The sequence below is a fragment of the Streptomyces sp. WMMC1477 genome (assembly GCF_027460245.1).
GTDB lineage: Bacteria > Actinomycetota > Actinomycetes > Streptomycetales > Streptomycetaceae > Streptomyces.
In genome coordinates, this window is sequence record NZ_JAPZBD010000003.1 from 1,559,350 (window position 1) to 1,617,020 (window position 57,671).

Annotated in this window: 44 protein-coding genes, 1 other RNA gene and 1 pseudogene (1 of these 46 running past the window's edge); 16 read left to right on the forward strand and 30 right to left on the reverse strand. The window is 73.5% G+C overall.

The features are described from left to right. Together O7609_RS07160 and hppD are read right to left on the reverse strand one after the other, a co-directional pair. Window positions 1–1,069: the 5' portion of an FAD-binding oxidoreductase gene (locus tag O7609_RS07160; RefSeq protein WP_269743263.1), read on the reverse strand. Its footprint begins 332 nt before the window's first position; 1,069 of the gene's 1,401 nt are visible here — the first part of the coding sequence; it begins with the start codon at window positions 1,067–1,069; its stop codon lies off the left edge, out of view. A gap of 101 nt (window positions 1,070–1,170) precedes the next feature. After that, on the reverse strand, window positions 1,171–2,313 hold the full coding sequence (gene hppD / locus O7609_RS07165) for a 4-hydroxyphenylpyruvate dioxygenase (RefSeq protein WP_269743264.1): 1,143 nt from the start codon (window positions 2,311–2,313) through the stop codon (window positions 1,171–1,173). Between the two features lie 121 nt (window positions 2,314–2,434). Between hppD and O7609_RS07170 the strand changes: the two genes are divergently transcribed. Next, the gene (locus O7609_RS07170; RefSeq protein ID WP_269734094.1) at window positions 2,435–2,911 is read left to right on the forward strand and encodes an Lrp/AsnC family transcriptional regulator; all 477 of its coding nucleotides are present in this window, start codon (window positions 2,435–2,437) and stop codon (window positions 2,909–2,911) included. 77 nt (window positions 2,912–2,988) lie between these two features. On the opposite strand, the gene O7609_RS07175 is transcribed toward O7609_RS07170, so the two are convergent. The 10 genes from O7609_RS07175 to O7609_RS07220 all read right to left on the reverse strand — a co-directional run bounded on the left by O7609_RS07175 (window position 2,989) and on the right by O7609_RS07220 (window position 13,393). Further along, the gene (locus O7609_RS07175; protein WP_269737053.1) at window positions 2,989–3,783 is read right to left on the reverse strand and encodes a S16 family serine protease; all 795 of its coding nucleotides are present in this window, start codon (window positions 3,781–3,783) and stop codon (window positions 2,989–2,991) included. Window positions 3,784–3,862: 79 nt separating this feature from the next. After that, window positions 3,863–4,507, reverse strand: coding sequence for an IclR family transcriptional regulator (locus tag O7609_RS07180; protein ID WP_219091790.1), 645 nt, complete (start codon window positions 4,505–4,507; stop codon window positions 3,863–3,865). A gap of 448 nt (window positions 4,508–4,955) precedes the next feature. Continuing rightward, window positions 4,956–6,737: a DEAD/DEAH box helicase gene (locus O7609_RS07185; protein WP_269734095.1), complete on the reverse strand. Its 1,782-nt coding sequence runs from the start codon at window positions 6,735–6,737 to the stop codon at window positions 4,956–4,958. Window positions 6,738–6,846: 109 nt separating this feature from the next. After that, on the reverse strand, window positions 6,847–7,227 hold the full coding sequence (locus O7609_RS07190) for a type II toxin-antitoxin system death-on-curing family toxin (protein WP_269743265.1): 381 nt from the start codon (window positions 7,225–7,227) through the stop codon (window positions 6,847–6,849). Next, the gene (locus tag O7609_RS07195; RefSeq protein WP_443072077.1) at window positions 7,224–7,424 is read right to left on the reverse strand and encodes a ribbon-helix-helix protein, CopG family; all 201 of its coding nucleotides are present in this window, start codon (window positions 7,422–7,424) and stop codon (window positions 7,224–7,226) included. The genes O7609_RS07190 and O7609_RS07195 overlap by 4 nt, the downstream gene beginning before the upstream one ends. A gap of 49 nt (window positions 7,425–7,473) precedes the next feature. After that, complete coding sequence (locus O7609_RS07200; RefSeq protein WP_443072078.1) at window positions 7,474–9,795, reverse strand: xanthine dehydrogenase family protein molybdopterin-binding subunit; 2,322 nt, start codon at window positions 9,793–9,795, stop codon at window positions 7,474–7,476. Beyond that, on the reverse strand, window positions 9,792–11,132 hold the full coding sequence (locus O7609_RS07205; protein ID WP_269743266.1) for a (2Fe-2S)-binding protein: 1,341 nt from the start codon (window positions 11,130–11,132) through the stop codon (window positions 9,792–9,794). The genes O7609_RS07200 and O7609_RS07205 overlap by 4 nt, the downstream gene beginning before the upstream one ends. Next, window positions 11,129–12,058: an FAD binding domain-containing protein gene (locus tag O7609_RS07210; protein ID WP_269734098.1), complete on the reverse strand. Its 930-nt coding sequence runs from the start codon at window positions 12,056–12,058 to the stop codon at window positions 11,129–11,131. The genes O7609_RS07205 and O7609_RS07210 overlap by 4 nt, the downstream gene beginning before the upstream one ends. Before the next feature lie 429 nt (window positions 12,059–12,487). Continuing rightward, a complete protein-coding gene (locus tag O7609_RS07215; RefSeq protein ID WP_269734099.1) occupies window positions 12,488–12,787 on the reverse strand; it encodes a DUF3039 domain-containing protein in 300 nt (99 codons plus the stop codon). A 42-nt stretch (window positions 12,788–12,829) separates the two neighbouring features. Further along, entirely contained in the window at window positions 12,830–13,393 is a 564-nt protein-coding gene (locus O7609_RS07220; protein ID WP_269734100.1) for a YqgE/AlgH family protein, read from the reverse strand. Window positions 13,394–13,586: 193 nt separating this feature from the next. On the opposite strand from O7609_RS07220, the gene murA reads away from it, so the two are divergent. After that, window positions 13,587–14,912 (forward strand): UDP-N-acetylglucosamine 1-carboxyvinyltransferase, encoded by a 1,326-nt coding sequence (murA, locus tag O7609_RS07225; protein ID WP_269734101.1) that lies wholly within the window; start codon window positions 13,587–13,589, stop codon window positions 14,910–14,912. A 165-nt stretch (window positions 14,913–15,077) separates the two neighbouring features. Here murA and O7609_RS07230 read toward each other — a convergent pair whose 3' ends face one another. The 6 genes and pseudogenes from O7609_RS07230 to O7609_RS07255 all read right to left on the reverse strand — a co-directional run. Next, complete coding sequence (locus O7609_RS07230; protein WP_219091798.1) at window positions 15,078–15,359, reverse strand: HU family DNA-binding protein; 282 nt, start codon at window positions 15,357–15,359, stop codon at window positions 15,078–15,080. 357 nt (window positions 15,360–15,716) lie between these two features. Then, window positions 15,717–17,120: an NAD-dependent malic enzyme gene (locus tag O7609_RS07235; RefSeq protein ID WP_269734102.1), complete on the reverse strand. Its 1,404-nt coding sequence runs from the start codon at window positions 17,118–17,120 to the stop codon at window positions 15,717–15,719. A gap of 559 nt (window positions 17,121–17,679) precedes the next feature. Further along, window positions 17,680–19,968: a HelD family protein gene (locus O7609_RS07240; RefSeq protein ID WP_332328050.1), complete on the reverse strand. Its 2,289-nt coding sequence runs from the start codon at window positions 19,966–19,968 to the stop codon at window positions 17,680–17,682. A gap of 150 nt (window positions 19,969–20,118) precedes the next feature. Further along, a complete protein-coding gene (locus O7609_RS07245) occupies window positions 20,119–20,835 on the reverse strand; it encodes an anti-sigma factor family protein (protein ID WP_269743267.1) in 717 nt (238 codons plus the stop codon). Beyond that, window positions 20,832–21,395: a sigma-70 family RNA polymerase sigma factor gene (locus tag O7609_RS07250; protein WP_443072079.1), complete on the reverse strand. Its 564-nt coding sequence runs from the start codon at window positions 21,393–21,395 to the stop codon at window positions 20,832–20,834. The genes O7609_RS07245 and O7609_RS07250 overlap by 4 nt, the downstream gene beginning before the upstream one ends. Before the next feature lie 122 nt (window positions 21,396–21,517). Next, a pseudogene (locus O7609_RS07255) lies at window positions 21,518–21,670 on the reverse strand (winged helix-turn-helix domain-containing protein); the annotation flags it as partial. Between the two features lie 304 nt (window positions 21,671–21,974). Between O7609_RS07255 and O7609_RS07260 the strand changes: the two are divergent. From O7609_RS07260 to O7609_RS07310, 11 genes are all read left to right on the forward strand, one after another. Beyond that, entirely contained in the window at window positions 21,975–23,021 is a 1,047-nt protein-coding gene (locus O7609_RS07260) for a hypothetical protein (RefSeq protein ID WP_269743268.1), read from the forward strand. Further along, window positions 23,011–23,886, forward strand: a complete 876-nt coding sequence (locus O7609_RS07265; protein ID WP_269734134.1) for a sugar phosphate isomerase/epimerase family protein — start codon at window positions 23,011–23,013, stop codon at window positions 23,884–23,886. The genes O7609_RS07260 and O7609_RS07265 overlap by 11 nt, the downstream gene beginning before the upstream one ends. Further along, window positions 23,883–25,181: a M20/M25/M40 family metallo-hydrolase gene (locus O7609_RS07270; protein WP_269734135.1), complete on the forward strand. Its 1,299-nt coding sequence runs from the start codon at window positions 23,883–23,885 to the stop codon at window positions 25,179–25,181. Before O7609_RS07265 ends, O7609_RS07270 begins: the two co-directional genes overlap by 4 nt. Next, window positions 25,178–26,281 (forward strand): Ldh family oxidoreductase, encoded by a 1,104-nt coding sequence (locus O7609_RS07275; RefSeq protein WP_269734136.1) that lies wholly within the window; start codon window positions 25,178–25,180, stop codon window positions 26,279–26,281. Before O7609_RS07270 ends, O7609_RS07275 begins: the two co-directional genes overlap by 4 nt. Further along, window positions 26,278–27,267: a Gfo/Idh/MocA family protein gene (locus tag O7609_RS07280; RefSeq protein ID WP_269734137.1), complete on the forward strand. Its 990-nt coding sequence runs from the start codon at window positions 26,278–26,280 to the stop codon at window positions 27,265–27,267. The genes O7609_RS07275 and O7609_RS07280 overlap by 4 nt, the downstream gene beginning before the upstream one ends. Continuing rightward, complete coding sequence (locus O7609_RS07285; RefSeq protein WP_219091835.1) at window positions 27,264–27,671, forward strand: DUF6917 domain-containing protein; 408 nt, start codon at window positions 27,264–27,266, stop codon at window positions 27,669–27,671. The genes O7609_RS07280 and O7609_RS07285 overlap by 4 nt, the downstream gene beginning before the upstream one ends. Window positions 27,672–27,702: 31 nt before the next feature. Next, window positions 27,703–29,667, forward strand: a complete 1,965-nt coding sequence (dxs, locus tag O7609_RS07290; protein WP_269737058.1) for a 1-deoxy-D-xylulose-5-phosphate synthase — start codon at window positions 27,703–27,705, stop codon at window positions 29,665–29,667. 1 nt (window position 29,668) lies between these two features. Then, on the forward strand, window positions 29,669–30,826 hold the full coding sequence (gene ispG / locus O7609_RS07295; protein WP_269734138.1) for a flavodoxin-dependent (E)-4-hydroxy-3-methylbut-2-enyl-diphosphate synthase: 1,158 nt from the start codon (window positions 29,669–29,671) through the stop codon (window positions 30,824–30,826). Between the two features lie 251 nt (window positions 30,827–31,077). Next, on the forward strand, window positions 31,078–32,262 hold the full coding sequence (locus O7609_RS07300; protein WP_269734139.1) for a DegT/DnrJ/EryC1/StrS family aminotransferase: 1,185 nt from the start codon (window positions 31,078–31,080) through the stop codon (window positions 32,260–32,262). Window position 32,263: 1 nt separating this feature from the next. Beyond that, window positions 32,264–33,379 carry a DegT/DnrJ/EryC1/StrS family aminotransferase gene (locus O7609_RS07305; RefSeq protein ID WP_269734140.1) on the forward strand — a complete coding sequence of 372 codons (1,116 nt, stop codon included), beginning with the start codon at window positions 32,264–32,266 and terminating at the stop codon, window positions 33,377–33,379. A gap of 9 nt (window positions 33,380–33,388) precedes the next feature. After that, window positions 33,389–34,651 carry a nucleotide sugar dehydrogenase gene (locus O7609_RS07310; RefSeq protein ID WP_269743269.1) on the forward strand — a complete coding sequence of 421 codons (1,263 nt, stop codon included), beginning with the start codon at window positions 33,389–33,391 and terminating at the stop codon, window positions 34,649–34,651. Between the two features lie 32 nt (window positions 34,652–34,683). On the opposite strand, the gene O7609_RS07315 is transcribed toward O7609_RS07310, so the two are convergent. The 6 genes from O7609_RS07315 to ftsE all read right to left on the reverse strand — a co-directional run bounded on the left by O7609_RS07315 (window position 34,684) and on the right by ftsE (window position 39,726). Beyond that, the gene (locus O7609_RS07315; RefSeq protein ID WP_269734142.1) at window positions 34,684–35,478 is read right to left on the reverse strand and encodes an AfsR/SARP family transcriptional regulator; all 795 of its coding nucleotides are present in this window, start codon (window positions 35,476–35,478) and stop codon (window positions 34,684–34,686) included. A 315-nt stretch (window positions 35,479–35,793) separates the two neighbouring features. Continuing rightward, window positions 35,794–36,165: a transfer-messenger RNA gene (ssrA, locus tag O7609_RS07320) on the reverse strand. 226 nt (window positions 36,166–36,391) lie between these two features. Beyond that, window positions 36,392–36,871 carry an SsrA-binding protein SmpB gene (smpB, locus tag O7609_RS07325; RefSeq protein WP_269734143.1) on the reverse strand — a complete coding sequence of 160 codons (480 nt, stop codon included), beginning with the start codon at window positions 36,869–36,871 and terminating at the stop codon, window positions 36,392–36,394. A 17-nt stretch (window positions 36,872–36,888) separates the two neighbouring features. After that, window positions 36,889–38,034 carry a S41 family peptidase gene (locus O7609_RS07330; RefSeq protein WP_269734144.1) on the reverse strand — a complete coding sequence of 382 codons (1,146 nt, stop codon included), beginning with the start codon at window positions 38,032–38,034 and terminating at the stop codon, window positions 36,889–36,891. Window positions 38,035–38,112: 78 nt separating this feature from the next. Then, complete coding sequence (ftsX, locus tag O7609_RS07335) at window positions 38,113–39,027, reverse strand: permease-like cell division protein FtsX (protein WP_269734145.1); 915 nt, start codon at window positions 39,025–39,027, stop codon at window positions 38,113–38,115. Between the two features lie 9 nt (window positions 39,028–39,036). Continuing rightward, window positions 39,037–39,726 carry a cell division ATP-binding protein FtsE gene (ftsE, locus tag O7609_RS07340; RefSeq protein WP_219094347.1) on the reverse strand — a complete coding sequence of 230 codons (690 nt, stop codon included), beginning with the start codon at window positions 39,724–39,726 and terminating at the stop codon, window positions 39,037–39,039. 221 nt (window positions 39,727–39,947) lie between these two features. Between ftsE and O7609_RS07345 the strand changes: the two genes are divergently transcribed. Continuing rightward, window positions 39,948–40,139: a hypothetical protein gene (locus O7609_RS07345; protein ID WP_269734146.1), complete on the forward strand. Its 192-nt coding sequence runs from the start codon at window positions 39,948–39,950 to the stop codon at window positions 40,137–40,139. 85 nt (window positions 40,140–40,224) lie between these two features. Here the strand turns inward: O7609_RS07345 and O7609_RS07350 are convergent, their stop codons facing one another. The 4 genes from O7609_RS07350 to O7609_RS07365 all read right to left on the reverse strand — a co-directional run bounded on the left by O7609_RS07350 (window position 40,225) and on the right by O7609_RS07365 (window position 45,581). Continuing rightward, window positions 40,225–41,034 carry a hypothetical protein gene (locus tag O7609_RS07350; RefSeq protein ID WP_269743270.1) on the reverse strand — a complete coding sequence of 270 codons (810 nt, stop codon included), beginning with the start codon at window positions 41,032–41,034 and terminating at the stop codon, window positions 40,225–40,227. 303 nt (window positions 41,035–41,337) lie between these two features. Further along, window positions 41,338–42,453, reverse strand: coding sequence for a peptide chain release factor 2 (prfB, locus tag O7609_RS07355; protein ID WP_269734148.1), 1,116 nt, complete (start codon window positions 42,451–42,453; stop codon window positions 41,338–41,340). A gap of 9 nt (window positions 42,454–42,462) precedes the next feature. Then, entirely contained in the window at window positions 42,463–43,686 is a 1,224-nt protein-coding gene (locus tag O7609_RS07360; RefSeq protein ID WP_269734149.1) for a serine/threonine-protein kinase, read from the reverse strand. 122 nt (window positions 43,687–43,808) lie between these two features. Continuing rightward, window positions 43,809–45,581 carry a serine/threonine-protein kinase gene (locus O7609_RS07365; RefSeq protein ID WP_269743271.1) on the reverse strand — a complete coding sequence of 591 codons (1,773 nt, stop codon included), beginning with the start codon at window positions 45,579–45,581 and terminating at the stop codon, window positions 43,809–43,811. A 422-nt stretch (window positions 45,582–46,003) separates the two neighbouring features. Here O7609_RS07365 and O7609_RS07370 point away from each other — a divergent pair, with 422 nt between their 5' ends. Both O7609_RS07370 and O7609_RS07375 read left to right on the forward strand, forming a co-directional pair. Beyond that, window positions 46,004–49,114, forward strand: a complete 3,111-nt coding sequence (locus O7609_RS07370; RefSeq protein ID WP_269743272.1) for an FtsK/SpoIIIE domain-containing protein — start codon at window positions 46,004–46,006, stop codon at window positions 49,112–49,114. A 173-nt stretch (window positions 49,115–49,287) separates the two neighbouring features. Then, window positions 49,288–51,465 carry a bifunctional glycosyltransferase/CDP-glycerol:glycerophosphate glycerophosphotransferase gene (locus tag O7609_RS07375; protein ID WP_443072080.1) on the forward strand — a complete coding sequence of 726 codons (2,178 nt, stop codon included), beginning with the start codon at window positions 49,288–49,290 and terminating at the stop codon, window positions 51,463–51,465. A gap of 158 nt (window positions 51,466–51,623) precedes the next feature. Here the strand turns inward: O7609_RS07375 and O7609_RS07380 are convergent, their stop codons facing one another. Both O7609_RS07380 and O7609_RS07385 read right to left on the reverse strand, forming a co-directional pair. Continuing rightward, window positions 51,624–56,600 carry an NAD-glutamate dehydrogenase gene (locus O7609_RS07380; protein ID WP_269734152.1) on the reverse strand — a complete coding sequence of 1,659 codons (4,977 nt, stop codon included), beginning with the start codon at window positions 56,598–56,600 and terminating at the stop codon, window positions 51,624–51,626. A 328-nt stretch (window positions 56,601–56,928) separates the two neighbouring features. Continuing rightward, window positions 56,929–57,594 (reverse strand): HAD family hydrolase, encoded by a 666-nt coding sequence (locus tag O7609_RS07385; protein ID WP_269734153.1) that lies wholly within the window; start codon window positions 57,592–57,594, stop codon window positions 56,929–56,931. Window positions 57,595–57,671 lie beyond the last annotated feature (77 nt).

Below are 57,671 nucleotides of genomic sequence, written 5' to 3' on the forward strand. Positions count from 1 at the left end.
GACGGCTGCGGGGAACGCAGACGTCGTCGATGAGGGTCGCGCCGCCGAGCCGCTCCAGCGCCACCAGGGCGGAGCGCCGGGCGGCGAGCAGCAGTTCGGACTCGGCGGTGTCCTCCGCCGGGACGACCTCGGTGGCCCCGGCGGCCTCGCACAGCGCGGCGACGGCCGCGAGGTCCGCGGCGGCGTCGGGGGTGTCGAAGGCCGCGAGGAGGAGGGCCTCGGTGGTCTCCGGCAGGCCCATCCGGGTGAGCTCGTTGACGGCGCGCAGGGTGGTGCGGTCCATGAGCTCCAGCAGGGCGGGCGTGTGCCCGGGGCCGCCGTCGCCCGCCATGATCCGGCACACCGCGTCGCAGGCGGCCTCGGGTGTGGGGAACTCGGCGGCCAGGGCGAGGGAGCGCGGCGGCTCGGGACGCAGCGCGAGCACCGCCTTGACGACGACGCCGAGGCTGCCCTCGGAGCCGACGAACAGCCGGGTGAGGTCGTACCCGGCGACGCCCTTGGCGGTGCGGCGTCCGGTGGACACCAGCCTCCCGTCGGCGAGGACGACGTCGAGGCCGAGCACGTACTCGGCGGTGACGCCGTACTTGACGCAGCACAGCCCGCCGGAGGCGGTGCCGATGTTGCCGCCGATCGTGCACTCCTCCCAGCTGGAGGGGTCCGGCGGGTAGAAGAGGCCGTGCTCGGCGACGGCCCGCGAGAGGGTGGCGTTGACGACGCCCGGCTCGACGACGGCGATCCGGTCGACGGGGCTGATCTCCAGGATGCGGTCCATCCTGACCAGCGACAGCACGATGCAGCCGTCCGTGGCGTTGGCGGCGCCGGACAGACCGGTGCGGGCGCCCTGGGGGACGACGGGGGTGCGGGTCGCCGTCGCCGTCCGGAGCACGTGCTGCACCTGCTCCACCGTGCGGGGCAGGACGACGACGGCGGGGGCGCCGGCGGGGCAGAAGCCCGCGTGGTCGCGCGCGTAGGCGGCCAGGACGTCGGGGTCGGTGAGGACGGCCTCGGCGGGCAGGCCGTCCAGGAGCCGCTCGGTCACCGTGCCCGCACCGCCCGCGCTGTCAGCCATACGGTTCAGCGTGCCAGGCGGGCGGGGCGGCGGCAACGGCCTTGCACCGGACGGCTGTACGGCCGTCCGGTGCAAGGCCGCTCGCGCTGGGCGGTGGCGGCTCAGAGGTTGCCGCGGCGCTCCTGCTCGCGCTCGATCGCCTCGAACAGGGCCTTGAAGTTGCCCTTGCCGAAGCCCATCGAGCCGTGACGCTCGATCATCTCGAAGAACACGGTCGGCCGGTCCTGCACGGGCTTGGTGAAGATCTGGAGCAGGTAGCCGTCCTCGTCGCGGTCGGCGAGGATCTTCAGCTCGCGCAGCTCGTCGATCGGGACGCGGGTGTCGCCGACCCACTCGCCGAGGGTGTCGTAGTAGGTGTCCGGCACGTCCAGGAAGCGCACGCCGGCGGCCCGCATCGCGCGGACGGTGGAGACGATGTCGTTCGTGGCGAGGGCGATGTGCTGGACGCCCGGGCCGCCGTAGAACTCCAGGTACTCGTCGATCTGCGACTTCTTCTTCGCGATCGCGGGCTCGTTGATCGGGAACTTCACCTTCTTGGTGCCGTCCGCGACGACCTTGGACATCAGCGCCGAGTACTCGGTGGCGATGTCGTCGCCGACGAACTCCTTCATGTTGGTGAAGCCCATGACCTTGTTGTAGAAGGTCACCCACTCGTTCATCTTGCCGAGTTCGACGTTGCCGACGCAGTGGTCGATGGCCTGGAAGGTGCGCTTCTCGGCGGGCGCCACGATCGGCTCGGCGGCGACGTAGCCGGGCAGGTAGGGGCCGTCGTAGCCGGAACGTTCCACCAGCGTGTGGCGGGTGTGGCCGTAGGTGGCGATGGCGGCCAGGACGACGGTGCCGTTCTCGTCCTTCTGCTCGTAGGGCTCGGTGAGGCCGGTGGCGCCGTGCTCGACGGCGTAGGCGTAGGCGGCGCGGGCGTCCGGCACCTCGATGGCCAGGTCCACCACGCCGTCACCGTGGCGGGCGACGTGCTCGGCCAGGAACCGGCCGTGCTCGGTGAACTCCTTGATGACCGAGGTCAGCACGAACCGCGCGGAGCCGGACTCCAGGACGTAGCTGGCCGTCTCCCGGTTGCCGTTCTCCGGCCCGGAGTAGGCCACCAGGCGCATGCCGAAGGCGGTGGAGTAGTAGTGCGCCGCCTGCTTGGCGTTGCCGACGGCGAAGACGACCGCGTCCATTCCCTTGACCGGGAAGGGGTCGTCCTGCCGGGAGGTCTGGGCGTTCTGAAGGGTCTCAGTCATAGACGCAGGGTCCCTCCGTTCCACAGGGTGCGCAATAGTTCGCAGAGTGACTGGACAATCTGTTCAGTGGTAGGCCAGAACCATCGTACGATCTGTACACAATGACCATGGGAGGCGGGCAATGGGTGTCGACGCGCTGGACGGCAGACTGCTGGAACTGCTCGCGGCGGAACCCCGGATCGGCGTCCTGGAGGCCTCACGGCGGCTCGGCGTGGCCCGGGGCACGGTGCAGGCCCGGCTGGACCGGCTCCAGGACTCCGGCGTCATCCGCGGCTTCGGCCCCGACGTGGACCCCGCCGCGCTCGGCTACCCGGTGACGGCCTTCGCCACGCTGGAGATCACCCAGGGGCAGGGCGCCGACGTCCGAGCCCACCTGGCGAGCGTGCCCGAGGTGCTGGAACTGCACACCATCACCGGGCACGGCGACATGCTCTGCCGGCTGGTGGCCCGCTCCAACGCCGACCTCCAGCGCGTCATCGACCGGGTGGTGGGCTTCGCGGGCATCGTCCGCGCCTCGACGGCGATCGTCATGGAGAACCCCGTGCCGCTGCGGATCGTGCCGCTCGTGCGCCAGGTCTCCCGCCCGCCGGCGCCGTGAGCGGCCCGTGTCGTGAGCGGTCCGCGTCGTCGGCGGACGACACCGCAGCAGCCGGGGGCGCACGCGCCGGCCGGCGCTCAGCAGGCCGGTGTCGGCTCCCCGGAGCGCAGGGCGGCGAGCGCGGCGAGCGCGTCGTCCAGCGTGCGCACCGGAATCAGCCGCAGCCCCTCCGGCACCTCGGCCGCGGCGTCGGCGCACTCCGCCAGGGGGACGAGGAAGGCGGTGGCGCCGTCCCGCCGCGCGGCCTGCGTCTTGAGCGGCACCCCGCCCACCGGACCCACCGTGCCGTCCCCGTCGATGGTGCCCGTGCCGGCGACGGTCGCTCCGCCGGTGAGGCTCTCCTCGCCGTCGAGCGTGTCCACGATGCCGAGCGCGAAGAGCAGACCCGCACTGGGCCCGCCGATGTCCTCCAGGCTCAGGGTGACCACGACGTCGTCCTCGGCGATGCCGAGTTCGTCCAGCGCCGCGTCCACCGCGGCGTCCTGCGACCTGAGCATCGTGTCCTCGTTGTGCTCGCGGATCTCCTCCGGCGAGTCGCCCTCCGGGTACACGACGTCCTTCGGCAACACCGCCCGGTCCTCCCCGAACCAGCCCGAGAGAAGTTCTCCGAGGCGGACCGGGGTGTCGGGGCCGGTGGCCGCGATCGTGGTCATCAGCAGGGCGCCGTCCCGCTCACCCGGCTCCTCCGGCACGGCCTCGCCGCTGACCGAGATCACCGGCTCTCCCCGGTACTCGCCCAGGACGTCGGCGGTGACGCCGGGCTGGGCCACGGAGTACGGCAGCGGGGCGAACGCGGCGGCGGCGAGCAGGCCTGCGAGCAGCAGGCCGCAGACGGCCAGCACCGGACGGCGGCGGGCGGCGAGAGCAGACATCACCCGTGCAATCTAGAGCACGGGTGACATCGGCCCGCGCGGCCACCCACGGCCGAGGGCGTCAGCGCCGCCCACGGCGTCAGCGCAGCGCGTCCGCGACCTCCTGGGCCGCGGCCACCACACGGTCCCCGACCTTCTCCGGCACCGAGTCGGCGAGCATCACCACGCCCACGCTGCCCTCGATCCCCGCCACGCCGAGCAGGGGCGCGGCGGCACCGCTCGCACCGGCCTCCAACTCGCCGTGCGTCAGCACGTATCCCCCCGGCTGCTCGTAGCCGGGACCGCGGCCCGCCAGGATCGCGCGGCCCGCGGCACCGCGGTCCAGGGGATGCCGGAAGCCGGGCCGGTAGGCCACGTGGTAGTCCGTCCAGCTCGGCTCGACGACGGCCACGGCGAGGGCGTCCACCCCGTCCACCAGGGTGAGGTGGGCGGTCGCCCCGACCTCCTCGGCGAGCGAGCGCAGGGCGGGCAGCGCCGCCTCGCGCACGAGGGGGTGTACCTGACGGCCGAGACCCAGGACGCCGAGCCCGACCCGGGCCCGGCCACCGAGGTCCCGGCGTATCAGTGAGTGCTGCTCCAGGGTGGCGAGCAGCCGGTAGATGACCGTCCGGTTGACCCCGAGCTTGCTGGACAGCTCGGTCACGGTCAGCCCGTGGTCGGTATCGGCGAGGAGTTTCAGGACTCTGAGTCCCCGGTCGAGCGTCTGAGAGGTCTCCGCGGTCACGACGCCCCTTTCGGGTCAGTGCCGGCGGCACCCGCCCCCTCCACACGGTCGTCGTGCGTCGCTGCCCAGGTCCCGTGGGCAGCATGGGGGGAGGCCACCGGTCGCGCTGGCAAGGGCCGCACCGGCTGCGCTCCGAGGCGGCGCTGCCACGGGGCGTGTGCGTGTCCGAAACCTAGCGACCCGATCCGCTGAGCGGAAGAGTTCGTCCAGAATCCGGGCACGCGAGGCCAGGGAGTGGCCCCCTTTTTACGCTCCATGTCCGAAAGATTTCGGTGAGGCACTGCTCGGTTCCGCCTCCGACCACCTGCGCACCCGTGCCCGGGCCCGTGTGCTGAGCGCGGTCGCCGCCGCCCGCCTCCGGCCACCACGGCGCCGGCCACAGCACACCGGGGTCCGGTCGCACGGCCACGCGGCCCCGGCACCGTTCGGCCCGATCCGCCGGACGTCCTCAGCGCATACGGGTCGCCCACTCGCGCACTTTCGTGATGCGCTGCGTGAGCTGCCCCGCCGTCGCCTCGGCCGTCGGCGGCCCACCGCACAGGCGGCGCAGCTCCGTGTGGATCACGCCGTGGGGCTTGCCGCTCTGGTGCGCGTAGGCGCCCACCAGCGAGTTGAGCTGCTTGCGCAGCTCCAGAAGCTCCTTGTGGGTGACGACGGGCCGCCGCTCCGCCGGCACCTCCATCAGGTCGGCCTCCTCGTCCGGGCGCTTGCGGCTGTGCGCGATCTGCCGCGCCTGCCGCTTCTGGAGCAGCAACTGCACCTGGTCGGGCTCCAGCAGCCCGGGAATGCCCAGGTAGTCCTGCTCCTCCTCGCTGCCCGGGTGGGCCTGCATGCCGAACTCGGCGCCCTCGTACATGACCCGGTCGAAGACGGCGTCCGACTCCAGCGCCTCGAACGGCAGCATGTCCTGCTCGCCGGTGTCCTCGTCCTGCTCCCGCTCGGCCTCCTTCAGCAGGTCGGCCTCCTCCGCGTACGGGTCCTCGTCCCCGCCCTTCTTCGGCTTGTCCAGGACGTGGTCCCGCTCCACCTCCATCTCGTGCGCGAAGCCCAGCAGCATCGGGATGGTCGGCAGGAAGACCGAGGCCGTCTCGCCACGGCGCCGGGAACGGACGAACCGGCCGACGGCCTGCGCGAAGAAGAGCGGGGTGGAGATCGTCGTCGCGTAGACGCCGACCGCCAGCCGCGGCACGTCCACGCCCTCGGAGACCATGCGGACGGCGACCATCCAGCGGTCGTCCGAGCCGCTGAAGTCCTCGATGCGCTGCGAGGCACCGGAGTCGTCCGAGAGCACGAGCGTCGCGGAGGTGCCGGTGATCTCCCGGATGAGCTTGGCGTAGGCCCGCGCGGAGTCCTGGTCGGTGGCGATCACCAGCCCGCCCGCGTCCGGGATGCCCTTGCGGACCTCGGTGAGCCGACGGTCGGCCGCACTCAGCACGCTCGGCATCCACTCGCCCCGCGCGTCCAGCGCGGTACGCCAGGCCTGGGACACGGCGTCCTTCGTCATCGGCTCGCCCAGCCGGGCCGCGACCTCGTCGCCGGCCTTCGTCCGCCAGCGCATGTTGCCGCTGTAGGAGAGGAAGATGACCGGACGCACGACGCCGTCCGCGAGGGCGTTCCCATAGCCGTAGGTGTAGTCGGCGACGGACCGGCGCACCCCCGCGTTGTCCTCCGCGTACTCCACGAAGGGGATCGGGTTGGTGTCGGAGCGGAAGGGCGTACCCGTCAGCGCCAGCCGCTTGGTCGCGGGCTCGAACGCCTCGAAGCAGGCCTCACCCCAGGACTTGGAGTCGCCGGCGTGGTGGATCTCGTCCAGGATCACCAGCGTCTTGCGCTGCTCGCAGCGGTTGCGGTGCAGCATGGGCCGCACGCCGACGCCCGCGTACGTCACCGCGACGCCGTGGTACTCCCGGCCGAGAGGGCCCGCGCTGTACTCCGGGTCCAGCTTGATGCCTATCCGCGCGGCGGCCTCCGCCCACTGCTTCTTCAGGTGCTCCGTCGGCGCGACCACGGTCACCTGCTGCACGACGTGGTGGTGCAGCAGCCACGACGCCAGCGTCAGCGCGAACGTCGTCTTGCCCGCGCCCGGGGTGGCCACGGCCAGGAAGTCACGAGGCTGCGCGGTGATGTAGCGGTCCATCGCGGCCTGCTGCCAGGCGCGTAGCTTGCCGGCCGTGCCCCAGGGAGCGCGACCGGGGAAGGCCGGTGACAGGTGGTGTGAGGTGGTAGACACGGTCTCCGTGCGGTGGGTCGACGCCAGGACCGCGCCAGCCTACCCGGGCCGCCCCACCCCCAACGCCCCCATCCGGCCAACCCCGCCTCCGGGCCCCGGACCCGTGCGCTCAGCCCGGGCTCAGCACACGCAGCCGGTCGGCGATCACCTTGACGTCGTCCAGCTCACCGCTCGCGACCGCGATGACGAGCTCGTACGCCGCGTCCTGGTCCGGTCGCAGATCTTGCCCGTTCATCCTCAGAAACATCGTGCATGACAGCCACGCCGTGCGCTTGTTGCCGTCGATGAGGGGATGGTTGATGGCCAGCGACTGCAGCAGGCAAGCCGCCTTGTCAAAGAGGTCCGGGTACACCTCCTGACCGAACATCGAAGCCGACGGCCTGTACACAGCCGACTCCAGGAGGCTGGCCTCCCGGACGACCACCTGCATGTCGTCGCACGCGAAGTCGGCGATCGTCAGAACCTCCTCAGCGGTGAGGTAGAGCGTCACTTGAGCCGCTCCAGCACCTCACGCCACTTGGCGGCCTCGCCCTGTGCCATCTCGCGGATCATCGCTTGTCGAGCGTTGCTGGCCAGGTAGTCGTCAATCGCCCGAAGCACTATCGCGTGCATGCTGCGTCCCTCGCGCTCCGCCTGCTGCTTCAGGGCCTCGGCACGCTCGTCGTCCAGTCGCAGGTTCATAGCCATACCGCCACGGTACCGCGAACGGTACCGTGGCGGTACCATTTACCTGCCGTCACCCCGTGACGACGGCGGAGGGGCGGATGGGGAGGCGGTTGACGGGGCGGCCGGTGGCGGCGCGGACGGCGGAGGCGATCGCGGCCGGGGCCACGACGAGCGGCACCGCGCTGACGGACTTGGCGCCGAAGGGGGCGACGACGTCGCGCTCCTCGACGAGGTCGACGATGCGCAGGTCGGGCACGTCGAGGGCCGTCGGCAGCGGGTAGCCCGTGAAGTCGGGGTGCCGGACGAGGCCGCGGGAGACCCGCAGGTGCTCGGTGAGGGCCGCGCCGACGCCCTGGGCGAGGCCCGCCTCGATGCGGGCCCGGCACTGGGCCGGGTTGAGCACGCGGCCCACGTCCTGCGCGACGGCCAGTTCCACCACACGGACGGAGCCCAGCTCGACGTCGACGTCGACGACGGCCCGGACCGCGGCGAAGGCGAGGCCCACGAAGGCGTCGCCTTGGCCGCTGTCGTCCAGCGGTTCGGTGGGGTGGGGGCGGCACTGCGCCGTCGCCCACAGCTCCTTGCCCTCCAGCGTCTCGGCGACCGTCGTGGACAGCACGCCGTCGTAGGAGGTGATCTTGCCGTCGGCGATGGACAGCAGCTCGGTCGACATGCCGAACTTCGCGGCGAGCGGCTGGAGGAGCTGGGTGCGGACCATCTTGGCCGCGCGCTCGACCGCACCCGCCGACACCCAGGTGTGGCGGCCGCGGGCGCCGGGACCGGCGGGGGGCTGGTCGGTGTCCACGGGGGCGACCCGCACCTCGTCGACGCCGAGGATCTCCTGCACGATCTGCCGGGCGAGCGTCGCGAAGCCCTGACCGGTCTCGACGGCGGCGCACAGCACCGTCGCGACCGGGCCGTTGACCTTCACCGTGGCGGTGGACACCTCGTCGGCGCCCTCCGCGCCGAGCAGGTGGACCATGCCGACGGCATGGCCGACCCCGCGCCGGACGGCGCCGGGCTCCCCCGCGCCCTCCGGGCCGCCGGGCAGGAGCCACTCCTCCTGCGGGCAGTCCTTCGGCAGGGCGGGCAGCGGCGCCTCCCGCACGGAGCGCAGCAGTTCGGCGACGGGCGCCGGGCAGGTGACGGTCTGCCCGGTGGGCAGCAGGTCCCCGGTGGCCATGACGTTGCGGGCGCGCAGTTCGGCCGGGTCGATGCCGAGGGCGCCGGCGAGCTTGTCCATCTGGCCCTCGTAGGCCGCGCACACCTGGAGGGCGCCCTCGCCGCGGAGGTGGCCGGAGGGCGGGTTGTTGGTCCGCACGGCCCAGCCGTCGATCGTCGCGTGCGGGACGACGTAGGGGCCGGCAGCGAACGACACCGCCGCGGCCAGGGCCTCGTGGGAGCCGTCCGCGTAGGCGCCGGCGTCCATGAGGATCTGCGCCTCGACCTTGACGAGCTTGCCCTCGGCGTCCGCGTGGTGCCGGTAGCGCAGCAGTGTGGGGTGCCGGTGGGCGTGGCCGAGGAAGGAGTCCTCGCGGCCGACGGCGAGCTTGACGGGGCAGCCGGTGCGGATGGCCAGCAGGCCGAGCGGGATCTGGATGCTCAGGTCCTCGCGGTCGGCCATGGCGCCGGGGACCCCGGTGACGACGACCTTGACCTGCTCGGCGGGCAGCCCGAAGCAGGCGGCGGCGCGGTCTCGGTCGGTGTGCGGGTCGGTGGAGGCCGTGTACAGCTCGACGCCGCCGTCCGCCCGCGGCACGGCGAGCCCGGCCTCGGCCCCGATGGGGGCCGGGTCCTGGCGGCCGACGCGGTAGAGGCCCTCCACGACGACGTCGCCGGTGGCCTCGGGGTCGCCGAAGCGCAGCGGCAGGTGGCGCACGACGTTGCCGTCGGGGTGCAGGGGCTCCGCCTCGAAGGCCTTCTCCGGATCGGTGACGGGTTCCAGGACCTCGTACTCGACGGCGATGGCCGCGACGGCGAGGCGCGCGGTGTCGGGGTGGTCGGCCGCGACGGCGGCGACGGCCTCACCGTGGTGCCGGACCAGGTCGCGGGCGAGGGCCGGGCGGTCGGCGACGCCGCGCCCGTGGTTGGCGTCGCCCGGGATGTCGGCGTGGGTGATGACGGCGTGCACCCCGGGCATGGCCGCGGCCTGCCCGGTGTCGATGGACACGATGCGGGCGTGCGGGTGCGGGGCGCGCAGCACGGCCGCCCACAGCAGGCCCTCGGCCCACAGGTCGGCCGCGTAGGCGAAGGTGCCCTGCGCCTTGGCGAGCGCGTCGGCGGGCAGCACGGACGCGCCGAGGCCGTGCGGCTCCGGTGGGGTCTGCGGTCGGGACGGCGGCAGCGGTGTGCCCCCGGCCGGGGTCGCCGTCACCGCGTCGCTGGACGTCACTGCGGGTCTCCCTCGTCACTGGGCCCGGCCTGCTGCGGGATGCGGGGCGCGCCGGGCTCGGCGTCGGCCCCGGCCTCGCCCTGCGCGGGACGGGCGTGGGCCGAGCGCTCCGCGGCGACCTCACGGATGGCCTCGATGGCGCCCCGGTAGCCGGAGCAGCGGCAGAGGTTGCCGCACAGGGCGGTGCGGATCTGCAGGTCGGTGGGGGCGTGGTTGCCCTCCAGGAGGTCGTGCGCGGTCATGGCCATGCCCGGCACGCAGAAGCCGCACTGCCCGCTGGAGCGGGCGGCGAGGGCCCGCTGGACGTCGGACGCGACACCGCCCGCGGTCAGGCCCTCGACGGTGCGGATCTCGCTTCCGGCGGCGGTCGCTGCGGGCACCAGGCAGGAGGCGACGAGCCGCCCGTCCACCAGCACCGAGCAGGCCCCGCACTCGCCCTGCGAGCAGCCGTCCTTGGCCCCTGCCAGCCCGAGCCGCTCGCGCAGGACGTGCAGCAGCGACTCGCCGATCCACACGTCACCGACGTGCCGCTCGCTGTCGTTGACGCGCAGGGTGTACGAGGTCAGGGGGTGCTCGTCCGCAGCCTCGGCCGGGGGCTCGGGCTGGGCCGGGGGCTCGGCAGGGGCCCCGGGCCCCGGGGCGTCCTCGGGGACAAGGCCGGCCGGTTCCTGGACACCCGGGCTCTGGGCGCCCGGCTCCGGGCCCGCCTGGTGCGGGCTCGGGGGCTCCTGGACCGCGGCCGGGGCGTGCTGGGGCTGGGCGTCCGGGGCCGGCGCGGGGGCCGGGACGAAGGGCGCGGCGGGCGGATGGCCCGGGCTCTGCGGGCCGGAGGGGCCCGGATCCGGCCCGTGCGGATGCGCCTCCGGCGCGCCCTGCCCGGCGGCGCCCGCGTCGGCGTGCAGCCGGCCCTCGTGAGAGCCCGCGAGGGCCGCGGCCGCGCCCTGCCCGAGGACCGCCGCGGCGGAGCGGCCGGGCGTGTCCGCCGGGGGCTGCCCGAACTCCGGGCCGTACGCGTGGTCCTGGTGGGCGGCGGTGTGCGGGACCTGGCCCGCGGCGTCGGCGGACGCGGGGGCCGCGGCGAACGGCATCGTCCAGGTTCCGGTGTCCGCCGGGTCCATGGTGGCCGCGGGCGTGGGCGGCGGGATGACCGGCGGCTCCCAGCCCTGGCCGGTGCCGGGCGCGGCCAGCGGGCTCTGCCCCGCGAAGGCCGGATCCTCGTGGCCGCCCTCGGCGACCTGCGGCGGAAGCTGGATGAACGCGGTCGCGTCACCGTCGTACTCGCCGCCCCAGCCGCCCTGCGGCGGCGCGGACGACGCGGGGTGCGGGTCGTTGCTCATGCGAGCGCCCTCCCGAGGGCTCGGCGGGCCAGTGCCGACACGGTACGCCGCAGCTGGGCCACGGCCGGCGGCAGGGCCGGTGCTTCTCCCGTCTCCGGGTCGGGCGGCGGGTCGGGGATGCAGGCCATGGCGACGTAGTCACCGAAGGCGGACAGCGCCTCGGAGGCCAGCGCGGTACCGCCGGGCACCCGCACCTGGGACCAGTCGATGAGCGAGGCCGCCCACTGCTCGGCCTCCAGCGGACGCAGCGGCATGGGGGCGACGGCGCCGATCGCGCAGCGCAGACCCTGCCGGGCCGGGTCGAGGACGACGGCGGCCGAGGCGATGGCGCGGCCCGGCCCGGTGCGCCCGGTGGCCTTCAGGAACGTCTGCGGCGCGTGCAGGAGCGGCACCCGGACGAAGCCCACGACTTCGCCGGGGTTCAGCAGCTCCCGTCCGCTCAGCAGGTTGCTGACCGGCATCTCCCGGCGGGCCCCGCCGGGGCACGCGACGACGAGGGTGGCCTCCAGCGCGGCCAGCACGGGGAGCGTGTCCCCGGTGGGGGCGGCGCTGACGATGTTGCCGCCGAGCGTCCCGGCGTTGCGGATCTGCGGCGGGCCGGCCGCGCGGGCGGCGGCGGCCAGGGCGGGGAAGAGGGCGGCGAAGTCGGGGCGGCCCATGCGGGCGTGGGTGAGGGCGGCGCCGAGGAGCCCGTTGCCGTCCTGGTACTCCCAGCTGCGGATCTCGCTGATCCGGCCCAGGCCCACGAGGGCGGCGGGACGCAGCCGCCCGGCGTTGACGTCCGCCATGAGGTCGGTGCCGCCGGCGACGGGCACGGCGGCGGGCATGGCGGTCAGGGCCGCCACGGCCTCGTCGAGGGTGGACGGCAGGGTGACGGGCCGCGTCACCCCTGGATCATGTGGCGCATGCGGTGCGTGCGTGCTCAACCCAGCCCCTTCCCCGGTCTCCCGGATGCCCAGCCGTACCGTACGTGCTCACGGGGCGGGCGTGGCAACTCTGGCACATGTATTGACGCCACAGCAGGGCGGGCACCCGCCGGGACGGCTCGTCCGGCGAAGACGGCCGGGGCGGGGCCGGAGAGCGGCGGGCGGGCTGACGAATCGTTCCTTCAACGCAGACGTACGGCATAGCCCTCACGCTCGCAGGGCGTGGGGGCCGTGCCGTACGGCATCGGGTCCCTCTCACACGATCGGGGACTCGGCGTCGATCGGGCGTCCGAAGGAGCCGCACCGGACCGGTGAGAGGAAGCACGCGAAGAACCGGTGCGGGGAAGTACGCGGACGACGGACGGAACGCTCAGCCGCCGACGCGGCGCGCGGTGCCGGGCGGGAACTGCGCGACCCGGCCCGCTCGGCTCACTTCCGGCCGCCGCCGTCCTTGCCGTCCTTGCCGTTCTTGTCGCCACCGCTGTTCATGGACTCGTAGATCTCCTTGCACAGCGGGCAGACCGGATACTTTTTCGGGTCGCGGCCGGGCACCCAGACCTTGCCGCACAGCGCGACCACGGGCGTGCCGTCCAGCGCGCTCGCCATGATCTTGTCCTTCTGGACATAGTGGGCGTAGCGCTCGTGGTCGCCATCGCCGTGCGACACCTGGGGCGTCGGCTCGACCAGTGTGCCGGTACCCGTACCGCGCTCGGGCTCAAGAGTGCTCATGGCATCCAAGGGTACCGATCCGTCCGGACGGCGGGACGTGCCTCAGTTGAGGGACGGGTCGTCCGGGTAGGTGGCCACCAGCGCGAGCACGCCGCGCTGCCGCCGCAGCACCGCGCGCCACAGCCCCTCGGGGTCGGGGGACGAGACGTCGCCGGGCTCGGAGTCCACCACGTACCAGGCGCCCTCCTCCAGCTCCTGCTCCAGCTGGCCGGCGCCCCAGCCCGCGTAGCCGGCGAAGATCCGCAGGAAGCCCAGCTCGGCGGCGAGCACCTCGGGCGGGGCGTCGAGGTCCACGAGACCGATCGCGCCGTGCACCCGGCGCCAGCCGAGGGGCCCCTCGCCACCGGGGATGAGCGCCACCCCCAGCGCGGCGTCCAGCGAGACCGGTCCCCCCTGGAAGACGACACCGGGCGCGCCCGCCAGCCCGGCCCACGGCTCCAGGATCTCGCCGACGTCCACGGGGGTGGGCCGGTTGAGCACCACCCCCAGGGAGCCGTCCGCGTCATGGTCGAGGAGCAGCACGACGGCACGCTCGAAGTTCGGGTCGGTCAGCGCCGGAGTGGCGACGAGCAACCGTCCGGTGAGCGAGGACACCTCGGAGGACATGCCCCCATGATTCCGCACCGCGTCCCGCGCCGGGTGCCGGACTCCGGTACCCGGCGCCCGGCCGGGCGTCCCGTCCGGACCGACGGCCGTACGTCGGAGCTGAAGGCATCGACGCGTGTTTGGCGAAGCCCGGTCGAACGGCGGCTACCATTCGTCTGTCCCCCGCCCAAAGATGTGATAGATCGCGAGTTCCATGACCGGCAACGAAGACGTCCTCCTCGTCCACGGCGGCACCCCGCTCCAGGGCGAGATCCGGGTCCGAGGCGCGAAGAACCTCGTGCCCAAGGCCATGGTCGCGGCCCTGCTCGGCAGCGAGCCGAGCCGCCTGCGCAACGTTCCCGACATCCGTGACGTGCGCGTGGTGCGGGGGCTGCTCGAACTGCACGGGGTGACCGTGCGCAGCGGCGCCGAATCCGATGAGCTCGTGCTCGACCCGTCCAACGTGGAGAGCGCCGACGTCGCGGACATCGACGCGCATGCCGGCTCGTCCCGCATCCCGATCCTGTTCTGCGGCCCGCTGCTGCACCGGCTGGGCCACGCCTTCATCCCCGGGCTGGGCGGCTGCGACATCGGCGGCCGGCCGATCGACTTCCACTTCGACGTGCTCCGCCAGTTCGGCGCGGTGATCGAGAAGCGGCCGGAGGGCCAGTACCTGGAGGCCCCGCAGCGGCTGCGCGGGACGAAGATCCAGCTCCCCTACCCCTCCGTCGGCGCCACCGAGCAGGTGCTGCTCACGGCCGTGCTCGCCGAGGGCGTGACCGAGCTGTCGAACGCGGCCGTGGAGCCGGAGATCGAGGACCTGATCTGCGTGCTCCAGAAGATGGGCGCGATCATCTCGATGGACACCGACCGCACCATCCGTATCACCGGCGTGGACAAGCTCGGCGGCTACCGCCACCGCGCCCTGCCCGACCGGCTGGAGGCCGCGTCCTGGGCCTGCGCCGCGCTGGCGACCGAGGGCAGCGTGTTCGTCCGGGGCGCCAGCCAGCGCGAGATGATGACGTTCCTCAACACCTACCGCAAGGTCGGGGGCGTCTTCGAGGTCGAGGACGAGGGCATCCGCTTCTGGCACCCCGGCGGCCCGCTCGACGCGATCGCGCTGGAGACGGACGTCCACCCCGGCTTCCAGACGGACTGGCAGCAGCCCCTCGTCGTCGCCCTGACCCAGGCCTCCGGCCTGTCGATCGTCCACGAGACGGTGTACGAGTCGCGGCTGGGCTTCACCGAGGCGCTGAACCAGATGGGCGCCCACATCCAGCTCTACCGCGAATGCCTGGGCGGCACGCCCTGCCGCTTCGGCCAGCGGAACTTCCTCCACTCGGCGGTCGTGTCGGGGCCGACGAAGCTCCAGGCCGCGGAACTGGTCATCCCGGACCTGCGCGGCGGCTTCTCGTACCTCATCGCCGCCCTGGCTGCCCAGGGCACCTCGCGGGTGCACGGTATCGAGCTGATCAACCGGGGCTACGAGAACTTCATGGAGAAGCTCCCCGGCCTCGGCGCCAAGGTCGAGACCCCCTGACCACCTCGCCCCGAGCCTCCGCGACAGCCCGCCCCGAGCATCCGGGGCGGGCTGTCGCCTGTTTCCCGGCGGGCGGCACGGGCGCCCCGGCGGGGTCCGGGAACGCGAAGGGGCGGCTGCCCAGGCCTGGTGACCGGGACAGCCGCCCGCGCTGTCGCGTGGGGCTTACTTGCCCTTGGCGGCGTCCTTCAGCTTGGAACCCGCCGAGACCTTGACGCTGTAGCCGGCCGGGATCTGGATCGGCTCGCCGGTCTGCGGGTTGCGGGCGCTGCGAGCGGCACGGTGGGTGCGCTCGAAGGTGAGGAAGCCCGGGATGGTGACCTTCTCGTCGCCCTTGGCGACGACCTCGCCGACCGTCTCGGCGAGGGCGGCCAGAACGGCGTCGGCGTCCTTGCGGGTCACCTCGGCGCGATCGGCCAGAGCGGCCACCAGCTCAGTGCGGTTCATGTGTGTTACTCCCGTGTTCTTCTTGCCGTTGAGGCGTGAGACGAAGCCGATGCTGCCAGGGCCCTCGGACAGTGCCGCGACCCGGGTCTGCTCCCAGACCCTCGCGCCCGGCACGCATCCTGCCCCCACCAGTGGCGGGAAAGCCAATCCGGGGCCCGTCGCATCACACGAAAAGCTCCGCCGTCGCGTCAGGATGACGTTGCTCGGGCTTTGTCCGCCCGCAACCCTACGGGGGCCCGGCTGTGGCACGTCCGCGACGCGCCGTTCCCGGCCGCCGCCCCCCGCCCGGGCACCCGGAGGCCCGGCCACCCGTTCGGTCGTCGGCCGTCCGGCCCAGGCCGGGGCCCGGCCGGGGGCTCAGGCTCCGGAGGCCCGGGCGGCCTCGCGGACGGCGCCGGCCACCGCGCCGGAGACCTTCTCGTTGAAGACGCTCGGGATGATGTAGTTCGGGTTCAGCTCCTCCTCGCCCACGACGTCCGCGAGGGCGCGGGCGGCGGCCAGCATCATGCCGTCGGTCACCGTGTGGGACTGCGCGTCGAGCAGACCGCGGAAGACGCCCGGGAAGACGAGGACGTTGTTGATCTGGTTGGGGAAGTCGGAGCGGCCGGTGGCCACGACGGCGGCGGTCTGCCGGGCCACGGCGGGGTCGATCTCCGGGTCGGGGTTGGCGAGCGCGAAAACGATGGCACCGTCCGCCATGGTGGCCACGTCCTCGGCCGTCAGGACGTTGGGCGCCGAGACGCCGATGAAGACGTCGGCACCGGCCACCGCGTCCTTGAGCGTGCCGGTGACCCCCTCGGGGTTGGTGTTGTCCGCGATCCAGCGCAGGGCGGTGCCGGCGGCGGGAAGGTCGTCGCGGTCGGCGTGGACGACGCCGTTGATGTCGCAGACGACGGAGTGCTTGACGCCCGCCGCGATGAGCAGCTTGAGGATGGCGGTGCCGGCTGCGCCCGCGCCGGACATGACCACCCGCACGTCGCCGATGGACTTGCCGACGACCCGCAGGGCGTTGTGGAGGGCCGCGAGGACGACGATGGCGGTGCCGTGCTGGTCGTCGTGGAAGACGGGGATGTCCAGGGCCTCCCGGAGCCGCGCCTCGATCTCGAAGCAGCGGGGCGCGGAGATGTCCTCCAGGTTGATGCCGGCGAAGCCGGGGGCGATGGCCTTGACGATCTCCACGATGGCGTCGGTGTCCTGGGTGTCCAGGCACAGCGGCCAGGCGTCGATGCCCGCGAACCGCTTGAACAGGGCCGCCTTGCCCTCCATCACCGGCAGCGCGGCCTGGGGGCCGATGTTGCCGAGGCCGAGGACGGCGGAGCCGTCGGTGACGACGGCGACGCTGTTGCGCTTGATGGTCAGGCGGCGGGCGTCCTCGGGGTTCTCGGCGATCTGCGTGCACACCCGGGCCACACCGGGGGTGTAGACCATGGAGAGGTCGTCACGGTTGCGAATGGGATGCTTGGACGACATCTCGATCTTGCCGCCGAGGTGCATGAGGAAGGTGCGGTCCGAGACCTTCCCCAGCGTCACACCGTCGATCCCGCCGAGCTTCTGCACGATCTCGTTGGCGTGGTCGGTGGAGCTCGCGGCGACCGTGACGTCGATGCGCAGCCGCTCGTGCCCGGAGGCGGTGACGTCGAGGGCGGTGACGTGCCCGCCGGACGACTCCACGACCGTGGTGATCTGGCTGACCGCCGAGCCGCCGACCGGAACCTCCAGCCGGACGGTCATCGAGTAGGAGACGCTGGGCGCCGTAGCCATGCCGACTTCCTCTGCTTTCACTCAAGCACTTCGCGGGTGCGCGTTTGCCTCCGAATCGTCCCACCTACCGTCGGGTACGCGGTAAACGGAGCGCGATCCGGAAAAGATATTCCACCATACGAGAGTTGCTCTCGTATCGGAAGCCCGGACCTCCCCTTCCGTCCCCGGCCGGGCACTCCCGGGGACGGAGGTCCGGGCACCGCCGGTTCCGCGCCTGCGCGCCACCCCGCTCCACCACCCCCGCCGAACGGGTGTCTCGAGTAAGGGAATCCCGTTTGTTAGCCTGGACGTGGCGTCGGCCCGATCCATGCCCCCGGGCCCAACCTTCGTCGCTCAGAGCGACCACTTGCCGCGAGGCGAGCTGGCGGGTCGGCGCCGTTGAACGTCACCAGGAGGCGGGCCCGAGGGGCCCGCCTCCTGGTCATTTCCGTCTCCGGGTTGCGGGCGTCTCCGGCACGGCCGGTCCCTCCGACCACGACGGCGCGCGACCGGGACGGCGCGCGACCGGCCGCTGTCCCCACGGCCCGGGCGGGGCGTCCGGCCGCCCCGCCCGTCAGGGCTAGTCCCGCAGCAGGTCCGGCACGCCGGCCGCGTCCGGGAGGTCCCGCTCGCCGGCGAGGATCGTCAGCCGCTGCGTCGCCCGGGTCAGCGCGACGTAGAGCACCCGGAGCCCGGCCGGGGACTCGTCGGCGATGTCCGCCGGGGTCACGACGACCGTCGCGTCGTACTCCAGCCCCTTGGCCTCCAGGCTGCCCAGGGCCACCACGCGGTCGCCGAGTCCGGCGACCCAGTCGGCCGCCGCCTCCCGGACCGCCATCGGGACGACGACGCCGACCGTGCCCTCGACCTCCGCCAGCAGCCGCCGCGCCTCCTCGCGCACCCGGGCGCCCAGGTCGCCGTCGGCCAGCGCGAACCGGGGCACGAGCCCGGTCGAGCGGACCGCCTTCGGCGGCTGCACGCCGGGCATGGCCAGGGCCAGCACCCGCGCGGCCAGCTCCGCGACCTCGGCCGGGTTGCGGTAGTTGACCGTCAGCTCGAAGCGGCGGCGGGGCCGGGTGCCGAGTGCCTCCCGGCGCGCCTCCGCGGCGTCCTCCGGGTCGGACCAGGAGGACTGCGCGGGGTCGCCCACCACCGTCCAGGTGGCCTGGCGGCCCCGACGACCGACCATGCGCCACTGCATGGGCGTGAGGTCCTGCGCCTCGTCGACGATGACGTGCGCGTAGTCCCGGCGCTCCTCGGCGGGACCGGCCGGCCGGGCCTCGCGCCGGGTCGGGTCGCGGTCGGCGGCCGTGGTCAGCTCGGCCAGCCCGGTGAACTGGTCCAGCGGGTCGATCTCCCGCTTCCGCGGCTTGGCGGGGGCGCCGAGCACGGAGTGCAGCTCGTCCAGCAGGGCGACGTCGTGCACGGACAGCGGCCCCTTACCGGCCGCGTCCAGCCGGGACAGCGAGCGGGCCAGCCGCCGGGCCTCGCGCGGCTGGAGCCAGCGGCGCGACCAGCGGCCGAGCCGCTTCTCGTCCCGCATGGCGGCGAGCACCAGCCGGGGCGTCAGCTCCGGCCACCACGCCGCCAGGAACGCCTGGAAGGCGTCCTCCTCCGCGACGTCCTCGTCGAAGCCCTGCCGCGCCTCGGCGGCCAGCTCAGGGTCCGTCCCCGGCGGGTACCGCAGCGGCCCGCCCGACTTCTCCCACAGCGCGTCGAGCAGCAGCTTGCGGGCGCGCGGGCGCAGCAGGTTCACCGGTGCGGTGCCGCCCAGGGCGGCACCGCGCACGGCCCGCAGCTCCTCGGCGTCCAGCTCGACCCGGGCGCCGAAGGCGACGACGCGCAGTCCGGCCGCTGCCTCCCGGGTCCCGGCCAGCTCCAGCGTCCCGCGCGCGGCCCGGCGCAGCACCTTCGTCATCCGCCCAGAGCCCTTGACCCGGGCCACCGGCATCGGGTCGTGGGCGTCGGCCTCGGCGCCCTCCACCAGCGAGCCCAGCGCCCGGATCACCACCTGCCCCTCCTCCCCCAGGGACGGCAGGACACCCTCGGTGTAGGAGACGAGCAGCGGGGTGGGGCTGACGATGAGGATGCCCCCGGCGTAGCGGCGGCGGTCGCGGTAGAGGAGGTAGGCGGCACGGTGCAGGGCGACGGCGGTCTTGCCGGTCCCCGGCCCGCCCTCGACCTCGGTGACGGAGGCGGCGGGCGCGCGGATGACCTCGTCCTGCTCGGCCTGGATCGAGGCGACGATGTCGCGCATGGCATGCCCGCGGGCGCGGCCGAGCGCCGCCATCAGCGCGCCGTCGCCGACGACGGGCAGCTCCTCGCCGTTCAGGCGGGCGGTGAGCCCGGGACGCAGCAGGTCGTCCTCGACACCGAGGACCTTCCGACCGCGGGAGCGGATGACCCGGCGCCGGAGGACGCGGCCGGGGGCCACCGGGGTCGCACGGTAGAAGGGGGCGGCGGCGGGGGCGCGCCAGTCGATGACCAGGGGGGAGTAGTCGGCGTCGAGCACGCCGAGCCGGCCGATGTGCAGGGTCTCTGCGACGTCGGCCGTCCCGTCGGGGCGGATCGCGTCCTCGGCGGGCTCGACGGAGGTGTAGGCGCCGTCGGGGCCCCTCTCGCCGTCCTCGCCGTCGAGGAGGTCGATGCGGCCGAAGAGGAAGTCCTCGAACTCGCTGTTGAGCCGGTTGAGGTGGACCCCGGCCCGGAACACCTGGGCGTCGCGCTCGGCGAGGGCTCCCGGCGTGCCGACCTGGGCGCGCTTCCCCGCGTCGGCCATGAGGAACTCGGCCTCGTGGATCTTCTCCTCCAGGCGGCGGTAGACCGCGTCCAGGTGGTTCTGCTCGGCGTGGATCTCACGGTCCCGCACGCTCGTGTCCTGCGCCTCCAACGCAAGGGCCCCCTTCTGCTGTGTCCAGGGCAGCCGTCCACCGTACGCCAAGGTGGGGAGCGGTGGTCAGCTGACCCGCACTCAGCCCGGCGGGCTCCCCCGGCCGGACGGCCCGGTGCCGCCCCCGGCTCAGCCCGGCACCGTCACCAGGTGCGCGCCGTCGAGGGTGCGGATCTCGAAGCGGTCGATGGCGGACCGGTCGTAGGCGGCCCCGCCCAGGTAGTAGTGCTCCTCGCGCGGGGTGTAGCCGGTGGCGGGGACGGTCCAGGTGGTGACGGTCTGCTCGGTGCCGTCCTTGCCGACGGCCACCAGCCCGCAGGTGCGCGGCCCGCTGACGCCGGTGAGCCGGACGGCGACCTCCGTCCCCCAGGCGCGCGGGACGGTGGCGACGGTGGCGGCGACGCCGGTCGCCGGGTCCGTCGCGCTCCGCTTGCCGCCCTCGGCGTACACGGCCTCGGCGGCTGCGCCGGGCCGTGTCCGGTCCGCGTCCTGCCCCGTCGTCCAGGCGGCGCCCGCGACGGGCCCGGCGACGATCAGGGCGAGGGCGGCGGCGACCAGCGCGAGGCGCCGACGACCGCGTCGGCGCCGCTCGGCGGCCGCCGCGCCCAGCAGCCGGTCCAGCATGCCGGGCGCGGGCCGGGCGGTGAGCCCGTCGCCGTCGTCCCCGGTGGCGGGGGCTTCCTGCGCGAACTCCGCGAGCACGGACCGCAGCCCGAGCAGCTCCTCCAGCTCCCGGGCGCAGGACGGGCAGTCGGCGAGATGCTCCTCGAAGCGCTCGGCGTCCGCCGGGTCGAGGGCGCCGAGGGCGTAGGCGCCGACGTCGGTGCGGTGCGCGTGCGACGTCATGCCGTCACCCCCCTTTCCTCCAGCGAGAGCTTCAGCGAGCGCAGCGCGTAGAAGACCCGTGACCGGACGGTACCGGGCGGGACGCCCAGCACCTCGGCCGCCTCGTTGACCGTCCGGCCCCTGAGGTAGGTCTCGACGAGGGCCGAGCGGTGGTGCTCGGTCAGGTCCGCCATGGCCTCGGCGATCGTCATGAGGCGCAGGGCCCGGTCGATCTCGTCGGCGGCCGGGAGCGTCTCCAGCGGCGCGGCGTCCACCTCGTGCGGGCGGGCCTGCCGGCCGCGGTGGGCGTCGATGACGATGCGGCGGGCGACCGTCACCAGCCAGGGCCGCACCGAGCCGGCGGCGCGCCGGAGCTGGTCGGCGTTGCGCCAGGCCCGCAGCAGCGTCTCCTGGACGACGTCCTCGGCGCGGTGCCGGTCGCCTCCGACCAGGCGCAGCACGAAAGCCAGCAGCGCGCCCGCGTGCTCGTCGTAGAGCGCTCGCATGAGGGCGTCGTCCTGCGACGTTCGGTCGGCCACGACGGCATCCTCACCCACGCTGTGTCCCCGGTCGATACGCATGCGCTCCCCGCTCGGCGGCCGACGCGCCGTCCCGCCCGCCGGGCGCCGCACTCACCCAGCGGTACGCACGCCGGAGCCCGTCCGTTCAACGGTCGGGGCCCGCGTCGGGCGGGGCGAGCGCCTCAGGCGTCGACCGCCAGCCGGTAGCCGCGCTTGACGACGGTCTGGATCAGCTTGGGCGCGCCGAGCGCCGAGCGCAGCCGGGCCATCGCCGTCTCGACGGCGTGCTCGTCGCGGCCCGCGCCGGGCAGGGCCCGCAGCAGCTCCGCTCCAGCCGCTCGATCGTGCCCGCGTCCCACAGCGCCTCGTTGGTGCGCAGCCGCTCCGTCTCCTGGTCCCACGTGGGATCGAAGACGTAGTCCACGCCCGACTGCGGCGCGGCGGCCTCGACGTTCTCGGCGACGGTCATCGAACAACCCCCTTGGTAGCGGTCCTTCAGGCTAGGGAGTGGCCGAAGCGGCCTGCCATGGCAATTCAGTGCGTGCCCACCGGCGCCTGGCAGGCAGGTATTTGCCAATCACCGTGACGCCGCTCTCGCCTTAGCGTGAAGCCTCCGCCGCGAGTCCTTGAGGAGGCCCGTTGCTGCACACACTGGTCGTGGGGATTGGACGCTCCGGACGGGACCTGCACCTTCCGGTGGTGCACCGCCTGCGCGAGAGCGGGGCGGGTGGCGCGCTCTTCGCCGACTCCGCCCCGATGGGCTACGACGCCCTGCCGCCGCCGGTACTCGACGTACCCGCCGGGCTGGAGATCGTGCCCACGCTCGCCGCGGCGGCCGCGCTGCGCGATCCGGCGCGGACCGTCGTCCACCTGTGCACGCCGCCGACGGCGCGGGTGCCCCTGCTGCACGAGCTGGCGGCGCTCGGCTACCGCCGCCTCCTGGTGGAGAAACCGCTGGGCGCGGACACCGCGACGGTGGCCGAGCTGCGCCGGGCGCGGGACGCGTACGGGCTGGACGTCGCCGTCGTCGGCCCGTGGCTGCACAGTTCCCTCACGGAACGGCTGGCGACGCTGGTGGGTTCGGGGCGGCTCGGGGCACTGCGCCGGGTCACGGTGCACCAGCGCAAGCCGCGGCTCGGCCGCACGCTGCGCAACAGCAGCCATCCGACGGCGTTCGACGTCGAGCCGCCGCACTCGGTGGGCGTCGCGCTGCGGCTGGCGGGCGGCGGGCGGGTCACCGCGGCGGAGTGGAGCGACGCCACCGACGGCCGCCGCGTGGCGCCCCGGATGGGCAGTGCGGGCCTGACGCTGCGGCACGACGGCGGAGTGGTCACCACGATCGACTGCGACCTGGTGGCCCCGGTGCGCGAGCGCAGCATCCTGCTGGAGTTCGACGCCGGCACCGCCCTCGGGCACTACCCGGTCAGCGGTGACGACCCGTACGCCCAGCTGCGCGTGACGCCGCTCGGGATGACGGCGGAACACGAGATCTTCCACGACCAGGCGATGGACGCCTGCCTGCTGCACGCCTACCGCGCCTTCGCCGACGGCGCCGACCTCGCCGCGGACTTCGAGCTCCAGGCCCACGTCGTGGAGCTCTTGGAGCAGGCGAAGCGACGGGCGGAGCACGGGGAGCCGGCCGGCGCGGCGGCCGGCCCCGGAAAGGACGGACTCCATGCGAGCTGACACCGCGGCACCCTTCGCCGCCCCCTTGCTGAGCGGTATCGGGGACGAGGCGGGAGCCTCCCTCGACGAGCAGCTCAGCGCCCTCACCACCCTGGGCTGGAGCGGCATCGAGCTGCGCTCCGTCGACGGCACGGCGCTGGCGGACCTGGACGACGCGGCCTTCGGCCGGCTGACCGAGCGGCTGGCCGCGGCCGGCCTCGGCGTCACCTGCGTGGACTCCCGCATCGCCAACTGGGCCCGCCCCATCAGCGGGGACTTCGAGGAGGACCTGCGGGAGCTGCGCATCCTCGCGGACCGCTGCGAGCGGTTGGGCACCCGCAACGTGCGCGTCATGTCCTATCCGAACGACGGCTGGAGCGAGGAGCGCTGGCGGGACGCCGTCCTGGACCGTATGGGCAAGCTGACCGCCCATGCGGAGGACGCCGGGCTGGTCCTGCTGCACGAGAACTGCGCGGGCTGGGCGGGCAGCAGCGCCGAGCGCATGCTCGGGCTGCTGGAGGCCGTGGACAGCCCGGCGCTGAAGCTGCTCTTCGACACCGGCAACGGCGTCGCCTACGACTACGAGGCCTACGACCTGCTGCCGAGCATCGCACCGCACGTCGCCCACGTGCACATCAAGGACGCCGTCGGCACGCGGGACGACGTCCGCTACACCCTCCCCGGCGACGGGCGCTGCCGGGTCGCCGACGCCGTCCGGTACCTGACGGAGTCCGGCTACCGGGGCGTGTGGTCCATCGAGCCGCACATCAACGTGCGCCCGCACGAGTCGCTGGCCACCTCCGGGGAGGACGGCGTGGCGGCCTTCGTCGGCTACGGCCGGGCGCTGGAGGCGCTGTTCGCGGGGCTCGCCGGGGAGGCCACGTGACCGGCGCGGAACCGGTGAAGCTGCTCCCGGCCGATCTCGACCTGCTGCTGGAGCTGCTGGAGCTGCCCACCGTGGGGCTGCTGGAGGCGGCCGAGGGCACCCCGCCGCCGCGGTTGTGGGAGGCCCAGCACCGCTACGCGGAGGCCGCCGCCGCGCTCGGCTTCTCGGTGGTGCACCACGCGGCGGCCCCCGCCTCCGTGCTGGAGCTGCCGGGCGTCCCGGTCACCGTGCGCGAGGCCGCCGCCCGCGTCCCGGGCTTCCTCGCCGAGCAGCCGAGCATGGTGCTGCGGCTGGGTCCCGGCCTGCCGCGCGAGCGCACGGTCATGTTCAACGTGCACGTCGACACCGTCGATGGCTTCTGGGAGCCCTCCTTCCACGCGGGCCGCTTCGAGGGGCGGGGCTCCATCGACGCCAAGGGTCCGGCCGTGGCCCTGCTGGCCGGGGTGCGCGAGGCGATCGCCACCGTCCCGGAGCTGGGCGAGTCGACGGGCGTGCTGATCCAGCTCGTCTCCGGCGAGGAGGGCGGCGCCATGGGCGTGTTCGGCACCCGCCCGCTGGTCGAGGCCGGGCACACCGGCCGGCTCAACGTCTTCTGCGAGCCCAGCCGCAACCTCGCGGTGCCGCGCTCCACCGCGGCGGCCACGGCCCGGGTCACCGTCCAGGGCACCGACTCCATCGACGACCACCCCGGCGGCGGGCACAACGCCACCGTGCTCCTCGGCCACCTGGCCGCGCACCTCGCCGGAACGCTCTGCGGCAGGGTGCCCGGCACCAGGGTGTGCGTGGCCGGGCTGCACACCGGAGAGCTGCACAACAAGGTCTACGGCAGCGGAAAGCTGCTCCTGAACCTCGCCTACCCGACCACGGAGTCCGGCCGGCTGCTCACCGGCGCGCTGGAGGAGGAGCTGGCCGCGGGGCTGCGCTCCTTCGCCGAGCGCTTCGCCGAGGTGCCCGGCTTCGGGCTGACGGCGGCCGAGGCCGAGCGCGTCACCCGCCTGGAGTGGCTCAAGCGCGGCCTGCCCGCGCTGGACGGCCACGATCCCTGGGCGGAGGCGCTCCTGCGCTCGGCCGGGGTGGCCGCCGCGCCGCCCGAGGCCCCCGCGTGCACCTGCGACGCGATCTGGATGCACGGAGTGGAGGGCGCCCACACCGTCGTCCTCGGCCCCGGTGACCTGGACGCCAACGGCGCCCACGCGGCCGGTGAGCACGCCGACCTGACGGACCTGGAGGAGTTCGCGGGCTCCGTCGCCGCCCTCCTCACCCGATTCGCTCACGCTACGAACGGACAGCCATGACGCCACGCGTTCCCTACGAGCGGCTGCGCGACTTCGCCGCCGACGTCTTCGCCGAGCTGGGCGTGCCCGAGGGCCGGGCCCGGCTCGCCGCCGAGGCCCTCGTCTACGGCGACCTCGCCGGTATGCGCTCGCACGGCCTGGCCAACCTCACCCGGCTCTACCTCCCGCAGTTCCAGGACAAGCGGATGGTGGCCGACGCCGAGCCGGAGATCCTCAGCGACCGGGGCGCGGCGGTCCTCGTCGACGCCCATCAGGCCCTCGGCCTCTGGCAGGCCACCGAGGCGATGGACCTCGCCGCCGAGCGGGCGGCCGAATACGGCATCGGCATGGTCTCCGTGCGCGGCGCAACGCACTTCGGCTGCGCCGGGCACCACACCGCACGGGTCGCGGAGCGCGGCATGGTCGGCGTGCTCGCCTCCAACTGCGGGCAGCAGCGCATCGCCCGTCCGCCGGGCGGCCGGGTGGCCATGCTGGGCACCAACCCGCTGAGCGTCGCGGCGCCCGCCGGGCCCGAGCTGCCGCCCTACGTGCTGGACATGAGCACCACCGCGGTCCCCACGGGCAAGATCCGGGAGGCGGCCAGGGCCGGTCGGGAGATACCCGAGGGCTGGATGGTGGACGCCGAGGGCTCCCCCGTCACCGACCCGCACGCTCTGGACCGCGGCGAGGGCTTCCCGCTGTGGCTGGGCGGCCGGCCCGAGACGGGCGCCTACAAGGGCTACGGTCTCGCCCTGCTGGTGGAGGTGCTCGCCGCGCTGGTCCCCGGCGCCGGGCTCGGCCCCTCCCCGGACGCCTACGAGGGCACCGGCGGGCCGAGCGGCCGGGACGACGACATCGGCGTCGTCGCCCTCGTCGTCGCGCCCGGAGCCCTGCGCCCGGCCGACGCCTTCCTGTCGGACGCCGGCGCGCTGTTCGGTGCCCTGACCGGCTGCCCGCCGCTGCGTCCGGACGCCCCGGTCGGCTACCCGGGCAGCCGCGAGGCGGCCCTGCGCGCCGAGGCGCTGGGGCAGGGCGTGCCGGTCGCACCCGAGCTGCTGGCCGAGCTGCGCGACGTCGCGGCCGAACTCCGTCTCACCCCGCCGGAAGGAGAGCAGGCATGAGCACCACGGAGGAGCCGCGCCCGCTGCGCGTGGGCATCATCGGGCTCGGCGTCATCTCCCGCTTCTACGCGGCGGCGTTCGACGAACTCGCCGAGGTCGAGCTGGCCGCCGTGTGCGACCTGCGGCCGGAGGCGCTCGCCCCGTACCGGGGGCGGACGGCGTGCTACACCGATCACCGCGACATGCTCGCCGAGGCCGGGCTGGACGCGGCCGTCGTCAACGTGCCCAACGACGTCCACGCCGCCCTGTGCACCGACCTGGTCGGGGCCGGGGTCGCGGTGTGCGTGGAGAAGCCGCTCGCCACCCGCGTCTCGGACGGGCGCGCGCTGGTGGCCGCCGCGCGGGCCAGGGGTGTGCCCCTGTTCACGTCCTTCCACCGCCGCTACAACGACAACGCGCTGACGCTGCTGGAGTCGCTGCCGGAGTCCACGCCCATCAGCTCCGTGACGGTCCGCTACCTGGAGCGGATCGAGGAACACGCCGGGGACGACCGCTGGTATCTGGACCCGGAGCGGTGCGGCGGCGGCTGCGTGGCCGACAACGGCCCCAACGCGTTCGACACCGTCCGCCAGTTCCTCGGTCCGGTGGAGCTGACCGGCGCCACCGTGACGCGGGACGGCGACGGAGTGGACCGCCAGGCGGACGTGGAGCTGCGCGCCCCGGGCGGGGCGACGGCCCGGGTCCTGCTCGACTGGTCCTACGCGGGCGAGCGCAAGGACATCGAGGTCCGCCTGGCCGACGGCCAGGTCCGCACCGCCGACATGCTCGGCGGCCACGACGGGTTCAAGCAGTCGCTGTGGCACGAGTACGAGGGCGTCCTGCGGGAGTTCGCGGCGACCGTCCGCGCCGGCGCCGACCCGAGCGAGGGCGGCCTCGCGGCCCTGGAGCTGGTCGCCGCCGTCTACGAGCACGAGGCGGCCCGGGCCCGGGAGTCCACGGGCGGCACGCCCGTCGCCGCCCCCGTCACGGAAGGAGCCTCACGGTGAACCCGGCCGAGGACGGCGGAAAGCGCACGGTCAGCGGATCGCTGGTGAAGATCCTCATCCACCGCAAGGAGAACCGGGGCATGCGGCTGGAGGAGTACGCGAGCCGCTGCGTACGGCGCGAGGAGATCCACGAACTCGTCACCACCGACCAGCACGACACCACGCCCGGCGCCCGGGTCGACCGCGTCGGTTTCCTCGGCTTCGTGGAGATCGAGGCGGGCGGTGTCATCGACCGCGGCGACGAGGTCTGGGCGAACGGCCGACGGGTCGGCACTGTGCTGGGCTTCGACTCCTGCCACTTCCCCAACCACTACAACGTGCTCATCGCCACCGAGAAGACCGTCACCGGCCCGGAGCTGGGGCTGGCGCCGAACATGGAGGTGCGCTTTGGTCCCACCCACTGACCCGAAGGCCGGGAACGGCACGGGCAACCACATGTCCCGTCCCGCCGCGGGGGACGGTCCGCGCACGCCGCTGCTGGACGGCATCGAGGGCCCGGAGGACCTGCGGGCCCTGCCGCCGTCCGCGCTGCCCGCCCTGGCGGCCGAGCTCCGCGACGTGCTGGTCACCTCGGTGACGCGCACGGGCGGCCACCTCGGCCCCAACCTCGGCGTCGTCGAGCTGACGATCGCCCTGCACCGGGTGTTCCACTCCCCGGACGACCGCGTGCTGTGGGACACCGGGCACCAGTCCTACGTGCACAAGCTGCTCACCGGGCGCAAGGACTTCACCGGTCTGCGCTCCCGTGGCGGCCTGTCCGGCTATCCCTCGCGGGCCGAGTCCGAGCACGACGTCATCGAGAACTCGCACGCCTCCACCGCGCTCTCCTACGCCGACGGCCTGGCGCGGGCGGTCCGGCTGCGCGGCGCGGCCGGCCGGCACGTGGCCGCCGTCATCGGGGACGGCGCGCTCACCGGCGGGATGGCGTGGGAGGCGCTCAACAACATCGCCACGAGCGACGACCTGCCCCTCGTCATCGTCGTCAACGACAACGGCCGCTCCTACGCCCCCACCCGGGGCGGGCTGGCCCGGCACCTGACGACGCTGCGCACCACCCAGGGCTACGAGCGCTTCCTGTCCTGGGGGAAGGAGGCACTCCAGCAGACGCCGATGATCGGCGGACCGCTCTTCCAGACCCTGCACGGGGCGAAGAAGGGCCTGAAGGACCTCGTCGCCCCCCAGGGCCTCTTCGAGGACCTGGGGCTGAAGTACGTCGGCCCGGTGGACGGACACGACGTCGACGAGGTCGAACGGGCGCTGCGGCGGGCCAGAGCCTTCGGCGGGCCGGTCATCGTCCACTGCGTGACGACCAAGGGCAAGGGCTACGCGCCCGCCGAGCAGGACGAGGCGGACTGCTTCCACGCGGTCGGCGCCGCACCCAGCGCCTCGGCGGGCGGCGGCAAGCCGGCGGGCCGGTCCTGGACGTCGGTGTTCTCCGAGGAGATGGTCAAGGTCGGCGCGGAGCGGGAGGACGTCGTCGCCATCACCGCGGCCATGCTCCAGCCCGTCGGGCTGGGGGAGTTCGCGGACCTCCACCCGGAGCGGGTGCTGGACGTGGGCATCGCCGAGCAGCACGCCGTCACCTCGGCCGCCGGGCTCGCCGCGGGCGGGCTGCACCCCGTCGTCGCCGTCTACGCCACCTTCCTCAACCGCGCGTTCGACCAGGTGCTGATGGACGTGGCGCTGCACCGCGCGCCGGTCACCTTCGTGCTCGACCGCGCGGGGGCCACGGGCAGCGACGGGGCCTCGCACAACGGCATGTGGGACCTGTCCGTCCTCCAGGTCGTGCCCGGCCTCCAGGTCGCGGCACCGCGCGACGCGGTCCGGCTGCGCCGCCAGCTCCGGGAGGCGCTGGCCGTCTCGGACGGGCCGACGGTGGTCCGGTTCCCCAAGGGGAACGTGGGCGCCGACGTCGAGGCCGTGGAGACGGTCGACGGCGTGGACGTCCTGGCCCGGCCCGAGGGGGAGGCCGAGGTCCTGATCGTCGCCGTCGGCGCGCTGGCGGGTCTGGCTCTGGAGACGGCGGACCGGCTCGCGGAGGCGGGCGTCGCCGCCACCGTGGTGGACCCGTGCTGGGTCAAGCCGGTCAACCCCGCGCTGGTGAAGCTCGCGGACCGGCACCGGCTCGTCGTCACCCTGGAGGACAACGGCGTCGTCGGTGGCGTCGGCGCGGCGGTGGCGCGGGAGGTCGAACAGGCGGGTGTGCGCGTGCCGGTGCGTACGTGCGGCCTCGCCCAGACCTTCTTCGAACACGGCAGCCGGGGCCAGGTGCTGGCCGAGTCCGGGCTGACGGCCGAGAACATCGCGGGCACCGTCGGGGAACTGCTGAGCGCCACCGAGGCGCCGGCCCAGCCCACCGCCGTGCCCGAGCATCATCCTCAGCGGCTCAAGGGGGCCTGACATGACAGCGGTTGCGCTGGGAATGCCGTCCGTACCGATCAAGCTCGCCGAGCGCCGGGTCAGCCGGAAGATCCAGGTGGGCTCGGTGGCCGTGGGCGGGGACGCCCCGGTGTCCGTGCAGTCGATGACGACGACGCGTACCTCGGACGTGGGGGCGACGCTGCAGCAGATCGCGGAGCTGACGGCTTCGGGGTGTCAGATCGTGCGGGTGGCGTGTCCGACGCAGGACGACGCGGACGCGTTGGCCACGATCGCGCGGAAGTCGCAGATCCCGGTGATCGCCGATATTCATTTCCAGCCGAAGTACGTGTTCGCGGCGATCGACGCGGGCTGTGCGGCGGTGCGGGTGAATCCGGGGAACATCAAGCAGTTCGACGACAAGGTGAAGGAGATCGCGAGGGCGGCCTCCGCGGCGGGGACGCCGATCCGGATCGGGGTGAACGCGGGGTCGCTGGACCAGCGGTTGCTGCGCAAGTACGGCAAGGCGACGCCGGAGGCGTTGGTGGAGTCGGCGTTGTGGGAGTGCTCGCTGTTCGAGGAGCACGGGTTCGGGGATATCAAGATCTCGGTGAAGCACAACGATCCGGTGGTGATGGTGAACGCCTACCGGCTGCTGGCGCAGCGGTGTGACTATCCGCTGCATCTGGGGGTGACGGAGGCGGGTCCGGCGTTCCAGGGGACGGTCAAGTCGGCGGTGGCGTTCGGTGCGCTGCTCAGTGAGGGGATCGGGGACACGATCCGGGTGTCGTTGTCGGCGCCGCCGGCCGAGGAGGTGAAGGTCGGTATCCAGATCCTGGAGTCGCTGGGGTTGCGGGAGCGGGGGCTGGAGATCGTGTCGTGTCCGTCGTGCGGGCGGGCGCAGGTGGATGTGTACAAGCTGGCCGAGGAGGTCACGGCGGGGCTGACGGGGATGGACGTGCCGTTGCGTGTCGCGGTGATGGGGTGTGTGGTCAACGGCCCCGGTGAGGCGCGGGAGGCGGATCTGGGGGTGGCCTCGGGCAACGGGAAGGGGCAGATCTTCGTGAAGGGCGAGGTCATCAAGACCGTGCCGGAGTCGAAGATCGTGGAGACCCTCATCGAGGAGGCGATGAAGATCGCCCAGCAGATGGAGAGCGAGGGCACCCCCTCCGGCGAACCCGAGATCACCGCGCACCCCTGAGCGTTCCCGCGGCAGCCGGCCGGAGGCGGGGAACCCGTTCCCGCCTCCGGCCGGGACCGGGCTCGGCGGCTCCCGCTGCCGGCCGGTCCCCCCGCCCCGCGGTCACCGGCGCCCGGCTCACCGGCTCCCGGGCTCACCGGCCAAACCACTCACTGACAAGGGCGGAAAGGCAGCCGCCCGCCGCTGGCAACGCCACCCGGCAACTTCTTGTCGTAGCCCACTCGGACATCGTCTTTCTAAGGTCCTTTTCCATGGTGACCACCTCTACCGCCGCCCGGCCCACACCGGTCCCGTTCTTCGACCAGAGGGAGTCCTTCACAGCTCTCTGGCCGCTCATCCGGCAGCACACCGAAGAGGTCTTCGACCGCGGAAAGTTCTCCCACGGCCGCAAGGTCCAGGAATTCGAGCGCGCGCTCGCCGAATACACCGGAGCCCGGCACGCGATAGCCGTCAACAGCGGAACGGACGCTCTGGTCCTGCTGCTGCGCGCGGCCGGAATCCAGCCCGGTGACGAGGTCATCGTCCCCGCGTTCTCCTTCTTCGCCAGCGCCTCGGCCGTCACCATGGCCCGGGCCACGCCCGTCTTCGCCGACATCACGGCGGACGGTGACTACGGCATGGACGCGGCCTCCGTCGAGGCCGCCGTCACCGAGCGCACTCGGGCGATCATGCCCGTCCACCTCTTCAGCCAGCTCGCCGACATGGCCGCCCTCGGCGCGGTGGCCGAGCGGCACGGCCTGCTGGTGCTCGAGGACAGCGCGGAGGCCATCGGCATGCGCTGGGACGGCAGGCACGGCGGGCTGCTCGGCACCGGCGGCGTGCTCTCCTTCTTCCCCACCAAGACGCTCGGCGCCCTCGGGGACGCCGGCGCGGTCCTGACCGACGACGGCACGCTGGCGGAGCGGGCCGGAACGCTGCGCCACCACGGCCGCATGGGCCGGACGATCGACCACATCGCCGGGATATCCAACCTCTCCGGCGAGTCGGGCACCAACAGCAAGATGGACGACGTCCAGGCCGCCGTGCTCCTGGCCAAGCTCTCCCGGCTCGACCAGGACATCGCCCGCCGACGGGAGTTGGCGGACGCCTACACCGAACGGCTGCGCGGCACCGACGGCGTGCTGGCCGTGCCCCGCATCGTGCCGCGCGCCGCCGCGAGCGACCCGGTCTTCTACGTCTACACGATCGAGGTCGAGCGGCGGGACGGGCTGGCCGCCCACCTCACCGAGCGCGGCATCGGCACCGAGACGTACTACCCGCGCACGATCGCCTCCCAGCCCGCGTACGCGGAGCTGCCCGCCCGGCCCGGCGGCTTCCCCAACGCCGAGGCGGCCTGCCGCCGCACGATCGCGCTGCCGCTCTACCCCGACATGACCGAGGCGCACGTCGAGTCCGTCTGCGCCGCCATCGCCGACTTCTACGCCGGGAGGCAGTGACGTGACCATTCCCTTCTTCCCGCCGGACCTCTTCGAGACGGACCGGGAGGCCTTTCTCGACCTGCTCCACGAGGTCGGCACGGACCCGGAGCAGAAGTTCATCCTCGGCCGCCGCACCGCGCGGCTGGAGGAGGAGCTGAAGAAGTCCACGGGCGCGGAGCACGTCGTCGCCTGCTCCAGCGGCACCGGCGGGCTCAACCTCGCCGTGCAGGCGCTCGGCATCGGCCCCGGCGACGAGGTCGTCGTCCCGGCCTTCTGCTGCCAGCCGGTCGCCAGCTCGGTGGCCAACCTCGGCGCCACGCCCGTCTTCGCCGACGTCGACCCGCACACGATGGTGATCGACCCGGCGGCCATGGAGCCGCTCATCACGGAGCGGACGAAGGCCGTGATGCCCGCCCACATCTTCTCGATCATGGCGGACATGCCGCGCATCACGAAGATCGCGCAGCACCACGGCGTTCCGGTCATCGAGGACGCGGCGGTGGCCGAGGGCGCGGTGCTCGACGGCGTTCCCGCGGGCCGCTGGGGCGATCTGGGCGTCTTCTCGTTCTTCCAGGTCAAGGCCTTCGGCACGGCGGGGGAGGGCGGCGTCGTCCTCACCGACGACCCGGAACTCGCCCGCACCGTGCGGATGCTGCGCAACCACGGCCAGGACGGCATCACCCGGTTCCTGCACCACCGGGTCGGCCAGAACAGCCGCTTCGACGAGGTGACCGCGGCGTTCCAGCTCCACCGGCACGGCGGCTTCGAGGAGCGGCTGGAGCGCCGGGCCCGCATCGCCGACTACTACACGGAGCGCTTCACACCGCTGGCCGAGCGGGGCGTCACCCCACCGCCCGCCGGGCGCAACGGCCGCTGCTACTACGTGTACTCGCTCCTGGCCCGCCGCCGCGGGGACCTGCGCGCCTGGCTCACGGAGAAGGGCATCGGCACCCACGTCTACTACCCGGTGCCGCTCCCCGGGCAGCCGGCCTTCAGCGGCTTCGCCCCCGAGGGCGCGCAGTGGCCGGGCGCCCAGTACGCGAGCGACCACAACCTGGCCATACCGATCTGGCCGCACCTGAGCGACGCCCAGGTGGAGTACATCGCCGACGCGGTGTGCGAGTTCTTCGATTAAGGAGCTGCGATGACCTCCACAGTGGTGGTGCTCGGCCAGGGGTACGTCGGTCTGCCGCTCGCCGTCGCGGCGGCGGAGAAGGGGTACCGGGTCGTCGGGTACGACATCTCCGAGTCCCGGGTGAAGAAGCTCGCCGTCGGTGAGTCGTACGTCGGTGACGTCTCCTCCGAGCGACTGCGGGCCGTGCTGGACGAGGGGACCTACCGCCCGAGCATGGACGCCGCGGACCTCGCGGGCTTCGACATCGCGGTGATCACGGTCCCCACGCCCCTGCACGAGGGCGTGCCCGACCTCAGCGCCGTCGAGAGCGCGGGAAACGCCCTGGCCGAGGTGCTCACCCCGGGCGCCACGGTGATCCTGGAGTCCACGAGCTACCCGGGGACGACGGAGGAGCTCCTCGCGCCCCTGCTGCACGAGGGCTCCGGGCTCGAGCCGGGCACGGACTTCCATCTCGGCTACAGCCCCGAGCGCATCGACCCGGGCAACGCCCGATGGACGTTCGAGACGACGCCCAAGGTCGTGTCCGGCGTCGACGAGCCCTCGCTGGCCCGGGTCACCGCGTTCTACTCGGCCATCGTCGAGGAGGTCGTGACCGCTCGCACCCCGCGGATCGCGGAGCTGGCGAAGGTCATGGAGAACACCTTCCGGCACGTGAACATAGCCCTGGTCAACGAGCTGGCCACGCATGCCGAGGGCATCGGCGCGGATGTCTGGGAGGCCCTGGACATCGCCTCCACCAAGCCCTTCGGCTTCATGCGCTTCACCCCGGGCCCCGGTGTCGGCGGCCACTGCCTGCCCGTGGACCCGCTCTACCTGTCCTGGAAGGTCGAGCGGACGTCGAGCCGACGGTTCCGGCTGGTGGAACTGGCCGACGAGCTGAACAGCCAGATGCCCGAGTACGTCGTGCGGCGGCTCACCCGGGGCCTGGACCGGCGCCGGCAGACGATGACGGGCTCCCGCATCCTGATGCTGGGCCTGGCCTACAAGCCCAACACCGGTGACCTGCGTGAGTCCCCGGCGCTGGAGATAGCCGAGCTGCTGGTGGAGGCCGGGGCGGAGGTACGGGCCGTCGACCCGTTCGTCACGGAGGACGTCAGCATCGACGGCGTGACCCGCACCGAGCTCAGCCCCGAGGAGCTGGCGCGGGCACACGCCGTGCTGCTGGTCACCGACCACGACGGCGTCGACTACGAGGCCGTCGCCTCAGCGGCCCGTTACGTGTTCGACTGCCGCCGGCGTCTCACCCCGGGTGAGCACGTGGAATCCCTGTGAGACGGGCCCGCCGACCGCCCGCCGACGCCGGTTCACGCATCGTGAGCCAGGGTCGGCGGGTCGATCCGCGGGTCACAGGCGAGGATCGCCTGCTGGAGCTGGTGCACCCGGGGCGAGGGCTCGATGCCCAGGTCGGTGTTGAGGATCTTGCGCAGGCGCAGCACGACCTCCAGGGCCTGGGTGCGCCGCCCCGAGCGGTACAGGGCCAGCATGAGCTGGGCGTTGAAGTTCTCGTGGGTGGGATGCAGGGTCACGAGCCGGCTCAGCTCCCCCAGCAGCTCCTGGTGGCGGCCCAGCCGCAGCTCGGCGTCCAGGCACTGGTCCAGGACGGTCAGGCGGTCCTCCTCCAGGCCGACGATATGGGCCCGCAGCACCGGTCCCGCCTGCACGTCGGCGAGGGCGGAGCCCTGCCAGAGGGTCAGCGCCTCGCGCAGCAGCTTGGACGCGGAGGCGTCGTCCTGCCCCAGCTCGGCCCGGCCCTCGCGCACCAGGGCGGAGAACCGCTGGACGTCGAGCGCCGTCGGTTCGGCCGCCAGCAGATACCCGCCGTCCCGGGTCTCCAGGATTCGGCGGGCTGCCTGCAGTGTGCCGATCCGCGGCACCCGCTTCAGCGCGTGCCGCAGCTGGAGGACGTAGGAGTGGAGCGTGGACAGCGCGGCGTTCGGCGGCGTCGGGCCCCACAGCTCCTCGAAGCAGGACCCGGTGGTGACCACGTGGTTCGCGTTGAGGATCAGCAGGGCCAGGAGCTGCCGCTGCTTCGGCGCCGTCGGTGTATAGGACCGTCCCTCGTCCGTGAGCCGCAGTGGTCCAAGAATGGAGAATTCCATGAAGTTCTCGTGACCTTTCCAAACTGCCGAGATGCTCTAGAGCACGTTGGAACGAGGTCACACCGGATCCACGGTACGGCTCGGCGACCCAGCGCGGCTTCAACCCCGTTCAACCCCCGTCGTGAATAAGAAAGCCATACGCTCGAAACCCACAGTAACCCGGTGGCTGCACGCCAACAACGTTGCGCCTCCCGCGAGTTGCCGACGGCGACGATATTCGGCGAACGGTTGCGAACGACTGTGGACGGGCCGCGCGGGCGCCCGGGCCGGGAAACGGGCGAAGGCCCTCGCCGGTGGCGGGGGCCTTCGCCCGTGTAGTGGAGATGGCGGGAATCGAACCCGCGTCCAACGAAGTGGAAGGAGGGCTTCTCCGAGCGCAGTCTGCTGTGCTTTTCTCAGCCCCGGCAGTCACGCAGACAAGCTGCCGACGGGCTCAGTCACTGTGTGATGTCCCGGCAGACCCCGTGACCGGGTCTACGCGGTGAGTTCCCTAGCTGATGCCAGGAACCGGGTCGGGAACGCACCCGGGCTGACACTTCGCAGGTCGCTGCTCAGGCAGCGAGGGCGAAGGAATCGCGCTTGGTGTTGGCGATTATTTTTTTGCGGCCCGTGGTTAACGAGATCATTGCCGCGTTCCTCGGCTCGCTTCCCCTGCTTCGACATCCGCTGTCGAAACCGATCATCCCCATGTTCACTTGACAACCCGCGAGAACCCGGTGGCCTTGACCTCCGGTGACGGCCCTGCGCGGCACTGCTGCCGCCTATCGTACGGGATCAACGCACATCCCGGCCACTGTATTCCCGCATGGCGCGGACGCCCGTCCGGCGACCGCCCGGGGGCAGCCCGGCACCCAGCGGCCCCTCGGGGCCCGGGTGCCCTCGGGGCCCGACACCGGGACGCCGCCGCCGCGGCCTACCGCCGGGCGCGGCGCCGGGCGGCGGAGATGGCCCGGTCGGCCTCCCGCCGGTCCTGCTTCTCCCGCAGCGTCTGCCGCTTGTCGTACTCCCGCTTACCGCGGGCGAGAGCCAGCTCGACCTTCGCCTTGCCGTCCTTGAAGTACAGCGACAGCGGCACCAGGGTGAGGCCGCTCTCGTGCATCTTTCCGGTGAGCTTGTCGATCTCCGCCCGGTGCAGCAGCAGCTTGCGCTTGCGCCGGGCGCTGTGATTGGTCCACGTGCCCTGGCTGTACTCGGGGATGTGCACGTTGTGCAGCCACATCTCCCCCGCGTCGAGCTGGGCGAAGCCGTCGACCAGGGACGCGCGGCCCTGACGCAGCGACTTCACCTCGGTACCGGTCAGTACGAGACCGCACTCGTACGTGTCCAGGATCAGATAGTCGTGCCGGGCCTTCTTGTGCTGCGCGATGAGTTTGCGACCGGTCTCTTTAGCCATAACCGGACCATTGTTCCTCACGCCCGGGCGGCGAGGCCACTCAATACCGTCACGGCCTTGTCCTGGGCGCTCTCGCCGCCCTCCACCGCGACGTCCGGCTGCAGCCCGACGCCCTCCAGGGTCCGGCCCCCGGGCGTGGCGTACTCGCCGACGGTCAGCTCGGCCACCGAGCCGTCCGGCTGCTCGTACGGCACCTGAACCGCCCCCTTGCCGAAGGTCCGGCTGCCGACGACCAGCGCCCGGCCCCGGTCCTGCAGGGCCCCGGCCAGCAGCTCGGCCGCGCTCATCGAGCCGCCGTCCACCAGAACGACCAGCGGGCTCTCGGTGTCCCCTCCCGGCTCGGCGTAGAGCGCGTGCTGGCCCTCGCCCTCGCCCCAGGTGGCCACCAGGCCGCCGTCGAGGAACGCCGAGGCGGCCTCCGTGGCCTCCAACAGGAGCCCCCCGGAGTTGCCCCGGAGGTCGAGCACGACGCCCTCACCGGGGGGCAGGGCGGCCACGGCCGCGGTCAGGGCCTCGCCCGAGCCGGTGGTGAACGCGGCCACCTTGAGCCGGGTGATGCCGTGCCGCAGCCGCTCGACGGTGACGGCCTCCGTCTCCAGCCCGGCGCGTTCCAGCGTCGCGTCCCACTCCCGGCCGGCGCGGCCGAGGCCCAGCTCGACGCGGCTGCCCTCGGGGACCGCGAGGGCGTCGCCGCGCAGCCGTGCCACGACCTCCGTCACCGGCAGCCCGGTCACGTCCCGCCCGTCGACCGTGCGCAGCCGGTCACCGGGGCGGATTCCGGCCCGCGCGGCGGGGCTGCCCTCGGTGACCCGGGCCACTTCCACCGGGGCCCCGTCGCCACCGCGCACGGCGATCCCCACACCGACGTAGCGGCCGTCCAGGGCCTCCCGCACGCCCTCGTACTCCCGCGCCGTGTAGGCGGCCGACCAACGGTCCCCGCTGCGGCTCACGGCGTCCTGGGCGTCGTTGGCACCGCTCCGCTCCGGCTCGGCGACCGCGCCGGGCGGCATACCGCCCGGCCCGCGCGCGTCGTCGTGCGGTGGTCCGTCCGTCGTCCAGGACCCTGTGGCGAAGCCGGTCAGCAGCACCCCCGCGAAGACCAAGGGGAGAGCCGCCCCGCGGCCGATGCGGCGGGGCTGGACGAACATCCACGAGCCCGACATGAGGCGGAGTCTAGGACAGCGCGGGCCGCCGCACGGCGGCTTGACCGTACGGCGCTCGCGTTCTATCTCACACCGGGTTCACACGTTCAGGTACTTGCGCAACGTGAGGAAGGCGGCCAGAGAGGGCATAGCGACCCCTACGGCGACCACCCACGGCATCTGCCCGAACACCGCGTCGTAGCCCACGAAGTTGATCGCCTGGAGCCGCTCGGCCAGGAAGCCGTCGATCAGCACCAGCTTGCCGAGCAGCAGCATTCCGCAGGCCACGCCCGCCCCGATCAGCCCGGCGATCGCCGCCTCCAGGATGAACGGGAGCTGGATGTAGAAGCTGGAGGCGCCCACGAGCCGCATGATCCCCGTCTCCCGGCGCCGGCTGAACGCCGAGACCCGGACGGTGTTGACGATCAGCAGCATGGCCACGAGGAGCATCAGGGCCATCACGAAGAGCGCCGCCGTTCTCATGCCGTCGAGCAGGCTGAACAACGGCGCCAGCAGCTCGCGCTGGTCCTGCACCTCCTGCACCCCGGCCCGGCCGCCGAAGGCACTGGCGATGACGTCGTAGCGCGTCGGGTCGCTCAGCTTGACGCGGAAGCTCTCCTGCATCTGGTCCGGCGTGAGGGACGTCGCCAGCGGGGAGTCGCTGAACTCCTCCTGGTAGTGCTTGAAGGCCTCCTCCTTCGACTCGAAGTAGACCTTCTCGACGACGCCGAGTTCCTTCAGGTCCGCCTCGATCTCGCGCTTCTGCTGGCCGGTGACGGCACCCCTGTCGCAGTGTTCGGGATCGTTCTCCGCGTCGTTCTTGTTGCAGAGGTAGATCGCGACCTCGACCTTGTCGTACCAGTACCCCTTCATCGCGCTGATCTGCTGGTTGGCGAGCAGCGAGGAGCCCAGCAGGGCGAGCGAGACACCGACGGACACGATCACCGCGAACGTCATCGTGAGGTTCCGGCGAAGACCGGTGCCGATCTCCGAGAGAACGAACTGGCCGCGCATGGCGTCCTTTCAGTGCTGATAGCCGTAGACGCCACGCGACTGGTCGCGCACGAGACGGCCCTGTTCGAGTTCGATGACGCGCTTGCGCATCTGGTCCACGATCTGCTGGTCGTGGGTGGCCATGATGACCGTGGTGCCGGTGCGGTTGATGCGGTCCAGCAGCTTCATGATGCCAACCGAGGTCTGCGGGTCCAGGTTGCCGGTCGGCTCGTCGGCGATCAGCAGCATCGGCCGGTTCGCGAACGCCCGGGCGATCGCCACGCGCTGCTGCTCACCACCGGACAACTCGCCCGGCATCCGGTCCTCCTTGCCGCCCAGACCGACGAGCTCCAGCACCTCGGGCACCGTCTTGCGGATCTGCCCTCGCGGCTTGCCGATCACCTCGAGCGCGAAGGCGACGTTCTCCCCCACCGTCTTGTTGGGCAGCAGCCGGAAGTCCTGGAAGACGGTCCCCAGCTGGCGGCGCATCTGCGGCACCTTCCAGTTGGACAGTCGCCCGAGATCCTTGCCCAGCACATGGACCTGCCCGTGCGTCGCCCGCTCCTCCCGCAGAACCAGCCGCAGGAAGGTGGACTTGCCGGAACCGGAGGAACCCACGAGGAAGACGAACTCACCACGCTCGATCTCCAGCGACACCTCACGGAGGGCCGGGCGAGCCTGCCTCGGGTATGTCTTCGAGACACTGTCGAATCGGATCACTGATTTACACCACGTCGACCTGGGTAGAGGGAGCGGAGGCCGCGGCGCGGCTCCCCGTCAGTGGGCTGACCCTACGCGAAGCGCCCGTGCCGTCGCAGTCCGCCTCCGATATTTGCGCACGTATGCGTCACGGGGTGAAGGCTGGCACAGTGGAGGGCAGGACAACCCTTGGGGAACGAATCACTCCACGAGGGCGTTGGCGCGAAGAAGGAGGAGATCGCATGACATGCGACCGACTGGTGTGCGCCAACTGTGCCGGCCCCGTCAGCGAGGCCCGCTGTTCGGTCTGCCGCGCCCAGCGGGACCGGCTGCACCGCGGGGGCCCGCTCGCGGCCCTCACCCCCGCCATGCTGCTCGCCCTGCTCATGGCCCTGCTCTCCGTGTCCCTCCTCGCCGGCGAGTTGGCACTCTGAAGCCGACGACACTCGGGAACTCAGCGCGAGGGCCCGGACACCCACGGTGTCCGGGCCCTTGGCGTCCGCGTTACGCGCCTGTGGCTCAGGCGGCGGCAGCGCCGTTGCGGTTCATGAGGCGGGGCAGCATGCGGAAGCCCACACCGCCGGCGATCATCGTCGCGGCACCGACGAGCAGGAAGGCCGTCTCGGTCGAACCGGTCTCGGCCAGCTCCTCGCCACCGCCCTGCGGGGTGGCGGGCTGCTGCGGCTGCGGCTTCTGCTCCGGCGTGGTGATGTCCTCGTTGGCGCCGCCGGTGGTCTGCGGCTGCTCGCCGCCGGTACCGCCAGTGCTCTGCGGGTCACCGCTGGTGCCGTTCGTCGTGTCACCGCTGGCGGTGCCGCCGTCGGCCGTGCCGCCACCGTCCGCGGTGTTCCCACCGTCGGCGGTGTTCCCACCATCCGCGGAGTTGCCACCGTCGGCGGTGTTCCCACCATCCGCGGAGTTGCCACCGTCGGCGGTGTTCCCACCGTCAGCAGTGTTCCCGCCGTCAGCGGTATTGCCACCGTCAGCAGTGTTCCCGCCATCGGCGGTGTTCCCACCATCCGCGGTATTGCCACCGTCAGCAGTGTTCCCACCGTCAGCAGTGTTCCCGCCATCGGCGGTGTTCCCACCATCCGCGGTGTTGCCGCCGCTCGTCGTCTCCTCCGGGTCCTCCGGCTCGTCACCACCGGAGCCGCCACCGGTGACCGTCACCGTGCCGGTGAGCAGACCACCGTCGTCGGCGCCGTCCTGCGTGGTGACGCCGTCACCACTGCCGGTGCCGGTGCTGCCGGCGGCCTGCGCGACGCCGGCGACCGTCAGCGAAGCCCCCGCGGCGAACACCGTCCCCGCGATGATCCGCGCAACGCGCACTCGCGTCTTGGAATTGGTCACTACCAACTACCCCCAGTAGCTCTTGTGTCGATGGAGCAGCGGTACCGGGCGCTCGTGGTGCCGGGGACCTCGACCGGGGAGCCCACGGCCACTCTGCGGGCCGGGCCGCCCACTCGCCCCCACCTGTGCACTCGTCCCTGACACACGCCTGCTGATCGGACAGCTTTCCCAGTTTTCACACCAGCGTCAAGCGAAGGCTGGGCGAAATGTCCAGCCTCGGCGACCACTTGTCGACAAAGACGGACAGGTGTGAGCCATGCAACACAGGATCGGGGGCCGGGGTCAGCTCTGCGGCGTCTCCTGCTGCTTGCGCCAGCGAATCCCGGCCTCGAGGAAACCGTCGATGTCGCCGTCCAGGACGCCCTGGGGGTTGCCGACCTCGTGCTCGGTGCGGAGATCCTTGACCATCTGGTACGGCTGCAGCACGTACGAACGCATCTGGTTGCCCCAGGAGTTGCCGCCGTCGCCCTTGAGGGCGTCCATCTTGGCCTGCTCCTCGGCCCGGCGGTGGGCCAGCAGCCGGGACTGCATGACGCGCAGGGCCGCCGCGCGGTTCTGGATCTGGGACTTCTCGTTCTGGCAGGAGACGACGATGCCGGTCGGGATGTGCGTCATGCGCACCGCGGAGTCCGTGGTGTTGACGGACTGGCCGCCCGGGCCGGAGGAGCGGAACACATCGACCCGCAGCTCGTTCTCGGGGATGTCGATGTGGTCCGTCTGCTCCACGACGGGCATGACCTCGACACCGGCGAAGGACGTCTGACGACGGCCCTGGTTGTCGAACGGGGAGATGCGCACCATGCGGTGCGTGCCCTGCTCCACGGAGAGCGTGCCGTAGGCGTAGGGGGCCTTGACCGAGAAGGTGGTGGACTTGATGCCCGCCTCCTCCGCGTAGGAGGTGTCCAGGACCTCCGTCGGGTAGCCGCGGCGCTCGGCCCAGCGCAGGTACATGCGCTGGAGCTGCTCGGCGAAGTCGGCCGCGTCGACGCCGCCGGCCTCGGCACGGATGCTGACCATGGCCTCGCGCTCGTCGTACTCGCCGGAGAGGAGCGTGCGGATCTCCAGCTCCTCGACGGCTTTGCGCACCGACTGCAGCTCCGCCTCGGCCTCGGCCCGGGCGTCCGCGTCGTCCTCGGTGTCGGCCAGTTCGAAGAGCACCCCGGTGTCCTCGATGCGGCCGTGCAGCTCCTCGACCCGGCGAAGCTGACCCTGCAGATAGGAGAGCTTGCTGGTGACCTTCTGCGCGTTGTCGGGATCGTCCCACAGCGAGGGGGCCGCCGCCTGCTCTTCGAGCACGGCGATGTCGGCCCTCATCTTGTCGAGGTCGATCACGGCCTCGATCGACTCCATGGTGGAGGCGAGGGACTTCAGCTCTTCGGATACATCGACGACTGCCACGCCTCCAGCCTACCGGCTTGCCCCGTCGCCGGGTCCGCCGTCCGTCTCGACCGCGGGAGGGTCCCCGCCCTCGTCCCCGCCGTCGCCGCCGAACGCGAGCCAGCCGCCGACGCCGAGGGCCGCCGCGGCGACCGTGGCGGCGGCCCCGAGCCGCAGTCGGCGCCGCCGCTCGGCGGCCCGGTGCCGGGCGGATCCGGCGCGCGGCTGGCCGGGCGCGCGGGGCGTGCGCGCCGTGCCGCGGGCGCCGCCCGCGAGCTCGTCAGCTGCGGGGACCCGCATGCTGGTGTGCGTCTCGCGGTTCGCCGCGTCCGGAGCCGGAGTGCCGCGCACCAGGGGCACGGCGCCCCGGGCGGGCGGCGGCTCATAGGCGGGCGGCTCCTCCTGCGGGACGGGCTCGGGCTCGGGTTCGTCGATGTCCAGCGGGGGCTGGCCGGCCAGGTGCGGATGCAGCTCCCGCAGCCGGGCCGCCAGCTCCGGCGCCCGCAGCCGGGAGGCGGGGGCCTTGGCCAGGCACTGGTGGATGAGCCGCCACAGCTCGTCGGGGATGCCGGGCAGCGGCGCGACGCTCTCGGTGACCTGGCGGCGCAGCACGGCGCCCGGATGGCCGCCGCCGAACGGCGTGAACCCGGCCAGGGCCTCGTAGAGCACGGTGGCCAGGGCGTAGATGTCCACGGCCGCGCGAGGCGGCAGCCCCTCGACGATCTCGGGCGCGACGTAGTCGGGTGTGCCGACAACCCGTCCGCCGCCCCCGCGCCGGGGCGCGTCGATGAGCCGGGCGATACCGAAATCGGTGAGGAGCGCGTGCCCGTGCGCCTCGTCCAGCAGGATGTTCTCGGGCTTCACGTCGCGGTGGACGTAGCCGGCCGCGTGGGCGGCGGCCAGCGCGTCGGCGATGTCGGCCGCGACGCGCACGGCGTCGGCGGGCGAAAGCCGCCGGTCGCGGTCGAGCTGCGTGCGCAGGTCCGAGCCGCGGACCAGATCCATGACGAGGGCGAGGTCGTGCCCGTCCACGACGAGGTCGCGCACGCCGACGACCCGGGGGTGGTCCAGGCTCAGCAGCGTGGCGCGCTCCTGGACGAAGCGGCCGACGAGATCCTGGTCGGCCGCCAGGTCCTCGCGTAGGAGCTTGATCGCGACGGGGCCCTCCGGCCCCGAGCCCAGCCACACCGTGCCGGCGCTGCCGCGACCGAGGATCTGGTGGGCCGTGTATCGACTGCCGATCTTCCGTGCCATGGCGTCCAAAGTATCCGGCGCCGGGGCCGTGGTGAGCCGCTGCGCCAAACTCCCTCGGACATAGCGGGTGTTCGGGTGGAAAACCGGCCCTGGGCGGCCCGTCCCCCGGTGCCGTCGGTGGCTCAGCCGGCGCCCGGACCGCCGCTGCCGTCCACCCGGGCGCCGACGGCCTCGCGGATCTCCCCGAACCAGTCGACCATCGTCTCCCAGAAGCTGCGCCCCTCGGCCACCCACTCCGGAACGGGGGTGAAGTTCCAGACCAGCGCCACGATCGCGGCGAGGATCAGGATCATGAACAAGCAGCCCTTGAGGCACCCCAGGCCCGGGATGCGCATGGGGTTGGCGCCGCGTCGCCTCGCCGGCCCCGGCTCCCGGGGCGCGCGAGCCGGGCGGCGCTCCTCGTACCGCTGCGGCTGCGGCTCGTAGTGCCGCGGCTGCTGCTGGTAGGGCTGCGGCGCCTGCTGGTACTGCTGGGGCGCCGAACGCTGCTGGTACTGCTGGGGCTGCTGAGGCGCGCGAGACGCGTAGTCCTGCCGGTCGGGCGCCGGGGCGGCCGGCTGCACGCGGGCGGACCGCTGAGCGGGCCCGGGCTGCTGGCCCCCGTCGGGCTGCTGCGGCGCGGGGCGGCGCGGCGGGCGGCGCCGCAGCGGGTCCTGGCCCGGGTCGAGCGGCTGGTACTGCGTCTGCGCGTTGCGGTCGCGGGCGGCCCGGAGCTGGCTCTCCCAGGGGTGGGCACCCCCGCCCTCGGCGGCGGCGGGGCTCGGCTCGGCGGGCGGGTGCTGCGGCATGACGGCCGTGCCGTCGAGGCCGCCCGGAGCGGCGGACGCCCCGCGGCCGGCACCCTCCCCCGGTCCGCCGTGCGGCATGATCCGGGTCGCGGCGTTCGGGTCGAACGCGGGGGCGCCGCTGCCGGCGGGGAGGACCTGGGTCGGGTCGGCGTCCGCGGTGCCGGGTGCGCCGCCGGTGCCGGGGACGGGGGCGGGGCTCGGGTCGGGGGCCAGCAGGGCGGCCACGCCCAGGGCGGCGCTGCGCTCCTCGGGGGCGGCGTCCGGCGCGATCCCGGCGGCCACGGTCCGCAGGGCCCGGGCGAGGGCAGCTGCGCTCGGCCGTTCCTGGGGGCGCTTGCGCAGGCACCGCTCGACGACCGTCCAGAGCGGCTCGGGCAGGCCCTCGGGGCGCCGGGGGTCCTCGTTCAGGTGACGGTGGAGCACCTCGAGCGCGGTGCCGCCCCCGAACGGGGGACGGCCGGTGAGCAGCTCGTAGAGGAGGATGCCGGCGCCGTAGACGTCCACGGCGGAGGTCTGGGGCCGGCCCTCGGCGGACTCGGGCGCGACGTAGGCGGGGGTGCCGACGAACTCGTGGGTGCGGGTGAGGCCGGGCGAGTCGGCCAGGCGGGCGATGCCGAAGTCGGTCAGCATGGGCCGCATGCCGTCGCCGTCCTCGGCGAGGAGGACGTTGGCGGGCTTGAGGTCGCGGTGGACGACGCCGTCGTCGTGGCTCGCGGCGAGCGCGTCGGCGATCTGAGCGGTGATCAGGGCGGCGGCGACGGGTGTCAGCGGCCCGTTCTCCCGCAGATGGCGGTGCAGGTCGGGACCGTCGACGAGGTCCATGACGAGGGCGAGCAGATCACCCTCGACGACCAGGTCGCGGGTGCGCACGATGTTCTCGTGCGTGAGCCGCAACAGCACGGAGCGCTCGCGCAGGAAGCGCATGACGACGTCGGGGTCGCCCGCCAGCTCCTCCTTGAGCACCTTGATCGCGACCAGCTCGCCAGGGCTCCCGGCGACGGCGGCCTCCTCGCCGGCCGTCTCCCGCTGCCGGCCACGCCACACGGTGCCGGTGGCGCCGCGTCCGAGCGCCTCCTCGAGGAGGTACTTGCTGCCTACGGGCCGCACGTCATCGGCTCCCTGGTCGTTCCTGGGCGGACTGGGTGGTCGGGACCGGAGCGATCCGGACCTGAGTGATCTTGGACGCTGTCTGCTCGTTCGTCCAGCGGCCCGGCCCGCCCGCTCCCGCGCGCGGGCCGTGCGCTCCACTGTAGACAAGGCGCCGCCACGGTGGCCGGGAACCGGGCGACGCCGTCCTCTGCCCGGGGCTGAGGACGGCGTCGGTGGCCCCCTTCACCGAGCGCGAGCCGTTCCGGTCGTGATAGGTACACGGCTGGTCAGAAGTGTCACCACAGCAGGTGTGAACTCGGTCACACGCGACCTCACTTCCGCGCGACCCAGGCCAATCAAGATCATTGGACGGCGCTCGCGGCATGGGATGTCGGTCGCGGGTGGGAGGATGCACACACGGGGCTGAACCGGGAGGGGCGATGCCGAATCAGATCCGGCTCACCGTCCGTGGGCCACGCGGCGGCTCGTGGCAGGGCGCGGAGGCGTGTGACGTCATGGTCACCGCCCCGCCCGGCACCGTGCTCGCCGCCGTCACCGGCGGTCTGGTGGCCGCGTGGGCAGCCGCCGCCTCCGGCGCCGCGCCCGCCGCCCCGTCCCGCGAGAGCCAGTCGGCCGCCGTCTACGCGGACGGGCAGCGGCTCGACGCCCAGCGGCACGCCCTGGGCGAGCCCCCACTGGTGGACGGCGCCGTCGTCACCCTGTACCAGCCGGGCGAGCCGTCGGCCTCCCTCGCGCCCGGCGTCGGCCCCCGGCTGCACGTCGTCGCGGGGCCCGACGCGGGCGGCGTCCACCTGCTGCACGGCGGCCACATCCGCATCGGCCGCTCGGCCGACGCCGACGTCGTGCTGGACGACCCGGACGTCTCGCGGCTGCACTGCGTCGTGACCGTCACGGAGTCGGGCGCCGTCAGCCTGGCGGACCTGGGCTCGACCAACGGCACGACGGCCGACGGCGCCCCGGTCGGGGAGCGCCCCGTCCCGTTGCGTCCCGGTGCCTCGCTGCGGGTGGGCGAGTCGGTGCTGCGGCTGCGCACGGACCCGGTGCCCCTGCCGCACGACCCGTCGCTCCCCGCCCAGCGCACTCCGCTCCCCGGAGCGCACGCCGCCGAGGCCCCGGCCGCGCAGCCGGCGTCCCGGCAGGCCGCCGCGCTCGCCTACGTCCCCGAGCAGACCGGGCCCGGCGGGCGCGGCGAGCCGCTCGCCCCCGCGGGCCCGGCGGGCAGCGTCACGCACGGCACCGGCGTGGCCGGGATACCGGCCGCCGGCTCCCCGGGCGCACCGGTCGCCGCCCCCGGGCCCCCGCCCGGGGCCCCCGGCGCCCCGCCGGAGCACGCGACCGCCGAGGCCGACCGCCGTGCGGCCCGCGGTATCGGCGCCTGGGCCCGCCGGTTCTCCGCCAGGCGGCCGCCCGCCGCCCCCGGCCCGTACGACGGCCCGGCGCCCGCGGCGCCGGGCGGCCCGGTGCCCGTCCCCGACCCGGGGCGCTGGCCCGATCCCGCCGACGTCCTGCTGACCGCCCTCGGCCACGGTCCACGCCTGTGGGAACGCCACGTCGGGCAGCCGGCGCACGAGGACGCGCTGACGGTACGACTCGGCACGGCGCACCACGGAGCCCGCGCGGGCAGCCCGGTGACCGTGTCGCTGCGCGAGGCCGGTTCCCTCGGGCTCGCGGGCCCCCGCAACCGGCTGCTGCCCCTGGCCCGGTCCGTCCTCGCGCAGCTCGCCACGCTGCATCCGCCCAGCTCACTGGAGATCGTGCTGCTCGCCTCCGGGCGCGGGGCTCCGCGCACCCGGGACTGGTCGTGGCTGGGCTGGCTGCCACATCTGCGCCCGGCCCGGGGCCAGGACTGCCGGCTGCTGCTCGCGTTCGACCGCGAGCAGGCCACGGCCCGCACCGCCGAGCTGTCCCGGCGGCTGGACGACGGTCCGCTCGGGCCCGGCTGGACGAGCGCCGAGCGGCACGAGGTGCGGGCCGCCGCCGCCCGCCACACCGGCCCGGCGACGGTGCTGGTGGTGGACGGCGATCCCGGTACGGCAGCCCTGCGGGAGACCGTCGCCCGGCTCACCTCCGGCGGCGCCGCGGCCGGGGTCCACGTGCTGTGCCTGGCCGAGACGGCTCCGGCCACGCCCTCGTCCCCGCAGTCCGAGACGCTGGCCGCGGCCGGCAGCGTGCTCCCCGCCTTCCACGAGTGCGGCGCGGTGGGGCTGCTCAGCGGCGCCGTCGCGACGGCGGTCCGGGTGGTGCGCCGGGGCGGCGACCGGGTGGGTGAGCCGGCGACGGTCGACGGGGTGTCGGCGCCCTGGGCCGAGCGGGTGGCCCGGTCCCTGGCTCCGCTGCGGGAGGCCGAGACGGCCGGTACCGGCGCGGGTGTCCCGGCAGCCCGGCACGCCGCCCCGCTGCCCGACAGCTCGCGGCTGCTGGAGGAGCTGGGCCTGGCGCGCGCCACCCCGGCCGCGGTGCTGGCGCGCTGGCCGGAGCCCGGCGGCCGTCCGCCCGGCGCCGCGCTGCTCCTGGGGGCCGGGCCGCGCGGGCCGGTCGACGTCGATGTGGCCGCAGCGCGGAGCCATGTGCTGGTCAGCGGGGCCGCCGGGAGCGGCAAGTCCGAACTGCTGTGTTCCGCGGCCGCCGCGCTCGCGGTGTCCGAACGTCCCGACCGGCTGGGGCTCCTGCTCGTCGACGGCGGCTCGGGGCAGGCCCTGTGGGCGGCCACGGAGCTGCCGCACACGACCCTGTACCTGAGCGCGGGCGACCCGGTCCGTATGCGGTCGTTCGCCCAGGCGCTGACGGGTGAGCTGAAGCGGCGTGCGGAGCTGTTGGACGGCCACACCTACGAGGCGTTCGTCGCCCGCGACGGCCAGGCCGCGGGCCACGCCGCGGCGGCCGAGGCCGCGGCGGGCCGGCCCACGGCCGGCGGGGCCACGGGCGTTCCGGTCGGTGCGGAGGCCGCCGCGGGCGCTCCGGACGCGGACCGGGGCACGCTGCGGCTGCGCCCCCGTGCGGCGGTGGGCGAGGGGGCGGCGGCGCCGCTGCCCCGGCTCGTCGTCCTGGTGGACGATCTGGACGCCCTGGTGGCTCCGGCCCTGGGCAATCCGGGGCGGCCCGCCGCCGGCTCGGTGGTGCGCGCGCTCGAAGCGGTGGCCCGGGAGGGGCTGCGGCTCGGGGTCCACCTGGTGTGTGCGACGGGCCGTCCGGACCGCACGGCGCACACCGTCGCCGACCAGGGCTCGGCGCTGCGGGTCGCGCTCGGCGGCGGGCCGGAGGCGGACTGCCCGCCGGGGCGCGGGGTGCTGCACCTGCCCGACGGTGCCTCGACGCCGTTCCAGGCCAGCCGGGTCACCGCGCGCATTCCCCGCACGGCCACCCAGCGGCCCACGGTGCAGCCGCTGGACTGGGCCCGCGCCGGCGATCCGCCCACCCGGCGGCCGGTCCGCGAGCTGGGCAACGGGCCGACGGACCTGGCGCTGCTGGCCAGTGCGATCGAGCGGGCCGCGGTGGAGTCCGGCACGGCGCGGATACCACCGCCGGGGTGATGCCGGACGTCCCGAGGGGCGCCGGGAAGACGCCCGGAGAGGCGAACCGGGGTGGGCCGGTCGGGTGGGAAACGCGGGGCGGTGGCCCAAATGGCCAGCCTCAGCATGCACGCCGCGCATTATCGGCTTAACAGACCGGCCCCATGATCGCGCCCACCCCTGGGATGTGTGCCGTGCCCCGCTTCAGCATCATCGTTCCCGCCCACCAGGCGCACGCCTACCTGCCCGAGTGCCTGGAATCCGTACTCACCCAGTCCTTCACCGACTTCGAGCTCATCGCGGTGGACGACGGCTCGGCCGACGCCTGCGGCGGGCTGTTCGCCGACGCGGCGGCCTCCGACCGGAGGGTGACGGTCCTGCGCCTGGAGGAACCGGGCGGGCCGGGCCCGGCCAGAAACGCCGGCGTGCTGCACGCCCGGGGCGGCTACGTGCTCTTCCTGGACAGCGACGACGCACTCGCCCCCGGCGCCCTCCAGGCGGTCGCCGACCGGCTGGAGGACACCGCCGAACCGGACGTCCTCGTCTTCGACCACGAACGGGCCTTCTGGCACGGCCGCGTGGACCACGGCGGCTCCTCCGGACTCCTGGGCCAGCGCGACCCCCAGGTCTTCCGGGCCAAGGACCGCCCCGCCCTCCTCCGGCTCCCCGGCGTGGCCTGGAACAAGGCCTACCGCCGGGAGTTCCTCCTGCGCCACCAGCTGCGCTTCCCGTCCGGAGCCTACGAAGGCGTCCCCTTCACCTGGCGCACCCTGCTGACCGCCGAGGCCGTCACCGTCCTCGACCGCGTCTGCGTCCGGCACCGTCGGCGCCGCAACGGCGGACTGCTGGCGGAGGCCCCGCGGCGCCACTTCGACGTCTTCGCCCAGTACGACCGCGTCTTCGCCTTCCTCGGCGAACACCGGCACCTCGCCCGGTGGCGCCCCGTGCTCTACCGCCGGATGAGCGACCACCTCACCTCCCTCATCCTCGCCCCCGGCCGGCTGCCCCGCACCAGCCGCTCCGAGTTCTTCCGGCGCAGCGGCAAGCAGTGCGCCCGCCACCGGGACGCCGCCGGGCGCACCGGCTTCCGGCATCTGCTGCTCCGGCTCGGCGCCCGGCGCACCTTCCGGCTCGCCTGGGCCGCCGACGGGCTCCGGCGACGTCTGCGGTCCGCCGCCCGCGCCGTACACGGCACGCTCGTCCGCGCGTACTACCGCGTCCAGGCGCGCCGCCGCCTCGACCCCGGGCTCGCCGTCTTCACGGCACCGGGCGAGGGCGGCTACGCCGGCGACCCGGCGGCGCTGGAGGCCGCCGCCCGCAGGCTGATCCCCGGGCTGCGCACGGCCTGGGTCGCGACGGCCGACCAGGCGGCCGGCCTGCCCCGGAGCGTCCGGCGTCTCCAGCCCGGCTCCGCCGCCCACCTGCGCGCCCTGGCCCGCGCCACGTTCCTGGTGACCAGCGGGGACATCGAGCCGAGACCGCGCAAGCGGCCGGGGCAGACGGTCGTCCAGACACACCGCGGCACCCCGCTCGGCCGCGAGGGCCTGGACCTGGGGGCTCCGCCGCTCGCCGGCCTCGGTACCGACTTCACCGAGCTCCTCGCCCGCATCGACGACTGGGACTACAGCCTCTCCGCGAACCGTCACGCCACGCTGGCCCGCGAACGGGCCTACCCCGGCCGGTACACGACGCTGGAGTACGGCGCCCCGCGCAACGACGTGCTCCACCAGGCCACCGCCGAGGACGTCGCGCGCATCCGCGCGGAGCTGGGCGTGCCCCCGGGCGTCGTCGCCGTGCTCTACGCCCCCGCCGAACGCCCCTACCTGCAGGGCCGTCCGCCGCGGGTGGACCTCGCCCGGCTCACCCACGCCCTCGGGCCCGGGTACGTCGTCCTCGACGGCAGTGCGCCCAGCGGCACGCACCGGTCGGCCGCCCGGCTGTGCCTGGCCGCCGACGCGCTCGTCACCGACTACGCGCCACTGATGTTCGACTTCGCCAACCTCGACCGGCCCGTCGTCATCCACGCCGACGACTGGGAGACGTACCGGGCGACGCAGGGCACGTACTTCGACCTGACGAGCGCGCCGCCCGGCCCGGTCGTGCGGGACCTGCCCGCCCTCGTGCGGCTCTTCCACGGCGGCGGCTGGCGCTCGGCCGCGGGAGCGGAGCTGCGCGCGGCGTTCCGCGCCCGCTTCTGCCCCTACGACGACGGGCACGCCGCCGAGCGCGTCGTGCGGGCCGTCTTCCTGGACGGCGCCGGGCTCGCCCCCGTCGTCCCGCTGGAGCAGCGCAGGCCCGCGCCCGCACCGGCCGGCGCGCCCCGCGTCGTCCGCCCGGCGGAGAGCCTGCGCTCCGCCCGGTCAGGCGTCTGACCCGCGCCCCGAAGAGACGCGGGGAACCGCGCGACCGGCCACAGCGCACCCTCAGGCCGCGGCGTAGGGGGCGCCCCGGCCGGGCCGGACCCGGCGCCGGGGGCGGCGCCCGCCGGTCCGGCGCCTTCGCGCGGGGCCGGCAAGCGCACAAGCCCGGTCTAGCGGTTGCTGCGCAGGAGGGTGCGCATCGTCCGCATCGCCACGGACAGGTTCGCCAGGTCGAACGTCTCGGAGGTCTGGATCTCCTCCAGCGTCGCCCGGGCGCGGCCCAGGACCGCCGCGTTCTTCTCCTCCCACGCCTTGAAGCGCTGCTCCGGGGTGGCCGAGGCGTCCCCTGCGGCCAGTACGTCGGCGGTCAGGAGCTGGTGGGCGGCGTAGAGGTCCTCGCGGATGGCGGCCCGCGCCATCGACTGCCAGCGGTCGGCCCGCGGCAGCTCGCTGACGCGGTCCTGGAGCTGGGTGATGTTCAGCCGGTCGGCGAGGTCGTAGTAGACCTCGGCGACGTCCATGAGGTCCCGCCCGGTGCGGTCGGCGACGGCCACGATGTCCAGCGCCGGGAAGACCGAGGAGAACCCGGCGACGCGGCGGGCCGGACCCGTCGGCACCCCGGCTGCCTCCAGCTCCTCGTGGATCGCCTCGAACCAGGCGAGGTCCTCGCCCTTGAGGAGGGCGGGGAGCTGCGCCCAGACGGTCTCCACGCGCTCGCTGAAGACCTCCACCGTCTCGGCGAGCAGCAGCGGCTGGGGCCTGTTGCCCAGCAGCCAGCGCGTCGCGCGCTCGACGAGGCGGCGGCTGTGCAGCCGGATGCGGGTCTGCGTCTCGGCCGCCACCTCGTTGTCCAGCGTCTCGACCTCGTCCCACACCCTGGCCATGTCGAAGATGGCCCGGGCCGCTGTGTGGGCGCGCACGATCTCCTCGGTCGTGGCCCCCGTCTCCTCGCGGAGCCGGTGAAGGAACGTGGAGCCGCCCATGTTCACCGTGTCGTTGGCCAGCATCGTGGTGACGATCTGACGGCGCAGCGCGTGGTTGTCGATCTCCTCGGGGAACCGCTCGCGCAGCGCACGCGGGAAGTAGTGGTGGGCCAGGTCCCGCAGGTACGGGTCGTCCGGCAGGCCGGTGCCGATCAGCGCCTCGGTGGTGGTGATCTTGGCGTAGGCCAGCAGCACCGCGAGCTCGGGCTGGGTGAGCCCCTGGCCGCTGGCGTGGCGTTCCCTGATCTGCCGGTCCGAGGGCAGGAACTCCAGCGACCGGTCGAGACGGCCGGCCCGGGTCAGGGCGCGCATGAACCGCGCGTGGGCCTGGAGGAGGCCGGGCGCCGTCTCCAGCGCGCTGGCCAGGGCGACGTTCTGCGCGTAGTTGGTGCGCAGGACGATGTCACCGACCTCGTCGGTCATCTCGGCCAGCAGCGCGTTGCGCTGCTTGACGGTCATGTCCCCGTTGCCCACGACGGCGTTCAGCAGGATCTTGATGTTGACCTCGTGGTCCGAGGTGTCCACGCCCGCGCAGTTGTCGATCGCGTCGTTGTTGACCTTGCCACCGCACATCGCGTACTCGATGCGGCCGAGCTGGGTGAGGCCGAGGTTGCCGCCCTCGCCCACGACCTGGGCGCGCACCTCGCTGCCGTCGACCCGGATGGCGTCGTTGGCCTTGTCGCCGACGTCCTGGTTGCTCTCGGCGGAGGACTTCACGTAGGTGCCGATGCCGCCGTTCCACAGCAGGTCCACGGGCGCCTGGAGGACGGCCCGCATCAGCTCCGGGGGCGTGAGCCTGGTCGCCGTCGTCTCCAGGCCGAGGGCCTCGCGCATCTGCGGCGAGACGGGGATGGACTTGGCCGTGCGCGGGAAGACGCCGCCGCCCGTGGAGATCTTCTCGGCGTCGTAGTCGGCCCAGGAGGAGCGCGGCAGTTCGAAGAGGCGGCGGCGCTCGGCGTAGGAGGTGGCGGCGTCCGGGTCGGGGTCGACGAAGATGTGCCGGTGGTCGAAGGCGGCGACGAGCCGGATGTGCTCGCTGAGGAGCATCCCGTTGCCGAAGACGTCACCGGACATGTCGCCGACGCCGACGACGGTGAAGTCCTGCGTCTGGGTGTCGTGGCCCAGCTCCCGGAAGTGCCGCTTGACCGACTCCCAGGCGCCGCGCGCGGTGATGCCCATGCCCTTGTGGTCGTACCCGGCCGAGCCGCCCGAGGCGAAGGCGTCGCCCAGCCAGAAGCCGTAGGAGACGGCCACCTCGTTGGCGATGTCCGAGAACGTCGCGGTGCCCTTGTCGGCGGCGACGACGAGGTAGGTGTCGTCCTCGTCGTGCCGGACGACCTCCCTGGGCGGCAGCACGGCCCCGTTCACCAGGTTGTCGGTGATGTCGAGCATGCCGGAGATGAAGGTGCGGTAGCAGGCGATGCCCTCCGCCAGCCAGGCGTCCCGGTCCTGTGCCGGGTCGGGCAGCCGCTTGCCGACGAACCCGCCCTTCGCGCCCACCGGGACGATGACCGTGTTCTTGACCTCCTGCGCCTTGACCAGCCCGAGGATCTCGGTGCGGAAGTCCTCCTTGCGGTCGGACCAGCGCAGGCCGCCCCGGGCCACCTTGCCGAAGCGCAGGTGCACGCCCTCGACCCGCGGCGAGTAGACCCAGATCTCGTACGACGGCCGCGGTGCCGGCAGGTCCGGGATCATCTGCGGGTCCAGCTTCATCGACACGTACCCGTGCAGCCCGCCGTCGTCGGTGTGCTGGAAGTAGTTGGTACGCAGGGTGGCCCTGATGACGGTGAGGAAGGAACGCAGCATGCGGTCCTCGTCCAGGTTGGCCACCTGGTCCAGCGCGCCGTCCAGCTCCTCCAGCAGCCCGTCGACGAGCTCCCGGCCCGCGTGCTGCCGCTCCGGGGCCAGCCGGGCCTCGAACAGGCTCACCAGCAGCCGGGTGGTGTGGACGTTGCGCCGGAGCGTCTCCTCCATCGTGGCCTGGCCGAACTTGGCCCCGGCCTGCCACAGGTAGCGGGCGTAGGCGCGCAGCACCATGGCCTGCCGCCAGGTCAGCCCGGCGGCCAGCACGAGGGCGTTGATGCCGTCGTTCTCGGCCTCGCCTCGCCAGACGGCGGCGAAGGTCTCCTGGAAGCGGCGGCGCGCGTCCTCGCCCAGCCCCTCGACGCTCGTCTCCGGCAGCCGCAGCCCGAAGTCGTAGATCCACGCCCGGTTGCCGTCCGCCGTGCGCAGCTCGTACGGCCGCTCGTCCACCACCTCGACGCCCATCGCCTGGAGGATGGGCAGGACGGCGGAGAGGGAGACCGGCTCGCCGGTGCGGTAGATCTTGAACCGGCGCTCCCCCGCCGCGGCGCCCACCGGCTCGTAGAGGCTCAGGGCGAAGTCCTCGCCCGTCTCGTCGAGCTGGGCCAGGTGCTGGAGGTCGGCGACGGCGGCGCGGGGCGGGAAGTCGGCCTTGTAGCCCTCGGGGAAGGTATTGCCGCCGAGCGTGCCGAAGCGGCGGTTCAGCTCGGCGGCCCGCTCCTCACCGCACTCGGCCACGAGCGCCTCCGCGAAGCCGTCCGCCCAGGAGCGGGCGGCCTCGGCGAGCCGGGCCTCGATCCGGTCGGCGTCGGCGTCGGTGAGGCGGCCGAGCCCGGTGCCCGGCTCGACCCGGATGACGAAGTGCAGCCGCGAGAGCACCGACTCGGTGTTCCACGCGGTGAAGTCGACGCTGGTGCCGCCCAGCTCCTCGGTGAGGATGTCGATGAGGCGCAGGCGCACGCCCGTGGTGTAGCGGTCGCGCGGGAGGTAGACGAGCGCCGAGTAGTAGCGCCCGTACTCGTCCTGGCGCAGGAACAGCCGCAGCCTGCGCCGCTCCTGGAGGTAGAGGACGGAGATGGCGATCGAGCGCAGCTCGTCCTCGGGGATCTGGAACAGCTCGTCGCGCGGGTAGGTCTCCAGGATCTGGAGGAGGTCCCGGCCGTCGTGGCTGTCGGACGTGAAGCCCGCGTGCGAGAGGACGGCCTCGACCTTGCGGCGGATGACGGGGATCTGCCGGACGGACTCCACGAAGGCGGAGGCGGCGAAGAGGCCGAGGAAGCGGCGTTCACCGATGACGTTGCCCTCGGCGTCGAACTTCTTCACCCCGACGTAGTCGAGGTACGAGGAGCGGTGCACGGTGGCACGGCTGTTGGCCTTGGTCAGGACGAGCAGCCTGCGCTCGTGCGCCTTGGCGCGCGCGTCGGGGGTGAGCCGGCTGAAGGACGACGAGACGGGGTGACCGTCGTCGTCGGTGGTGTGCGTGGGGTCCGCCCGCAGGATGCCGAGGCCGGTGCCGGGCACGGACTTGAGCGCGTCCTCCGGCTCGCCGGACTCGCCGCTGACCTGCTCCAGCTCGTACTCGCGGTAGCCGAGGAAGGTGAACCGGTCGTCCGCGAGCCAGCGCAGCAGCGCCTGGGCCTCGCCGATCTCCTCGTCCGAGAGGTCGTTGGTGGGTTCCTGCGGCAGCCCGTCGGCGATGGCCAGGGCCGCGCCGCGCATCTTGTGCCAGTCCTCCACGGCCTCGCGCACGTCGGACAGGACGCGGCGCAGATCGAGGGTGATCTGCTGCAGGTCGGTCGCGTCCGTCTCCCGGTCGATCTCGACGTGGATCCAGGACTCGGTGACCGCGTCCGGCGGCAGCTGCTCCCGGGTGTGGGTGCTCGGCCGCGGCGAGAGCGGGTCACGCCCGGCGTCCAGCACCTCCAGCAGCTTCCCGGTGACATCCCGGCGGACGATGACCTGCGGGTGGATCACGACGTGGATGCCCCGGCCCTCGCGGGTCAGCTCGTTGGTGACCGAGTCGACCAGGAAGGGCATGTCGTCGGTGACGACCTCCACGACCGTGTGCGTGCAGGTCCAGCCTTTCTCCTCGACGCTGGGCGTGTAGACCCGGACGTTCGCCGTGCCCTGCGGACGCTGCTGGGCGAGCCGGTGGTGCGAGAGAGCGGCACCCAGGACGTCGACCGGCTCCCGGTCGTCGAGGTCCTCGGGGGCCGTGTGCAGGTAGTAGCGCTGGAGATACGACTCCAGGGCCTCCGGTTCGAGCCCCTGCGCCGGGAGGCTCCCGGTGGGGCTGCCTTCGGCGGCCTGGGCGGCTCGCCCGAGCAGATCGGCCTTGGCTTCGTCCAGCTTGGTCTGCATGTCCTCTGGCTCCTGTCGCGCGCCGTTGCGTGACGTCAGATGGGGGATTCCGCTGTTACAGGGCATGACGCCGAGACCCTCACGGGCCGTTCCAGTTCGACGGTATGCCGGAAAACTCGACCAGCGAGCGGTGCTGCCTCGCGCCGACGGTGGCGGAAGGCGGGGAAAGCGCCATCGTCTGCGTCCCCGGGCACGGATATCGCGCTGATCACGTAGGTAAGGCTATCGCTCCGGACCGGGGCGGCGTCATGGGCCGTATGTGTACAAAAGCGGGGCCCGAACTTTGACGTTCTGGACAGAGACGGAGGGCGGGCGGCGCGGGCTCGCGTCAACGGGCGATGCGCTCGGCCGCGTCGACCGCGTCGGCCAGCGTGTCCACGACCGGGACCCCGGCCTCCTCCAGGCTGGCCCGGCTGTGCGAGCCGCCGGTGTACAGCACCGCCTGAGCGCCGACGTGCCGGGCGGCCAGCGCGTCGTCGAGCGCGTCGCCTATGACGACGGTGCGGCACGGCTCCACGTCCGTCAGCGAACGCAGGTGCCCGGCCATGTGCCGCGCCTTGCCGTGCCCCGCCAGGGGGGTGGCCAGGCCGTCCACCCGGGTGAAGTGCCCCTCGATGCCGTGCCTGCGCACGAGCGGCACGAGGTGGTCGTGCGGGGCCAGGGAGCACAGCGACTGCGTGCCCCCGGCGGCCTGCCGGGCGGCCAGCAGCTCGGCGGCGCCGAGCGTCAGCGTCACCGTGTCCACGCGGTCGAAGTAGTGGCGGTGGAACAGCTCGTTCAGGTGGGCGAACTCCTCCTCCGAGGGAACCCGGCCCGTGAGCTTCTCGTAGAAGCGCGGCACCGGCACGGTGTACAGCTCGCGGTAGCGCTCCAGCGTGATCGGCTCCATGCCGACCTCGGCGAAGGCGAGGTTCGTCGCCTCGATCACCGCGTCGATGTCGTGCAGGAGCGTGCCGTTCCAGTCCCACACGATGTGAATGGTGTCTCCACGCATGCTCCCGACCGTACCCGGCGCCGCCGACAGGCGGGGAGTCCGGTCGGCGACACCCGCACCGCCGCGCGGGGATGCCG

What these genes read in the sequence shown, in the direction of transcription:
- hppD (WP_269743264.1), bottom strand. Translation starts at nt 2,313, where the DNA reads ATGACTGAGACCCTTCAGAACGCCCAGACCTCCCGGCAGGACGACCCC.
- O7609_RS07170 (WP_269734094.1), top strand. Translation starts at nt 2,435, where the DNA reads ATGGGTGTCGACGCGCTGGACGGCAGACTGCTGGAACTGCTCGCGGCG.
- O7609_RS07175 (WP_269737053.1), bottom strand. Translation starts at nt 3,783, where the DNA reads ATGTCTGCTCTCGCCGCCCGCCGCCGTCCGGTGCTGGCCGTCTGCGGC.
- O7609_RS07195 (WP_443072077.1), bottom strand. Translation starts at nt 7,424, where the DNA reads ATGGCTATGAACCTGCGACTGGACGACGAGCGTGCCGAGGCCCTGAAG.
- O7609_RS07205 (WP_269743266.1), bottom strand. Translation starts at nt 11,132, where the DNA reads ATGAGCAACGACCCGCACCCCGCGTCGTCCGCGCCGCCGCAGGGCGGC.
- O7609_RS07215 (WP_269734099.1), bottom strand. Translation starts at nt 12,787, where the DNA reads ATGAGCACTCTTGAGCCCGAGCGCGGTACGGGTACCGGCACACTGGTC.
- O7609_RS07220 (WP_269734100.1), bottom strand. Translation starts at nt 13,393, where the DNA reads ATGTCCTCCGAGGTGTCCTCGCTCACCGGACGGTTGCTCGTCGCCACT.
- murA (WP_269734101.1), top strand. Translation starts at nt 13,587, where the DNA reads ATGACCGGCAACGAAGACGTCCTCCTCGTCCACGGCGGCACCCCGCTC.
- O7609_RS07230 (WP_219091798.1), bottom strand. Translation starts at nt 15,359, where the DNA reads ATGAACCGCACTGAGCTGGTGGCCGCTCTGGCCGATCGCGCCGAGGTG.
- O7609_RS07235 (WP_269734102.1), bottom strand. Translation starts at nt 17,120, where the DNA reads ATGGCTACGGCGCCCAGCGTCTCCTACTCGATGACCGTCCGGCTGGAG.
- O7609_RS07245 (WP_269743267.1), bottom strand. Translation starts at nt 20,835, where the DNA reads ATGACGTCGCACGCGCACCGCACCGACGTCGGCGCCTACGCCCTCGGC.
- O7609_RS07250 (WP_443072079.1), bottom strand. Translation starts at nt 21,395, where the DNA reads ATGCGTATCGACCGGGGACACAGCGTGGGTGAGGATGCCGTCGTGGCC.
- O7609_RS07265 (WP_269734134.1), top strand. Translation starts at nt 23,011, where the DNA reads ATGCGAGCTGACACCGCGGCACCCTTCGCCGCCCCCTTGCTGAGCGGT.
- O7609_RS07275 (WP_269734136.1), top strand. Translation starts at nt 25,178, where the DNA reads ATGACGCCACGCGTTCCCTACGAGCGGCTGCGCGACTTCGCCGCCGAC.
- O7609_RS07280 (WP_269734137.1), top strand. Translation starts at nt 26,278, where the DNA reads ATGAGCACCACGGAGGAGCCGCGCCCGCTGCGCGTGGGCATCATCGGG.
- dxs (WP_269737058.1), top strand. Translation starts at nt 27,703, where the DNA reads ATGTCCCGTCCCGCCGCGGGGGACGGTCCGCGCACGCCGCTGCTGGAC.
- ispG (WP_269734138.1), top strand. Translation starts at nt 29,669, where the DNA reads ATGACAGCGGTTGCGCTGGGAATGCCGTCCGTACCGATCAAGCTCGCC.
- O7609_RS07300 (WP_269734139.1), top strand. Translation starts at nt 31,078, where the DNA reads ATGGTGACCACCTCTACCGCCGCCCGGCCCACACCGGTCCCGTTCTTC.
- O7609_RS07310 (WP_269743269.1), top strand. Translation starts at nt 33,389, where the DNA reads ATGACCTCCACAGTGGTGGTGCTCGGCCAGGGGTACGTCGGTCTGCCG.
- O7609_RS07315 (WP_269734142.1), bottom strand. Translation starts at nt 35,478, where the DNA reads ATGGAATTCTCCATTCTTGGACCACTGCGGCTCACGGACGAGGGACGG.
- smpB (WP_269734143.1), bottom strand. Translation starts at nt 36,871, where the DNA reads ATGGCTAAAGAGACCGGTCGCAAACTCATCGCGCAGCACAAGAAGGCC.
- O7609_RS07330 (WP_269734144.1), bottom strand. Translation starts at nt 38,034, where the DNA reads ATGTCGGGCTCGTGGATGTTCGTCCAGCCCCGCCGCATCGGCCGCGGG.
- ftsX (WP_269734145.1), bottom strand. Translation starts at nt 39,027, where the DNA reads ATGCGCGGCCAGTTCGTTCTCTCGGAGATCGGCACCGGTCTTCGCCGG.
- O7609_RS07345 (WP_269734146.1), top strand. Translation starts at nt 39,948, where the DNA reads ATGACATGCGACCGACTGGTGTGCGCCAACTGTGCCGGCCCCGTCAGC.
- O7609_RS07360 (WP_269734149.1), bottom strand. Translation starts at nt 43,686, where the DNA reads ATGGCACGGAAGATCGGCAGTCGATACACGGCCCACCAGATCCTCGGT.
- O7609_RS07370 (WP_269743272.1), top strand. Translation starts at nt 46,004, where the DNA reads ATGCCGAATCAGATCCGGCTCACCGTCCGTGGGCCACGCGGCGGCTCG.
- O7609_RS07380 (WP_269734152.1), bottom strand. Translation starts at nt 56,600, where the DNA reads ATGCAGACCAAGCTGGACGAAGCCAAGGCCGATCTGCTCGGGCGAGCC.
- O7609_RS07385 (WP_269734153.1), bottom strand. Translation starts at nt 57,594, where the DNA reads ATGCGTGGAGACACCATTCACATCGTGTGGGACTGGAACGGCACGCTC.